42 protein-coding genes (1 of these 42 cut by a window edge) are annotated in these 52,846 nt (G+C 58.4%); 12 read left to right on the top strand and 30 right to left on the bottom strand.

The features are described 5' to 3' along the window. Positions 1-166: 166 nt before the first annotated feature. Positions 167-1,528 carry a two-component system sensor histidine kinase EnvZ gene (gene envZ, locus RTE01_RS13525; RefSeq protein ID WP_041143014.1) on the bottom strand — a complete coding sequence of 454 codons (1,362 nt, stop codon included), beginning with the start codon at positions 1,526-1,528 and terminating at the stop codon, positions 167-169. Next, positions 1,525-2,244, bottom strand: a complete 720-nt coding sequence (ompR, locus tag RTE01_RS13520; protein ID WP_001157751.1) for an osmolarity response regulator transcription factor OmpR — start codon at positions 2,242-2,244, stop codon at positions 1,525-1,527. The genes envZ and ompR overlap by 4 nt, the downstream gene beginning before the upstream one ends. A 247-nt stretch (positions 2,245-2,491) precedes the next feature. Between ompR and greB the strand changes: the two genes are divergently transcribed. From greB to feoC, 5 genes are all read left to right on the top strand, one after another. Next, positions 2,492-2,965 carry a transcription elongation factor GreB gene (greB, locus tag RTE01_RS13515; RefSeq protein WP_041143015.1) on the top strand — a complete coding sequence of 158 codons (474 nt, stop codon included), beginning with the start codon at positions 2,492-2,494 and terminating at the stop codon, positions 2,963-2,965. A 151-nt stretch (positions 2,966-3,116) separates the two neighbouring features. Next, entirely contained in the window at positions 3,117-5,447 is a 2,331-nt protein-coding gene (locus RTE01_RS13510) for a Tex family protein (protein ID WP_141335090.1), read from the top strand. Between the two features lie 404 nt (positions 5,448-5,851). Then, positions 5,852-6,079 carry a ferrous iron transporter A gene (feoA, locus tag RTE01_RS13505; RefSeq protein ID WP_004868486.1) on the top strand — a complete coding sequence of 76 codons (228 nt, stop codon included), beginning with the start codon at positions 5,852-5,854 and terminating at the stop codon, positions 6,077-6,079. Between the two features lie 28 nt (positions 6,080-6,107). Further along, positions 6,108-8,426: a Fe(2+) transporter permease subunit FeoB gene (feoB, locus tag RTE01_RS13500; RefSeq protein WP_134527997.1), complete on the top strand. Its 2,319-nt coding sequence runs from the start codon at positions 6,108-6,110 to the stop codon at positions 8,424-8,426. 9 nt (positions 8,427-8,435) lie between these two features. After that, positions 8,436-8,672 carry a [Fe-S]-dependent transcriptional repressor FeoC gene (gene feoC / locus RTE01_RS13495; RefSeq protein WP_041143018.1) on the top strand — a complete coding sequence of 79 codons (237 nt, stop codon included), beginning with the start codon at positions 8,436-8,438 and terminating at the stop codon, positions 8,670-8,672. Positions 8,673-8,766: 94 nt separating this feature from the next. Here the strand turns inward: feoC and RTE01_RS13490 are convergent, their stop codons facing one another. Further along, positions 8,767-9,036, bottom strand: a complete 270-nt coding sequence (locus RTE01_RS13490) for a YdgH/BhsA/McbA-like domain containing protein (RefSeq protein ID WP_041143019.1) — start codon at positions 9,034-9,036, stop codon at positions 8,767-8,769. A gap of 110 nt (positions 9,037-9,146) precedes the next feature. Then, a complete protein-coding gene (bioH, locus tag RTE01_RS13485) occupies positions 9,147-9,929 on the bottom strand; it encodes a pimeloyl-ACP methyl ester esterase BioH (protein ID WP_123552460.1) in 783 nt (260 codons plus the stop codon). Positions 9,930-9,968: 39 nt separating this feature from the next. Here bioH and gntX point away from each other — a divergent pair, with 39 nt between their 5' ends. The 3 genes from gntX to gntT all read left to right on the top strand — a co-directional run bounded on the left by gntX (position 9,969) and on the right by gntT (position 12,943). Beyond that, positions 9,969-10,643, top strand: coding sequence for a DNA utilization protein GntX (gene gntX, locus RTE01_RS13480; protein WP_134528000.1), 675 nt, complete (start codon positions 9,969-9,971; stop codon positions 10,641-10,643). A 58-nt stretch (positions 10,644-10,701) separates the two neighbouring features. After that, the gene (gene nfuA, locus RTE01_RS13475; RefSeq protein ID WP_041143022.1) at positions 10,702-11,277 is read left to right on the top strand and encodes a Fe-S biogenesis protein NfuA; all 576 of its coding nucleotides are present in this window, start codon (positions 10,702-10,704) and stop codon (positions 11,275-11,277) included. A gap of 349 nt (positions 11,278-11,626) precedes the next feature. Further along, entirely contained in the window at positions 11,627-12,943 is a 1,317-nt protein-coding gene (gene gntT / locus RTE01_RS13470) for a gluconate transporter (protein WP_134528003.1), read from the top strand. A gap of 116 nt (positions 12,944-13,059) precedes the next feature. Here gntT and malQ read toward each other — a convergent pair whose 3' ends face one another. Together malQ and malP are read right to left on the bottom strand one after the other, a co-directional pair. Further along, positions 13,060-15,150 (bottom strand): 4-alpha-glucanotransferase, encoded by a 2,091-nt coding sequence (gene malQ, locus RTE01_RS13465; protein WP_134528006.1) that lies wholly within the window; start codon positions 15,148-15,150, stop codon positions 13,060-13,062. A gap of 10 nt (positions 15,151-15,160) precedes the next feature. Beyond that, the gene (malP, locus tag RTE01_RS13460) at positions 15,161-17,551 is read right to left on the bottom strand and encodes a maltodextrin phosphorylase (protein WP_123552462.1); all 2,391 of its coding nucleotides are present in this window, start codon (positions 17,549-17,551) and stop codon (positions 15,161-15,163) included. Positions 17,552-18,173: 622 nt separating this feature from the next. Between malP and malT the strand changes: the two genes are divergently transcribed. After that, a complete protein-coding gene (gene malT / locus RTE01_RS13455; protein ID WP_134528009.1) occupies positions 18,174-20,879 on the top strand; it encodes an HTH-type transcriptional regulator MalT in 2,706 nt (901 codons plus the stop codon). Positions 20,880-20,885: 6 nt separating this feature from the next. Here the strand turns inward: malT and RTE01_RS13450 are convergent, their stop codons facing one another. The 3 genes from RTE01_RS13450 to glpE all read right to left on the bottom strand — a co-directional run bounded on the left by RTE01_RS13450 (position 20,886) and on the right by glpE (position 22,995). Next, positions 20,886-21,644: a DeoR/GlpR family transcriptional regulator gene (locus RTE01_RS13450; protein WP_041143027.1), complete on the bottom strand. Its 759-nt coding sequence runs from the start codon at positions 21,642-21,644 to the stop codon at positions 20,886-20,888. 51 nt (positions 21,645-21,695) lie between these two features. Continuing rightward, positions 21,696-22,526, bottom strand: a complete 831-nt coding sequence (gene glpG, locus RTE01_RS13445; protein ID WP_076946157.1) for a rhomboid family intramembrane serine protease GlpG — start codon at positions 22,524-22,526, stop codon at positions 21,696-21,698. A gap of 139 nt (positions 22,527-22,665) precedes the next feature. Beyond that, positions 22,666-22,995, bottom strand: a complete 330-nt coding sequence (gene glpE / locus RTE01_RS13440; RefSeq protein ID WP_041143029.1) for a thiosulfate sulfurtransferase GlpE — start codon at positions 22,993-22,995, stop codon at positions 22,666-22,668. Between the two features lie 214 nt (positions 22,996-23,209). On the opposite strand from glpE, the gene glpD reads away from it, so the two are divergent. Continuing rightward, a complete protein-coding gene (gene glpD / locus RTE01_RS13435) occupies positions 23,210-24,718 on the top strand; it encodes a glycerol-3-phosphate dehydrogenase (RefSeq protein ID WP_041143030.1) in 1,509 nt (502 codons plus the stop codon). 117 nt (positions 24,719-24,835) lie between these two features. Here the strand turns inward: glpD and glgP are convergent, their stop codons facing one another. The 11 genes from glgP to RTE01_RS13380 form a co-directional block, all read right to left on the bottom strand. Beyond that, the gene (gene glgP / locus RTE01_RS13430; protein WP_041143031.1) at positions 24,836-27,283 is read right to left on the bottom strand and encodes a glycogen phosphorylase; all 2,448 of its coding nucleotides are present in this window, start codon (positions 27,281-27,283) and stop codon (positions 24,836-24,838) included. 17 nt (positions 27,284-27,300) lie between these two features. Continuing rightward, complete coding sequence (gene glgA, locus RTE01_RS13425; protein ID WP_041143032.1) at positions 27,301-28,734, bottom strand: glycogen synthase GlgA; 1,434 nt, start codon at positions 28,732-28,734, stop codon at positions 27,301-27,303. Next, on the bottom strand, positions 28,734-30,029 hold the full coding sequence (glgC, locus tag RTE01_RS13420) for a glucose-1-phosphate adenylyltransferase (protein ID WP_041143033.1): 1,296 nt from the start codon (positions 30,027-30,029) through the stop codon (positions 28,734-28,736). The genes glgA and glgC overlap by 1 nt, the downstream gene beginning before the upstream one ends. An 80-nt stretch (positions 30,030-30,109) precedes the next feature. Beyond that, the gene (gene glgX / locus RTE01_RS13415) at positions 30,110-32,086 is read right to left on the bottom strand and encodes a glycogen debranching protein GlgX (RefSeq protein ID WP_134528012.1); all 1,977 of its coding nucleotides are present in this window, start codon (positions 32,084-32,086) and stop codon (positions 30,110-30,112) included. Further along, positions 32,083-34,269, bottom strand: coding sequence for a 1,4-alpha-glucan branching enzyme (gene glgB / locus RTE01_RS13410; RefSeq protein ID WP_041143035.1), 2,187 nt, complete (start codon positions 34,267-34,269; stop codon positions 32,083-32,085). Before glgB ends, glgX begins: the two co-directional genes overlap by 4 nt. Before the next feature lie 242 nt (positions 34,270-34,511). After that, complete coding sequence (asd, locus tag RTE01_RS13405; RefSeq protein WP_134528015.1) at positions 34,512-35,618, bottom strand: aspartate-semialdehyde dehydrogenase; 1,107 nt, start codon at positions 35,616-35,618, stop codon at positions 34,512-34,514. A 471-nt stretch (positions 35,619-36,089) separates the two neighbouring features. Next, a complete protein-coding gene (gntU, locus tag RTE01_RS13400; protein WP_041143037.1) occupies positions 36,090-37,430 on the bottom strand; it encodes a gluconate transporter in 1,341 nt (446 codons plus the stop codon). After that, complete coding sequence (gntK, locus tag RTE01_RS13395; RefSeq protein WP_004868532.1) at positions 37,430-37,960, bottom strand: gluconokinase; 531 nt, start codon at positions 37,958-37,960, stop codon at positions 37,430-37,432. The genes gntU and gntK overlap by 1 nt, the downstream gene beginning before the upstream one ends. Positions 37,961-38,146: 186 nt before the next feature. After that, positions 38,147-39,142, bottom strand: a complete 996-nt coding sequence (gene gntR / locus RTE01_RS13390) for a gluconate operon transcriptional repressor GntR (RefSeq protein ID WP_041143038.1) — start codon at positions 39,140-39,142, stop codon at positions 38,147-38,149. A 194-nt stretch (positions 39,143-39,336) separates the two neighbouring features. After that, positions 39,337-40,032 (bottom strand): quercetin 2,3-dioxygenase, encoded by a 696-nt coding sequence (gene yhhW, locus RTE01_RS13385; RefSeq protein WP_041143039.1) that lies wholly within the window; start codon positions 40,030-40,032, stop codon positions 39,337-39,339. 121 nt (positions 40,033-40,153) lie between these two features. After that, a complete protein-coding gene (locus RTE01_RS13380; protein WP_134528018.1) occupies positions 40,154-41,191 on the bottom strand; it encodes an oxidoreductase in 1,038 nt (345 codons plus the stop codon). Between the two features lie 359 nt (positions 41,192-41,550). Between RTE01_RS13380 and yhhY the strand changes: the two genes are divergently transcribed. Then, positions 41,551-42,030, top strand: coding sequence for an N-acetyltransferase (gene yhhY / locus RTE01_RS13375; RefSeq protein ID WP_166793793.1), 480 nt, complete (start codon positions 41,551-41,553; stop codon positions 42,028-42,030). Between the two features lie 45 nt (positions 42,031-42,075). Here yhhY and ggt read toward each other — a convergent pair whose 3' ends face one another. Then, the gene (ggt, locus tag RTE01_RS13370; protein WP_115191738.1) at positions 42,076-43,818 is read right to left on the bottom strand and encodes a gamma-glutamyltransferase; all 1,743 of its coding nucleotides are present in this window, start codon (positions 43,816-43,818) and stop codon (positions 42,076-42,078) included. 120 nt (positions 43,819-43,938) lie between these two features. Between ggt and RTE01_RS13365 the strand changes: the two genes are divergently transcribed. Beyond that, the gene (locus tag RTE01_RS13365; protein WP_041143043.1) at positions 43,939-44,262 is read left to right on the top strand and encodes a DUF2756 family protein; all 324 of its coding nucleotides are present in this window, start codon (positions 43,939-43,941) and stop codon (positions 44,260-44,262) included. Positions 44,263-44,280: 18 nt separating this feature from the next. Here the strand turns inward: RTE01_RS13365 and ugpQ are convergent, their stop codons facing one another. The 9 genes from ugpQ to livH all read right to left on the bottom strand — a co-directional run. Beyond that, a complete protein-coding gene (ugpQ, locus tag RTE01_RS13360; protein WP_115191737.1) occupies positions 44,281-45,021 on the bottom strand; it encodes a glycerophosphodiester phosphodiesterase in 741 nt (246 codons plus the stop codon). Next, entirely contained in the window at positions 45,018-46,088 is a 1,071-nt protein-coding gene (locus RTE01_RS13355; RefSeq protein ID WP_041143045.1) for a sn-glycerol-3-phosphate import ATP-binding protein UgpC, read from the bottom strand. Before RTE01_RS13355 ends, ugpQ begins: the two co-directional genes overlap by 4 nt. Positions 46,089-46,357: 269 nt before the next feature. After that, entirely contained in the window at positions 46,358-47,203 is an 846-nt protein-coding gene (gene ugpE, locus RTE01_RS13350) for a sn-glycerol-3-phosphate ABC transporter permease UgpE (protein WP_041143046.1), read from the bottom strand. Continuing rightward, positions 47,200-48,087, bottom strand: a complete 888-nt coding sequence (gene ugpA / locus RTE01_RS13345; protein ID WP_041147479.1) for a sn-glycerol-3-phosphate ABC transporter permease UgpA — start codon at positions 48,085-48,087, stop codon at positions 47,200-47,202. The genes ugpE and ugpA overlap by 4 nt, the downstream gene beginning before the upstream one ends. A 139-nt stretch (positions 48,088-48,226) precedes the next feature. Next, on the bottom strand, positions 48,227-49,543 hold the full coding sequence (gene ugpB, locus RTE01_RS13340) for a sn-glycerol-3-phosphate ABC transporter substrate-binding protein UgpB (RefSeq protein WP_041143047.1): 1,317 nt from the start codon (positions 49,541-49,543) through the stop codon (positions 48,227-48,229). Positions 49,544-49,808: 265 nt separating this feature from the next. Next, a complete protein-coding gene (gene livF / locus RTE01_RS13335; RefSeq protein WP_004868545.1) occupies positions 49,809-50,522 on the bottom strand; it encodes a high-affinity branched-chain amino acid ABC transporter ATP-binding protein LivF in 714 nt (237 codons plus the stop codon). A 2-nt stretch (positions 50,523-50,524) separates the two neighbouring features. Next, positions 50,525-51,292, bottom strand: a complete 768-nt coding sequence (gene livG / locus RTE01_RS13330; RefSeq protein WP_041143048.1) for a high-affinity branched-chain amino acid ABC transporter ATP-binding protein LivG — start codon at positions 51,290-51,292, stop codon at positions 50,525-50,527. After that, a complete protein-coding gene (gene livM, locus RTE01_RS13325; RefSeq protein ID WP_041143049.1) occupies positions 51,289-52,566 on the bottom strand; it encodes a branched chain amino acid ABC transporter permease LivM in 1,278 nt (425 codons plus the stop codon). The genes livG and livM overlap by 4 nt, the downstream gene beginning before the upstream one ends. Then, positions 52,563-52,846, bottom strand: partial view of a high-affinity branched-chain amino acid ABC transporter permease LivH gene (gene livH, locus RTE01_RS13320; RefSeq protein WP_041143050.1) — the end only. 643 nt of this gene lie beyond the right edge of the window; 284 of the gene's 927 nt are visible here — the last part of the coding sequence; the start codon falls outside the window, past its right edge; it ends in the stop codon at positions 52,563-52,565. Before livH ends, livM begins: the two co-directional genes overlap by 4 nt.

Genomic DNA, 52,846 nt, shown 5'->3' with positions numbered 1-52,846 from the left:
GGCCGCCGTCCTGGCGGCCAGTCCTGGATGCTCGCCTGCGTTCCCGCCAGTTTCCTTGATGCGCCTTAACCCCCACGCAGCCAGCCCGTGGCAATTAAGTCGCGATATCATTGCTGAGAGCTTTTTCAGCAACGACCATACAAACATGGGGTATGCAGCAGGCTGGCTAGCTCTCTTTGTTCTGTCTCGCCGGCGCGAGGGCGCGATGGACGGGAATCGGCAGCCATGCGCGAATCAACAGCCCACCCCGCTCGCTGGAACCTATCTCCAGCCGACCGTTATGGTTATCGATAATACGCTGCACGATGGCCAGCCCCAGGCCGGTGCCGCTGGTGCTGCGGGCGCTATCGCCGCGCACAAACGGCTGGAACAGGTGCTCGCGCTGCTCCGGCTTGATGCCAGGGCCATCGTCCTCGACCTGGAACCACGCGCTGCTTGCTTCACTGCCGCTGCTAACCTTAATCCAGCCGTTACCGTAGCGCGCGGCGTTCACCACCATATTGGCCAGCGCGCGCTTGATGGACAGAGGATGGATGCGCAGCGGGATCTCTCCGGCCTGCAGGTCGGTGGCAATTTCGCGCTCATAGCCGCTTTCCGCCGCGATAACCTCACCCAGCACCGAGTTCAGGTCCGCCAGCTCCATCGGCATCTCCTGACCGGTACGCAGATAGTCAATAAACTGCTCGATGATGGCGTTACACTCTTCGATATCTTTATTGATCGACTCGGCGAGGTAGCCGTCTTCTGCCGCCATCATCTCCGTCGCCAGGCGAATGCGCGTCAGCGGCGTGCGCAGATCGTGGCTCACGCCGGCCATCAGCAGCGTGCGGTCGTCAGCCAGCTGCTTCACGCCCGCGGCCATATGGTTGAAGGCGCGGGTCACCGAGCGAACCTCGGACGCCCCGTACTCGCGCAGCGGCGGCGGAATAATGCCCCGCCCGACCTGCAGCGCCGCATGTTCAAGATCAACCAGCGGTCGGTTCTGAATACGAATAAAGAGCCAGGCCCCGCCAATCGCCAGCAGCATAATCGCCAGGGTATAGCGGAACAGCGGCGAGAAATCACCCTGATGGATTTCCGTCAGCGGGACGCGCACCCAGATATTCGGAGAGAGCCAGGTTTTCAGCCACACCACCGGCGAGCTTTTGTTGACCTCAACCCGCACTTCGGTTGGCCCGCCGAGCTGGTGCGCCATCTGCTGGCTTAAAAACTCATAGTGCTGCGCCCAGCGCAGACCCGCATCTTCCGCCGCTTCGTTGGAGTAGAGCGAAATGCCCAGCTCCCGATAAATCTCACGACGAAAGGCCGGAGGCACCACCAATTGGGTGCCATCCTCGAGCTGCAGCTTGTCGGTCATCAGCATACGGACTTCGTAGGCCAGAACCTTATTAAACTGCTGCAGACTCGGCAGGATCGCGAAATTCAGCACCACCAGATAGGTCGTCACCAGGCTGACGAACAGCAGGGTGACGATCAGCAGCAGGGTGCGAGCAAACGAACTTCGCGGCGAAAAGCGCACGCGTTTCATGCCTTAGAGCCGTCCGGTACGAAGACGTAGCCAAGGCCCCACACGGTCTGGATATAGCGCGGATGCGCCGGGTCCTCTTCCACCATGCGGCGCAGGCGGGAGATCTGCACATCGATGGAGCGCTCCATCGCCGAGTATTCGCGGCCGCGGGCAAGGTTCATCAGCTTATCGCGGGAGAGCGGCTCGCGCGGGTGGCTCACCAGCGCCTTCAGCACCGCAAACTCACCGCTGGTCAGCGGCATAGGCTCATCTTCACGGAACATCTCGCGGGTCCCGAGGTTAAGCTTGAACTTGCCAAACGCGATAACCGCCTCTTCCTGCGAAGGAGCGCCCGGCAGCTCATTCGCCTGACGGCGCAGCACCGCGCGGATACGCGCCAGCAGCTCGCGCGGGTTGAAGGGTTTGGGAATGTAGTCGTCAGCGCCGATCTCGAGGCCCACGATACGGTCAACTTCTTCCCCTTTCGCCGTCACCATAATGATCGGCATCGGGTTGCTCTGGCTACGCAGGCGACGGCAGATGGAGAGGCCATCTTCGCCAGGCAGCATTAAATCCAACACCATCAGGTGGAAGGACTCGCGGGTCAACAGGCGATCCATCTGTTCAGCGTTGGCTACGCTTCGAACCTGGAAGCCCTGCTCGGTCAGATAACGCTCGAGCAGCGCGCGCAGGCGCATGTCGTCATCGACAACCAGAATCTTATAATTCTCTTGCATTGTTTATACTCCCAAAGGTTCACTGCAATTGTCAGTGCGTATTCTCAAAAAAGCCCGTGCCGGCCACCAGCTAAATCTGGTATATATTCCAGGCTAAATTGTTACAAAGCATATTTAACAGCAGCTTAAGTATACATTTAATCATAAGACACATTATTTATCCTGTCGGTATTATTACGCGCTACGAATTGTGCGCAGCCGCACAGAACCCTGCGCAATACCAGACAGTCAGAAGGTAGAACGATTAATGAAAACGCCGCTGATCACCCGTGAAGGGTATGAAAAACTTAAAAAAGAGATGGACTACCTGTGGCGCGAAGAGCGTCCTGAAGTCACTAAAAAAGTCACCTGGGCGGCGAGCCTCGGCGACCGCAGTGAAAACGCCGACTATCAGTATAATAAAAAACGCCTGCGCGAAATTGACCGCCGGGTACGCTATTTGAGCAAATGTCTTGAGCATCTGAAGATCGTTGATTACTCCCCGCAGCAGGAGGGCAAGGTGTTCTTCGGCGCGTGGGTCGAGATTGAAAACGACAGCGGCGACAGCAAGCGCTTTCGCATCGTCGGCTACGATGAAATCTTCGGCCGCAAAGACTATATCTCGATCGACTCGCCCATGGCCCGCGCCCTGCTGAAAAAAGAGGTCGGCGACCTGGCTATCGTCCATACGCCCGCCGGCGAAGCCAGCTGGTACGTTAACGACATTGAATACGTCAAATAGAGCCCTGCACCATCAGGCGATTTTATTTGCCGCTTTGCTCGCGGATCTATGCCCGGAAGATTCCGAGAGACCTCCGCCGCGACTGGCATTTTGCGGTGCCAGTCCGTATAACTATCCCCTGATTTTTTGATCCAGTAGATGAAGCCAAGCCATGATGAATGATTCGCTCTGCCGCATTATTGCGGGTGAACTTCAGGCCAGGACTGAACAGGTAGAAGCTGCCGTTCGCCTGCTTGATGAAGGGAACACCGTGCCGTTTATTGCACGTTATCGTAAAGAAGTCACCGGCGGTCTGGATGACACGCAGCTGCGTAATCTGGAAACCCGCCTCGGCTATCTGCGCGAACTGGAAGACCGCCGCCAGTCGATCCTCAAATCGATCGGCGAGCAGGGTAAACTGACCGATGCGCTGGAAAAAGCCATCACCACCACCCTGAGCAAAACCGAGCTCGAAGATCTCTACCTGCCGTATAAGCCAAAGCGCCGCACCCGCGGGCAAATCGCTATCGAAGCCGGGCTCGAGCCGCTGGCGGATCTGCTGTGGAACGACCCGTCCCACGATCCGGAAGCCGAAGCCGCCAAATTTATCAATGCCGACGGCGGCGTAGCGGATACCAAGGCCGCCCTCGACGGCGCGCGCTATATCCTGATGGAGCGCTTCGCTGAAGATGCCGGACTGCTGGCAAAAGTGCGCGATTATCTGTGGAAGAACGCGCATCTGGTCGCGACGGTGGTCAGTGGGAAAGAAGAAGAAGGCGCGAAGTTCCGCGACTACTTCGATCATCATGAACCGATTTCAACCGTGCCTTCTCACCGTGCGCTGGCAATGTTCCGCGGCCGCAACGAAGGCATTCTGCAGCTGGCTCTGAATCCCGACCCGCAGTTCGACGAGACGCCGAAAGAGAGCCACTGCGAGCAGATTATTATCAGCCATCTCGGCCTGCGCCTGAACGGCGCGCCGGCGGATAGCTGGCGTAAAGGGGTGGTGAGCTGGACCTGGCGCATCAAGGTCCTGATGCATCTCGAAACCGAGCTGATGGGCACCGTGCGCGAACGTGCGGAAGATGAAGCCATTAACGTCTTTGCCCGCAACCTGCACGACCTGCTGATGGCGGCGCCTGCGGGTCTGCGCGCGACGATGGGCCTCGATCCGGGCCTGCGTACCGGCGTGAAGGTGGCGGTCGTTGACGGGACCGGCAAGCTGGTCGCCACCGACACCATCTATCCGCATACCGGCCAGGCGGCTAAAGCCGCGGTGGCGGTCGCCGGGCTGTGTCAAAAGCACAACGTTGAGCTGGTCGCTATCGGTAACGGCACCGCATCGCGCGAAACCGAACGCTTCTTCCTCGACGTGCAGCAGCAGTTCCCGAAGGTCACCGCGCAAAAGGTGATCGTCAGCGAAGCGGGAGCGTCGGTTTATTCGGCTTCCGAGCTGGCGGCGCTGGAGTTCCCGGACCTTGACGTTTCCCTGCGCGGCGCCGTCTCTATCGCCCGCCGCCTGCAGGATCCGCTGGCCGAGCTGGTGAAGATCGATCCAAAGTCTATCGGCGTCGGCCAGTATCAGCACGATGTCAGCCAGTCCCAGCTGGCGCGCAAGCTGGATGCGGTGGTTGAGGACTGCGTAAACGCCGTCGGCGTGGACCTGAATACCGCCTCCGTGCCGCTGCTCACCCGCGTCGCCGGGCTGACCCGCATGATGGCGCAGAACATCGTCGCCTGGCGCGATGAAAACGGTCAGTTCCAGAACCGCCAGCAGCTGCTGAAGGTGAGCCGCCTCGGTCCAAAAGCCTTTGAGCAGTGTGCGGGGTTCCTGCGCATCAACCACGGCGATAACCCGCTGGATGCCTCCACCGTTCACCCGGAAGCCTATCCGATCGTTGAGCGGATTCTGGCCGCCACTCAGCAGGCGCTACAAGAGCTGATGGGTAACAGCAGCGAGCTGCGCAACCTCAAGGCCAGCGAGTTCACCGATGAGAAATTCGGCGTGCCGACGGTGACCGACATCATCAAAGAGCTGGAAAAGCCGGGCCGCGATCCGCGTCCTGAATTCAAAACCGCGAAGTTCGCTGATGGCGTAGAAACCATGAACGATCTGCTGCCGGGCATGGTGCTGGAAGGGGCCGTCACCAACGTCACCAACTTTGGCGCGTTTGTCGATATCGGCGTTCACCAGGATGGCCTGGTACACATCTCATCGCTATCGAACAAGTTCGTGGAAGACCCGCATAGCGTGGTCAAAGCGGGCGATATCGTCCAGGTTAAGGTGATGGAAGTTGACCTGCAGCGTAAGCGTATCGCCCTGACGATGCGCCTGGATGAGCAGCCGGGCGAGAGCAACTCGCGCCGCAGCGGCGGCGGCGAGCGTCCGCAGGGCAATCGTCCGCCGGCAAAAGCGGCGAAGCCGCGCGGCCGTGAAGCCCAGTCGAACGGCAATAGCGCGATGATGGACGCGCTGGCAGCGGCAATGGGTAAAAAACGCTAGCTCCTCTTTGCCCCCCGCTTCGGGGGGCAATCTCCCGCCGACAAAGCAGCAATATTGCGCAAACGGCGCTCGATAAATTCCAGTAAGCTGTTAATAAGCGCAGACGGAAATTCTATTTATTAAAGTTTCATTTCGTTAACCAATGAAACCTTAATTAAACATTAATTGAAAAAAGTAATATTTAACTTATTTATTGCTACCGCACAGACCTTGAGTCATATCAAAAAAACAGCAAATTTCCGCCAAAAGTCCATTATTGCGCCCGTTATGTATTGATGATAAAAACTATTCTCATTATCATTATTTGCAGTTTCTATTCTTCTTCGTAGGCTATGCTCCCCGGTGCCGCGCAGCCGCTGCGCACGGTAAACTCTCGTTCAGTTAGCGATATACAAGTAGGCCCTATGCAATTCACTCCTGATAGCGCTTGGAAAATTACCGGTTTCTCTCGCGATATAAGCCCGGCTTATCGGCAGAAACTGTTATCCCTTGGCATGTTGCCTGGCTCTTCTTTTAACGTGGTACGCGTGGCGCCGCTTGGCGATCCTGTGCATATCGAAACCCGGCGCGTGAGCCTGGTATTGCGTAAAAAAGATCTCGACCTAATAGAACTGGAAGCGGTTGCACAATAACGCCGGCCCGGCAATAAGAGTCTGAAATATGAAAAAATTAACCATTGGTTTAATTGGTAATCCTAACTCCGGCAAGACCACGTTATTTAATCAGCTCACCGGCGCCCGCCAGCGCGTGGGGAACTGGGCCGGCGTTACCGTTGAGCGTAAAGAGGGAGCCTTTACCACCACGGATAATCAGGTCACGCTGGTTGATCTGCCCGGTACCTATTCGCTGACCACCATCTCCTCGCAAACCTCGCTGGATGAGCAGATTGCCTGTCACTATATTCTCAGCGGCGACGCCGACCTGCTGATTAACGTCGTGGATGCGTCAAACCTTGAGCGCAACCTCTACCTGACGCTCCAGCTGCTGGAGCTGGGGATCCCCTGCGTCGTTGCCCTGAACATGCTGGATATCGCCGAGAAGCAGAAAATCCGCATCGACGTTGACGCCCTCTCAGCGCGCCTTGGCTGCCCGGTTATCCCGCTGGTGTCAACCCGCGGCCGCGGTATCGAAGCCCTGAAGATGGCTATCGATCGTCATCAGGAAAACAGGGCGATTGAGCTGGTGCACTATCCGCAGCCGCTGCTGCGCGAGGCGGAAAAACTGGCGCAGGCCATGTCCAGTGAGATTCCGCGGCGCCAGCGCTGCTGGCTCGGCCTGCAGATGCTGGAAGGCGATATCTACAGCCGCGCCTATGCCGGCAACGCCGCCGATAGGCTCGATGCCGCCCTGGCGAACCTGAGCAAAGAGATTGACGATCCGGCGCTGCATATTGCCGATGCCCGCTATCAGAGCATTGCCGCCATCTGCGATGCCGTCAGCAACACGCTGACCGCCGAGCCGAGCCGCTTCACCGCCGCGATGGATAAAATTATCCTCAACCGGGTACTTGGCTTGCCCATTTTTCTGTTCGTCATGTATCTGATGTTTTTACTGGCCATCAACATCGGCGGCGCGCTGCAGCCAATATTCGACGCCGGATCGGTGGCCATCTTTATCCACGGCATTCAGTGGCTGGGCTATACCCTGCATCTCCCGGAGTGGCTGACCGTGTTCCTCGCCCAGGGGATCGGCGGCGGTATTAACACCGTGCTGCCGCTGGTGCCGCAGATCGGCATGATGTACCTGTTCCTCTCCTTCCTCGAAGACTCCGGCTATATGGCGCGCGCGGCGTTCGTGATGGACCGCCTGATGCAGGCGCTGGGCCTGCCGGGGAAATCCTTCGTGCCGCTGATTGTCGGCTTCGGCTGCAACGTGCCGTCGGTGATGGGCGCGCGTACGCTGGATGCGCCGCGCGAGCGCCTGATGACTATCATGATGGCGCCGTTTATGTCCTGCGGCGCGCGGCTGGCTATCTTTGCCGTGTTCGCCGCGGCCTTCTTCGGGCAAAACGGTGCGCTGGCGGTCTTCTCGCTGTACCTGCTCGGCATCGTGATGGCAATCCTCACCGGCCTGATGCTCAAGCACACCATTATGCGCGGCGAAGCCTCGCCGTTTGTGATGGAGCTGCCGGTATATCACGTGCCGCATATCAAAAGCCTGGTCATCCAGACCTGGCAGCGCCTGAAAGGCTTCGTGCTGCGGGCGGGTAAAGTCATCGTGATCGTCAGCATCTTCCTCAGCGCGCTGAACAGCTTCTCGCTCAACGGCAAGCTGGTGGATAACATTAACGACTCGGCGCTGGCGTCGGTCAGCCGGGTCATCACCCCGCTGTTTAAGCCGATTGGCGTTCATGAAGACAACTGGCAGGCAACCGTCGGGCTGTTCACCGGTGCGATGGCCAAAGAGGTGGTGGTCGGCACGCTAAATACGCTCTATACCGCGGAAAACATTCAAAACGAAGCGTTTAATCCGCAGACCTTTAGCCTCGGCGATGAGCTGCTGGCGGCCGCGGATGAAACCTGGCAGAGCCTGAAAGACACCTTCAGCCTCAGCGTGCTGGCGAACCCGATTGAGGCCAGCAAGGGCGATGGCGAAATGGCAACCGGCGCCATGGGCGTGATGAGCAGCAAATTCGGCAATGCCGCCGCGGCGTACAGCTATCTGATTTTCGTCCTGCTCTATATTCCGTGTATTTCGGTGATGGGCGCCGTCGCCCGCGAATCGAGCCGCGGCTGGATGTCGTTCTCCATCCTGTGGGGGCTGAATATCGCATACTCGCTCTCCACGCTCTACTATCAAACCGTGAGCTTTAGCCAGCACCCGCGCTACAGCCTGGTGTGCATCCTTGCCGTCGTGCTGTTCAACGTCGTGCTCTTTGGCCTGCTCCGTCGCGCGCGCAGTCGGGTCGACATCTCGCTGCTGGCGACGCGTAAAACGCCGTCGTCGTGCTGCCAGAGCCCGGCCGGCGATTGCCACTAAGGAGTGATGATGGCGTCGTTGATTGAAGTACGCGATATGCTGGCACTGCAGGGGCGGATGGAGGCCGCGCAGCTCAGCGCCCGCCTGCACGCGCCGCAGCCGCTGATTGACGCGATGCTGAGCCGGCTCGAAGCCATGGGTAAGGTTCAGCGGGTAGCCCAGGACCCTGAGGGCTGCCTCTCCGGCAGCTGCAAAAGCTGCCCGGAAGGAAAGGCCTGCTTATCGGAGTGGTGGTCGCTGCGTTGATGGGTTTATGGGTTTATGGGTTTATGGGTTTATGGGTTTATGGGTTGAGAAGCGGGTCGAGAGACCCGCTTAGCGAATGACTTGTCGACGCAGGTTATTTGTAGACGTCTGCGTTAGCGTGAACCGTTTTTTCGTTTTTGTTACCGGCAATCACCACGAAGTATTTACCGCCGAGCTCATCCGCCTTTTTCGACAGATCGCGCTTGGCATCCATCGGCGAGGTCGTTTTAGAGGTGGTGATGCTGCCGACTTTGGTCAGATTCATCGTCGCGACCTCGTCTTTCTGAATTTCTTTCGCTGCGAACGCGCCAAATGACAGACTTCCAATCACCAGAGATGTCAAAATACCCGTAATAAGTTTCATAGCCTCTACTCTCCATTAGGTTGTTTTTTTAGGCCGCCGAGATGAAATGAAATAATCATCTGCCGCAACAATCTAAGTATTGCTATGCCCCGGATTTTTACCACGTTCCGTTAAAAATAATTCCTCAACCGCTTTTTCAACGCCAGCAGCGGCTGGCAGAAGTCGTGCGGATGCGAGATAAACGGCGCATGGGCCGCCTTGTCAAAGACGATGGATTCACTCTGTTCCCACATTGCATCAAGAAGAGGGACTATTTTGCGCGGCACCAGGCCGTCCAGGCGACCGTACAGCCGCAGGAACGGCATCGGCAGCGCCGCCAGCGGCTGGCGCAAATCGGCGGTTTTCAGGATTTCCAGCCCGCCGTTCAGAGCCGCTATCGACGGCATCGGGAGCGACAGAACGGTGCTTTTCAGCGCCCGGGCATCCTGGCGCGCGCTTTCAGTTCCCATCGTTTGCAGGGCCAGAAAACGCTCGACGGTGCGCTGAAAGTCATCGCTGAGCTGCTGCTGAAAACCGCTCAGCACTTCCGGCTTAATGCCCGGCCAGTCGTCATGCGCGCTGAAGCTCGGGGAAGAGGCGACGGTAACCAGCGCCAGCACGCGCTGAGGATGCTGTAAGGCTATCTGGCTTGCCACCAGGCCCCCCAGGCTCCAGCCCAACCAGATGGCCTGCTCAGGGGCTTTTTTCAGCACCTGCTGCGCCATCTCCTCCAGAGACAGCGCGCCAAAACCGCTGCTGCGACCATAGCCCGGCAGATCAACCACGTGCAGCGTGAAGTGCGAAGCCAGCTGCGGCGTAATGCAATCCCACACCCCGGCATTCAGCCCCCATCCGTGCAGCAGCACAAGATGACACTTCCCTTCGCCCACGGTTTGCCACCAGATGTCGTTCATCAGCTATTGTTCTCTTTTCACCAGATATCAGGGGGAAATATGCTAACAGCACACGGCTTATGCTGGCTATGCCAAATGCCGCTGGCCATTGCCAGCTGGGGATTCTGCTCCCGCTGCAGCGCATCGCTGACAACCCGTCAGCCCCGATGCCCACGCTGCGGCCTGCCCGCCGGCACCGCCAGCGTCCCCTGCGGTCGCTGCATCCAGGATCCCCCGCCGTGGCAGCGGCTGGTGGCCGTCAGCGACTACCTTCCGCCGCTAAGCGGCCTGATCCATCAGCTGAAATTTACCCGCCGCCCGGAGCTGGCCCCGGCGCTGGCTCGCCTGCTGCTGCTGCGTATCCGCCAGAGCGCAGACCTGCCCCCGGTGGACAGGATTGTCGGCGTCCCGCTGTGGCAGCGGCGGCAATGGCGGCGAGGTTTTAACCAGAGCGATCTGCTATGCCGTCCTCTGGCACGCTGGACGCACACCGCCTGGCGCAGCGACGCGCTGCGGCGCAGCCGCCCTACCGCAACTCAGCATCAGCTCACCGCGAGGTTACGCAAACGGAACCTGAAAAATGCGTTTCAGCTTGAATTGTCGGTTCGGGGTCACCATATCGCCATTGTGGATGATGTCGTCACAACCGGAAGCACCGTCGCCGAGATATCCCGCCTGCTTTTGCGAAACGGCGCCGCGACGGTTCAGGTATGGTGTATGTGCCGTACCTTGTAGACCCCTGCTGATGGGCGTATTATAACCCAGTAAAATAGTCAACTATTAGGCCAACGCTATGATCCGTATTTCCGATGCTGCACAAGCGCACTTTGCCAAACTGCTGGTAAATCAGGAAGAAGGGACACAAATTCGCGTATTTGTGATTAATCCCGGCACCCCAAACGCTGAGTGCGGCGTATCCTACTGCCCACCGGATGCGGTGGAAGACACCGACACGACGCTGAAGTTTGAGCAGCTGACCGCGTACGTCGACGAACTCAGCGCGCCGTACCTGGAAGACGCTGAAATCGACTTCGTGACCGATCAGCTTGGCTCCCAGCTGACGCTGAAAGCGCCAAACGCCAAGATGCGTAAAGTCTCCGACGACGCGCCGCTGATGGAGCGCGTTGAATATATGCTGCAATCGCAGATCAACCCGCAGCTGGCCGGCCACGGTGGTCGCGTGACGCTGATGGAAATCACCGAAGATGGCCTGGCGATTCTGCAGTTCGGCGGCGGCTGTAACGGCTGCTCAATGGTCGACGTTACCCTGAAAGAAGGGATCGAGAAACAGCTGCTGACCGAATTCCCTGAACTGAAAGGCGTGCGCGATCTGACCGAACATCAGCGCGGCGAGCACTCCTACTACTAAGCCGTCCGCCATATCGCACTCCCAGCCCGGCCGTATTTTGCTGCCGGGCCGCTCCCTCCTGACGCAACCCCTCCCGCCCTATCGTTAGTCGTACGTGCAAAAAACCCGGGAAAGAGTATGACTTAAGTCTCATATTTAAAATATTCACCGCCAGGGTGATTCTCAACCTTCATATGTTACCCGTATCATCTCTCTCAGGCTCCGCTGCTATAAAAATAGCCAGCTATCCTTTCTGATAAGAAGTGATAGTCGATTTTATGGCGCCATACAGTTTGTATCCCCGCCCGGAGCAAACGGAACAAGATTGAAGTTTTACGTTACCCATAACAAATGAAAGGCCAGGTAAATTATGCCATTAGTCATCGTTGCTATCGGGGTCGCCCTGTTATTACTGCTGATGATCCGCTTCAAAATGAACGGCTTCATCGCTTTGATTCTGGTGGCGCTCGCCGTCGGACTTATGCAGGGCATGCCTCTGGATAAAGTCATCATATCCATCAAAAACGGCGTCGGGGGCACCCTCGGCAGCCTCGCGCTGATCATGGGCTTCGGCGCAATGCTCGGCAAGCTGCTGGCAGACTGCGGCGGCGCGCAGCGCATTGCTACCACGCTTATCGCTAAATTTGGCAAAAAGCACATCCAATGGGCGGTCGTTCTGACCGGCTTCACCGTCGGTTTTGCGCTGTTCTATGAAGTGGGCTTCGTTCTTATGCTGCCGCTGGTGTTCACCATCGCCGCATCTGCCCGCATCCCGCTGCTGTACGTCGGCGTGCCGATGGCGGCCGCGCTCTCCGTAACTCACGGCTTCCTGCCACCGCACCCGGGCCCGACGGCGATCGCTACGATCTTCCACGCCGATATGGGTAAAACCCTGCTATACGGTACGCTGCTGGCAATCCCGACCGTGATCCTTGCCGGCCCGGTCTTCGCCCGCTTCCTGAAAAACATCGATAAGCCGATTCCGGAAGGCCTGCACAACCCGAAGACCTTCACTGAAGAAGAGATGCCGGGCTTTGGCGTCAGCGTCTGGACCTCTCTGGTGCCGGTCGTGCTGATGGCGATGCGTGCCGTTGCCGAAATGCTGCTGCCGAAAGGCCACGCGTTCCTCAGATACGCCGAATTCTTTGGTGACCCGGTGATGGCAACGCTGATCGCCGTTCTGATTGCCCTGTTTACCTTTGGCCTCAACCGCGGCCGCTCAATGGAACAGATCAACGAAACGCTGACCTCGTCCATTAAAATCATCGCCATGATGCTGCTGATTATCGGCGGCGGCGGCGCCTTTAAGCAGGTTCTGGTTGATAGCGGCATGGATAAGTACATCGCCTCGATGATGCATGGTTCCAGCATGTCTCCGCTGTTTATGGCGTGGTCAATTGCGGCAGTTCTGCGTATTGCGCTGGGTTCGGCGACCGTTGCGGCAATTACCGCCGGCGGTATTGCGGCTCCGCTGATCGCCACCACCGGCGTCAGCCCGGAGCTGATGGTTATCGCCGTGGGCTCCGGCAGCGTGATTTTCTCTCACGTCAACGATCCGGGATTCTGGCTGTTCAAGGAGTACTTCAACCTGACCATCGGCGAGACCATTAGATCGTGGTCGATGCTGGAAACGATTATCTCGGTCTGCGGCCTGGTAGGCTGTCTGCTGCTGGGAATGGTCGTGTAAGGGTCGATTAAGCATAAAAAAAGGCCGGGTATGCGTGATGCTACCCGGCCTTTTTATTTATCGTTTTGGCCGCCTCCCCGGCGACGAGTCTTTGCCGCCGGGGAAGCGCTACCTCATTACGGTTTCTTCTTTGCTGCCGCCCTGCGGCGCTTGTCTAAATCCTTGAGCAGCTTGTTGACCTGCGCATCGGCAAACATCTGCTCGAGCGAAGTCGACAGCTTACGCCGCCAGTTCGGATACTCGGTGCTGGTACCCGGAATGTTAACCGGCGCGGCCATCTCCAGCCAGTCCTCCGGCTGCAGGCCCAGCAGCGCGCTGTTGCTGTCGGCGATGTAGCGCTGCATTCCGCGATTGAGGGTTGAGGTCATCGTCATCAGCGACGCGTTATGCCCGGCGCGCTTGGGCAGACAGCCGTACTTATGCAGCGCATCCAGCAGACCCTGCTTCGCCAGCTCCCGGTCCTGATACAGCCCGCGCAGCACCACTTCATCCGGATAGAGCCCGAGAGATTTGCCGAGCGTCAGGTCTCCGCTTTCCCAGTAGCCGCGCAGCGTTGGCAGGTCATGCGTTGTTGCCACAGCCATTGATTGTTCCGGATACGTCTGCGGCGCACGGAACGTTTTCTCATTGTCATTTTCAAAATAGAGCACTTTGTAGGAGTAGACGCCGCTCTTACGCAGCTTGCTGACAATTTCCACCGGCACGGTGCCCAGATCTTCACCGATCACCATGCAGCTATGGCGTTTACTCTCCAGCGCCAGAATAGAGAGCAGATCGTCTACCGGATACTGAACGTAGGCCCCGTGATCGGCGGTTTCGCCGTACGGGATCCACCACAGGCGCAGCACCGACATCACGTGGTCGATGCGCAGCGCGCCGCAGTTTTGCATATTGGCGCGCAGCAATTCGATAAACGGCTCATAGGCGCGGGCGACGATGATGTGCGGATCCATCGGCGGCAGGCCCCAGTTTTGCCCGAGCGGGCCCAGAATATCCGGCGGAGCCCCTACCGAGGCTTTCAGGCAGTAAAGCTCGCGATCGCACCAGGTCTCAGACCCGCCTTCCGCTACGCCAACCGCCAGATCGCGATAGAGGCCAATCGGCATCGCATCGCGCTGGCTGGTGTGCCAGCAGGTGGCAAACTGTGAACAGGCCAGCCACTGCAGCCAGAGGTAAAAATCGACCTCATCAGCGTGTTCAGAACAGAACGCTTTCACCTCCGGGCTGGAGATATCCTGGTACGCTTTTGGCCAGGCCGGCCAGCCCCAGCGCAGCGGATCCTGCTGGACCTGCCGCGCGTGCAGCGCATCAAACGCCGCCTGCCAGTAGAGGCTTTCCCCTTCGCGCAGAACGAACTGACGGAACTCCGTCATCGCCTCATCGCTGCGGACAGAGAAGCCTTTCCAGGCCATGCGCAGCGCGGTCATCTTCAACGCCGTGACGGCGGTGTAGTCAACATCATCCGTCTGCCGCGCCGCCTGTAAAGCCTGCTGGGTCGCCGGCAGCTGCCACCACGCCTGCGCCTCTTTGCTCAAACGGAAATCTTCGACCGCGTTAACGTCGATATAGATAACGTTCAGCCAGCGGCGCGAAGAGGGGCTGTACGGGCTGGCGCTTTCCGGGTTGGCCGGATAGAGCGCATGAATCGGGTTGAGGCCAATAAACGCCCCGCCTCGCTGAGCGATTTCCGGCAGCATCGCGCGCAGGTCGCCGAAGTCGCCAATCCCCCAGTTTTTTTCCGAACGCAGGGTATACAGCTGCACGCAGGCGCCCCACAGCTTCTGCCCCTCTTTCAGGGCCTGCGGCTCGTAGCAGCGCACCGGGGCGACAATCGCCCGACAGTGCCAGCGCTCACCGTCCCGGGTGAGCGTCAGGGTGTGATAGCCTTCCGGCAGTTTGGTCGGCAGCGACAGCGTGTCGCCACCTTTTACCTGCCCCTGATACTGCTTCCCTTCTTCGGTGGTCAGGATCCAGTGAAACTCACCGTGCCCGGCCACCGGCAGCGACATCTTTTTGCCGTGGGTGAAAACCTGTACATTCGGCAGCGGATTAACCGCCGCCTTCGCGACGGTGGTCGTACGATGCATCGCATCAAGCAGACGCTGCTTGGTCACCGCGGCAATCGACTGCGGCTTGCCGTGCGCGTTGATGTAGCTCGGGCTGATCCCCGCCGCTAGCGCGGCGTTATCAAGGCGTTTCGTCTCCATAGGCCTGTCCTTAGCGTTTTGCCTGCCAGATACGTTGCTGATAATCGCGAATTGAGCGATCGGAGCTGAACATGCCGCAGCGGGCGGTATTCAGGATCGTTGCCCGGGTCCAGGCTTCCTGGTCACGGTACAGCTCATCCACCTGCTTCTGCGCGGCCACATAGGTCGCGAAGTCAGCCAGCACCAGGTACGGGTCGCCGCCTTTGAGCAGGCTATGCAGCATCTGGTCAAACGCGTGCTTATCGCCGCCGCTGTACTTACCGCTTTCCAGCTCTTTCAGCACCGCGTCCAGCAGCTTGTCTTTCTTACGCCATTTCAGCGGATCGTAGCCCTTGGCCTTCAGCGCCTTAACTTCTTCCACGGTATTACCGAAGATAAAGATGTTCTCCTCGCCCACCTGCTCGGCGATTTCAACGTTCGCACCGTCCAGCGTGCCGACGGTCAGCGCGCCATTCAGCGCCAGCTTCATGTTGCCGGTACCGGAGGCTTCTTTACCCGCCGTCGAGATCTGTTCAGAGATATCCGCCGCCGGGATCAGCATTTCCGCGGCCGACACGCAGTAGTCCGGCAGGAAGACCACCTTCAGCTTATCGCCAACCAGCGGATCGCTGTTGACGGCCTGCGCCACCTTGTTGATAGCGAAAATGATATTCTTCGCCAGGTAGTAGCCCGGTGCCGCCTTCGCGCCGAACAGGAACACGCGCGGTACGCGGTCGGCCTGCGGGTTTTCGCGAATCTCTTTATACTGCGCCAGGATATTCAGCAGGTTGAGGTGCTGACGTTTGTACTCATGCAGGCGCTTAATCTGGATATCAAAAATCGCCTGCGGGTTAATGTCGATCCCGGTACGCGCCTTCACAAACTCGGCGAGGCGGACCTTGTTGGCCTGCTTAATCTCGCGATAGCTCTGGCGGAACGCCGCATCATCAGCGTACTTTTCCAGGTTAATCAGCTGGTCGAGATCGTTCGCCCACTCTTTTTTCAGCGATTTATCGAGCAGCGCGGCCAGGGCCGGGTTGCACTGTTTGATCCAGCGGCGCGGCGTGATGCCGTTGGTCACGTTGTGGAACTTGTTCGGCCACAGCTGGTGATATTCCGGGAACAGATCCTTCACCACCAGCTCGGAGTGCAGCGCGGCTACGCCGTTTACCGCAAAACCGCTGACCACACACATGTTCGCCATGCGAACCTGCTTGTCATGCACCACCGCCAGCTTAGCCCATACCTGCTCGTCGCCGGGCCAGGTTTTCTCCACCAGCGTCTTAAAGCGGGCGTTAATCTCTTTGATAATCTGCATATGGCGCGGCAGCAGCGCTTTGACCAGCTTCTCGTCCCAGCACTCCAGCGCTTCAGGCATCAGCGTGTGGTTGGTGTAGGCGAAGGTTTTACTGGTGATTGCCCACGCGTCGTCCCAGCTCAGCTGGTGCTCGTCGATCAGCACCCGCAGCAGTTCAGGGATCGCAATCGTCGGGTGGGTGTCGTTCAGCTGGATCACTTCATAATCCGCCAGCTCGGCCAGCTTACGGCCCGCCAGGTGATGACGACGCAGAATATCCGCAACCGAGCAGGCGCACTGGAAGTACTGCTGCATCAGGCGCAGCTTTTTCCCGGCCTGGTGGTTGTCGTTCGGATAGAGCACCTTGGTCAGCTTTTCCGCGTCGATACCCTGCTGCTCGGCGCGCAGGAAATCGCCGTCGTTAAATTTGGTCAGGTTGAACGGATGCGCGTGCTTAGCCTGCCACAGGCGCAGCGGCTGCGCGACGTTGTTGCGATAGCCCAGCACCGGCAGATCCCAGGCTTCACCGGTAATCACGAACGCCGGCTCCCAATGCCCATTTTTCGAGACCTTGCCGCCTAGCCCGACCTGCACGTCGAGCTGCTCGTTGTGGCGGAACCACGGATAGCTGCTGCGTCCCCAGTCATCCGGCGCTTCCGCCTGCTGGCCGTCGTCGAAAGACTGACGGAACAGGCCGTACTGATAGTTCAGGCCATAGCCGGTTGCCGACTGGCCAACGGTGGCCATCGAATCCAGGAAGCACGCCGCCAGGCGACCCAGACCGCCGTTACCCAGGCCCGGATCGATCTCCTCTTCCAGCAGGTCAGTCAGGTGAACGTCATGCGCCTTCAGCTCATCGCTCACCCCTTGATACCAGCCAAGGTTAAGCAGGTTGTTGCCGGTCAGACGGCCGATTAAAAACTCCATCGAAATGTAGTTAACGTGGCGCTGGCCTTCCGCAGGCCTCGCCGCCGGTTGAGCAGCCAGCAGCTCGGCTAACGCGCCGCTCACGGCACGCCACCACTGACGCTGGGTCATCTCAGAAGCGGACTGTAGGCCAAAATGCTGCCACTGACGCGTCAGTGCAGCCTGAAACCGATCTTTGTTAAAAGAAGTCTGTGACATAAGAAATCCGGGTCCTTTACTAAAACGTTAGCGTTAGTGTGCCGACCTCCCGGGGTAACGTCCTCATCCCGGCAGGGATTAGGCAGGGAGGAGTAGCAGGGATGAGCGAAAAGTGTGATCGCGGCCACTATAACGTTAGCCTCCCACCAAAAAGATGCTGCAAAATTCACCGCTTCGAAACAATATATCGTTCAATTACCGTGCTAACAGATTTGTTACAGGCCAATACCGCACGGATGAATAAAAAAAGGCCCTGGTAATTATCTGTAAATAACAATTAGGCCTACAGCAAAATAAACATGTTTGATGATGTAAATACGTCAAAGAGATTACTTATCAGAATTAACTGACATTAACTTAATAAAAACAAACAACTACAAAAAATGGGAATAAAAGTGATTTCCTGGCAGCCGGAAGTGAGGCAAACCCAGACGTCATGCCCACTGGTACCGGTTTTAGGATGATGACGCTCTAATTGAGAATTTGTGACATAGAGCAAATTCAAGAGCATAAAATTCGGACATAACTTGCAATAACTTTCATTATCGCCGACCTTATTAGGTATTAATTACGAAGCGCAAAAAAAATCGCACCCCCCTCTTGCACAGCGAAATGTTGAACTATGTTGATTCCGTCTAAATTAAGTCGCCCAGTCCGCCTTGAACACACCGTGGTTCGCGAACGATTGCTGGCGAAACTTTCCGGCGCGAACAATTATCGTCTCGCGCTGGTCACCAGCCCCGCCGGGTACGGCAAGACCACGCTCATTTCTCAGTGGGCGGCAGGAAAAAATGAGCTCGGGTGGTTCTCGCTGGATGAAGGCGATAACCAACAGGAGCGCTTTGCCAGCTATCTGATCGCCTCTATTCAACAGGCGACCGGGGGCCACTGCGTGGCCAGCGAAACGATGGTGCAAAAGCGCCAGTATGCCAGCCTGCCCTCGCTGTTTGCCCAGCTGTTCATCGAACTTGCCGAGTGGCAGCGCCCGCTATTCCTGGTCATCGACGATTATCATCTGATTAATAACCCGGTGATCCACGACGCCATGCGCTTCTTCCTGCGCCATCAGCCGGAAAACCTGACGCTGGTCGTCCTGTCGCGTAACCTGCCGCAGCTGGGCATTGCCAACCTGCGCGTGCGCGATCAGCTGCTGGAGATTGGCAGCCAGCAGCTGGCCTTTACCCATCAGGAAGCAAAACAATTTTTCGACTGTCGCCTCGCCTCACCGATTGAGGCCGAAGATAGCAGCAGACTGTGTGACGACGTCGCTGGCTGGGCAACGGCCCTCCAGCTCATCGCCCTCTCCGCGCGCCAGAATAACTCCTCCGCCCAGCACTCCGCCCGCCGCCTCGCCGGCATTAACGCCAGCCATCTTTCCGACTACCTCGTCGATGAGGTGCTGGACAACGTCGACGCGCGCACCCGTAATGTGTTGCTAAAAAGCTCGCTGCTGCGCTCGATGAACGATGCGCTCATCGTTCGCGTTACCGGCGAAGAGAACGGCCAGATGCAGCTGGAAGAGATCGAACGCCAGGGGCTGTTCATGCAGCGCATGGACGATTCCGGCGAGTGGTTCCGCTACCATCCGCTGTTCGGCAACTTCCTGCGCCAGCGCTGTCAGTGGGAGCTGGCGACCGAGCTGCCTGAAATTCACCGCTGTGCGGCAGAAGGCTGGATGGCGCAGGGCTTCCCCAGCGAAGCGATTCACCATGCGCTGGCGGCTGGCGATGCCAAAATGCTGCGCGACATTTTACTGAATCACGCCTGGGGCATGTTCAACCACAGCGAGCTGGGGCTGCTCGAGCAGTCGCTGGCAGCGCTGCCGTGGTCAAACCTGCTGGAAAACCCGCGGCTGATCCTGCTGCAGGCCTGGCTGATGCAGAGCCAGCACCGCTATAGCGAAGTAAACACCCTGCTGGCCCGCGCCGAGCAGGAGATGGACGCGGAGATGGATATCGCCATGCACGGCGATTTTAACGCCCTGCGCGCGCAGGTCGCCATTAACGCCGGCGATCAGGAAGAAGCCGAACGCCTGGCGATGGTGGCCTTAGAAGAGCTGCCGCTGGCAAGCTACTACAGCCGCATCGTCGCCACCTCGGTGCACGGCGAAGTGCTGCACTGCAAGGGCCAGCTGAGCAAATCGCTGGCGGTGATGCAGCAGACCGAGCAGATGGCGCGTCGACACGATATCTGGCACTACGCCCTGTGGAGCATGATCCAGCAAAGCGAGATCCTCTTTGCCCAGGGCTTCCTGCAGGCGGCATGGGAAATTCAGGAGAAAGCCTTCCAGCTCATCCGCGACCAGCACCTCGAACAGCTGCCGATGCACGAATTCCTGCTGCGCATTCGCGCGCAGCTGCTGTGGGCCTGGGCGCGGCTGGACGAAGCCGAGGCCTCTGCGCGCAGCGGGATGAACGTCCTTTCAACCTATCAGCCGCAGCAGCAGCTGCAGTGCCTGGCGCTAATGGTCCAGTGCTCGCTGGCGCGCGGCGATCTGGACAACGCCCGCAGCCACCTTAACCGGCTGGAAAACCTGCTCGGCAACGGCCACTATCACAGCGACTGGGTGTCAAATGCCGACAAGGTGCGGGTGATCTACTGGCAGATGATCGGCGATAAAGCCGCGGCGGCCAACTGGCTGCGCCAGACGCCGAAGCCCGAGTTTGCCAATAATCACTTCCTGCAGAGCCAGTGGCGCAACATCGCCAGAGCGCAAATCCTGCTCGGTGATTTCGATTCCGCCGAAATGGTGCTGGAAGAGCTCAATGAAAACGCGCGTTCGCTGCGCCTGATGAGCGATATTAACCGCAACCTGCTGCTGCTCAACCAGCTCTACTGGCAGGCGGGACGTAAGAGCGAGGCGCAGAAGGTCCTGCTGGAAGCGCTCACGCTCGCCAACCGTACCGGATTTATCAATCACTTTGTTATTGAAGGCGAGGCCATGGCCCAGCAGCTGCGTCAGCTTATTCAGCTCAATACGCTGCCGGAGCTGGAGCAGCATCGCGCTCAGCGCATTCTGCGCGATATCAACCAGCACCATCGCCACAAGTTTGCCCACTTCGATGAGGGCTTCGTCGAACGGCTGCTCAACCACCCGGAAGTACCGGAGCTTATCCGCACCAGCCCGCTGACCCAGCGCGAATGGCAGGTGCTCGGCCTGATCTATTCCGGCTACAGCAACGAGCAGATCGCCGGCGAGCTTGACGTGGCGGCAACGACCATTAAAACGCACATTCGCAATCTGTATCAGAAGCTCGGGGTCGCGCACCGCCAGGATGCCGTTCAGCACGCCCAGCGGTTGCTTAAAATGATGGGATACGGCGTCTGACGCCGTTTAGCACAGCTCCAGCTGCAGGTTATTGTCCTTAATAACCTTCAGCACGCCCGCCGGCGGCATCACGTCGGTGTAAACCGCATCAACCATGCTGATGCTGCCCATGTTCACCATCGCGTTACGACCGAATTTCGAATGATCCACCACCAGCATCACGTGCCGCGAGTTTTCAATAATCGCGCGCTTGGTGCGGACCTCATGATAGTCAAACTCCAGCAGCGAGCCGTCGCTATCGACGCCGCTGATGCCGAGAATGCCAAAATCAAGGCGGAACTGGGAGATAAAATCCAGCGTCGCTTCGCCGATAATGCCGCCGTCGCGGCTGCGCAGCTCGCCACCCGCCAGAATGATGCGGAAGTCATCCTTCACCATTAGCGTGTTCGCAACGTTGAGATTGTTGGTAACGATGCGCAGATCGTTGTGCTCCAGCAGCGCGTGCGCCACCGCTTCTGGCGTCGTGCCGATATCAATGAACAGCGTCGCCCCGTCGGGGATCTGGCTGGCAACCTTGCGGGCAATACGCTCTTTTTCCTGGGTTTGGGTCGCCTTCCTGTCGTGCCAGGAGGTGTTAACCGAGCTGGAAGGCAGCGCGGCACCGCCGTGATGGCGCAGGATCATTTTTTGTTCGGCGAGATCGTTGAGGTCACGACGAATGGTCTGCGGGCTGACGGAAAATTGCTCGACCAGCTCCTCCGTACTGACATATCCCTGTTTTTTTACCAGCTCGATAATAGCGTCATGACGTTGTGTTTGTTTCATGCAATATCCCTGGGAAAATTTGACTCGCTTATCATGGATGACGGGGAGTCTCTATGTTCGTTTTCGCACATGCTGAGTATCTACAAACGCCATCGCCAGTCCGGTCACCAGGCCGGCTACGTGCGCGCCGTTCGCAATCGACATGCCAAAAACATCAAACCATCCAGCAATTAACCATACTAAGGAGAAGAGTATCAAGCCGCGCTGTAAATAAACGCCGCTCTGCGGATCGCGCTCTCCCCGCAGCCAGACGTAGCCCATCAGCGCATACACTACGCCGGATAAGCCACCAAACCAGGGGCCGCTAAACTGATGTTGAACAAACCCGCTCAGCAGCGCGCTAATGACGGTGATAACCACCAGCTTGCCGCTGCCAATCCGTTTCTCAACCGCACCGCCGAGGTACCACCACCATAGCAGGTTAAACAGGATGTGCATCAGCGAGAAGTGCATCAACGCATGGCTAAAGTAGCGCCAGACCTCAAACTTCAGCGAGGGGTCGTACGGCCAGGCCAGCAGCAGCATAACCGGCTGGTCGCCAAGGACATTTTGCAGCACAAAGACCAGCACGCAGAGCGTCAGAACCACCCACGTAACGGGCCCGGCGTTGTGGCGCAGGGTCGCGAAGAAGGGGAAGCGCTGGTAGTGCAGCCCGCTGTTAGTTTGCCCCGATTGCCAGCTTGCCGCGAGGTAGCGCGGGTCGGCGGGGTTTTCGAGAAAGCGAGTCAGTTCAGCCTGAACCCGCGCGGCCTGGCTCTCGTCCGCCAGCCAGACGTCGCTCTGGCTGTGCTGCTGAATAGTCAGGATAACGCCCTGGGTCGCCATATAGTCGACAAACGCCTGGGCCACGCGCGGGTTGGCAAAAGAGGTAATCATTAACATGCAGCGGATCGCTTATTCCACACAAAGGGGGACAGTATATACGCAAAATCATTCAAGATGCGTGGCGACGGCAGCCGCGAACGAGCACAGGCGCCCGGTACGCGGGCTGTTTGAACCCTAAAGCGTATACGGTTACCGGTCAGAGCGTCCCGTGAGCCACTTCCGCCGGGAAGTGACGATGCCAGGCATCAAACCCGCCGTCCACGCTGTAGACCTTGTCATAGCCCTGCTGCAGCAGATACTGCGCGGCGCCCTTACTGCTATTACCGTGGTAGCACATCACCATCACCGCCGTCTCAAAGTCGTTATCACGCATAAACGCGCCCAGCGTATCGTTGGTCAGATGAAACGCACCCGGAGTGTGGCCCATCGCATAGCTTTGCGGGTCGCGGATATCCACCAGTACCGCCATGGCCTGTTGCAGCTTCTGATGCGCCTCTTCTACGTTGATACATTCAAAGTGATCCATGTGCTCTTGTCTCTTTATTGCGGGGTGATATAGCGGGCTGATTGCCGGCCATGATTCTACTGCCTAGTTTACCGTCAGACGGGAAATAAACGCCAATATGTTACATGCATCACTCTGAAATGTTTTTTTGATGTTACCAATAGCGCGTTTGTTTGCTATATTGAGCGATATCGAACATTTGTGAGCTTAAACGAAAGTGCAAGAGGTAGCGAACGTGGAAACCAAAGATCTGATTGTGATAGGCGGAGGCATCAACGGTGCCGGTATCGCGGCAGATGCCGCCGGGCGTGGTTTATCCGTACTGATGCTGGAAGCGCGCGATCTCGCCTGCGCCACCTCCAGCGCCAGCTCAAAGCTGATTCACGGCGGGCTGCGCTACCTTGAACACTACGAATTCCGTCTGGTCAGCGAAGCGCTGGCCGAACGTGAAGTGCTGCTAAAAATGGCGCCGCATCTCGCATTCCCGATGCGCTTCCGCCTACCGCACCGCCCGCATCTGCGCCCGGCGTGGATGATCCGTATTGGTCTGTTTATGTACGATCACCTGGGAAAACGCACCAGCTTACCCAGCTCAACCGGTTTGCGATTTGGCGCAGAGTCGGTACTTAAACCTGAAATCGTGCGCGGTTTCGAATATTCCGACTGCTGGGTAGACGATGCGCGGCTGGTGCTGGCGAACGCGCAGATGGTGGTGCGCAAAGGCGGCGAGGTTCGTACCCGCACCCGTGCCATCTCCGCCCGGCGTGAAAACGGGCTGTGGATTGTCGAGGCGGAAGATATCGACAGCGGCGAGAAGTTTACCTGGCAGGCGCGGGGCCTGGTGAACGCTACCGGCCCGTGGGTCAAACACTTCTTTGATGAAGGGATGCACCTGCGCTCCCCTTACGGCATCCGCCTGATTAAGGGCAGCCACATCGTGGTACCGCGCGTACATACCCAGAAGCAGGCCTATATTCTGCAAAACGAAGACAAGCGAATTGTGTTCGTGATCCCGTGGATGGACGAGTTCTCGATAATCGGCACCACCGACGTGGAGTACAACGGCGATCCGCAGAAAGTGGCGATCGATGAAAAAGAGATTAGCTACCTGCTCAACGCCTACAACGCGCACTTTAAAAAGACGCTGTCCCGCGACGATATCGTCTGGACCTATTCCGGCGTCCGCCCGCTGTGCGACGATGAATCTGATTCACCGCAGGCGATTACCCGCGACTATACGCTCGATATTCATGACGAAAACGGCCAGGCGCCGCTGCTGTCGGTCTTTGGCGGCAAGCTCACGACCTACCGCAAGCTGGCAGAGCACGCGCTGGAAAAGCTGACGCCGTACTATAAAGGCATCGGCCCGGCGTGGACCAAAACTGCCGTTCTGCCCGGGGGCGAGATCGACGGCGATCGCGACGATTACGCCGCCAAACTGCGCCGCCGCTTCGCATTTATCAGCGAATCAATGGCGCGTCACTACGCCCGCACCTACGGCAGCAACAGCGAGTGGGTGCTCGGCGAGGCGACATCGCTTGCCGATCTGGGCGAAGATTTTGGCCACGAGTTCTATGAAGCCGAGCTGAAATACCTCGTGGAGCATGAGTGGGTGCGCAGCCTCGATGACGCCATCTGGCGTCGTACCAAACAGGGCATGTGGCTCAGCGCCGGGCAGCAGGCGCGCATTAGCGAATGGCTGGCGCAGCACGTGGGAAAGTCTGAGCTCTCTCTGGCCTCGTAGGCGCCCCGGCGGGGTTTCTCGCCGGTCGCTAAGCGCACGGGAAGGCGCGGCCTGAGGGGTTCAAAAAAGATAAAAAAACGGGGCCTGATGGCCCCGTTTTTTATGGCATCGCGGCGGTTACAGCCGCACCGGATCGATATGCCAGATATGGTCGGCATACTCTTTAATCGTCCGGTCAGAAGAGAAGTAGCCCATATTGGCGATGTTGAGCATCGCTTTGTTGGCCCACTCTTCCGGGTGACGGTAGAGCTCGTCCACTTTATCCTGACAATCGACGTAGCTACGATAATCCGCCAGCACCTGATAGTGGTCGCCAAAGTTAATCAGCGAATCCAGCAGGTCGCGATAGCGGCCGGGCTCCGACGGACTGAACAGGCCGGTACCGATCTGCGTCAGCGTCTGATGCAGCTCCGGATCCTGCTCGTAGTAGTCGCGCGGTTTGTAGCCGCTGCGGCGCAGCGCCTCAACCTCCTCCGCGGTATTGCCGAAGATGAAGATATTCTCTTCGCCCACGTGCTCGAGCATTTCAACGTTAGCCCCGTCGAGGGTACCAATGGTCAGCGCGCCGTTGAGCGCAAACTTCATGTTACTGGTCCCGGAGGCTTCCGTTCCCGCCAGCGAGATCTGCTCGGAGAGATCCGCCGCCGGAATAATCAGCTGGGCCAGGCTGACGCTGTAGTTAGGGATAAACACGATCTTCAGCTTATCGCCGATCTGCGGATCGTTGTTGACCACCGCCGCCACGTCGTTAATGAGATGAATAATGTGCTTGGCCATGTAGTAGGCCGAAGCGGCTTTCCCGGCGAAGATATTGACCCGCGGCACCCACTCGGCGTCGGGATCGGCCTTGATGCGGTTATAGCGCGCAATCACGTGCAGCACGTTCATCAGCTGACGCTTGTACTCGTGGATGCGCTTGATCTGCACATCAAACAGCGCCTTCGGATTAACCACCACGTTAAGCTGCTGGCCGATATAGTTTGCCAGCCGCTGCTTGTTCTCCAGCTTCGCCTGGCGCACCGCCTGGTTCACCGTCGGATAATCAATATGCTGCTCCAGCTCCTTGAGCTGGCTGAGATCGGTGCGCCAGGTGCGGCCAATATTTTCATCCAGCACCTTCGACAGCGGCGGATTCGCCAACGCCAGCCAGCGGCGCGGGGTTACGCCGTTGGTCACGTTGGTGAAGCGCATCGGGAAAATCCGCGCAAACTCGGCGAACAGCGACTCCACCATCAGCCTCGAGTGCAGCTCGGAAACGCCGTTCACCTTATGGCTAATGACCACCGCCAGCCAAGCCATCCGCACCCGGCGGCCGTTGGACTCATCGATAATCGAGGTCCGGCTCAGCAGCGCGGTATCGTTGGGATACTGCTCCTGCAGCGTCTTGAGGAAGTAGTCGTTAATCTCAAAGATAATCTGCAGATGGCGCGGCAGAATTTTACCCAGCATATCGACAGGCCAGGTCTCCAGCGCTTCGCTCATCAGGGTATGGTTGGTGTAGGAGAAGACCTGGCAGGTCACCTCGAACGCCTCATCCCAGCTAAACTTATGCTCGTCAATCAGCAGACGCATCAGCTCAGGGATCGACAGCACCGGGTGGGTGTCGTTGAGGTGGATAGCGATTTTGTCGGCCAGGTTGGCGTAGGTTTTATGCAGCTGATAGTGGCGGCTAAGGATATCCTGCACCGTCGCGGAGACGAGGAAATACTCCTGACGCAGGCGCAGCTCGCGCCCGGAATAGGTGGAGTCATCCGGATAGAGCACGCGGGATACGTTTTCGGAGTGGTTTTTATCTTCTACCGCCGCGAAGTAGTCGCCCTGGTTGAATTTACCGAGGTTGATTTCGCTGCTGGCCTGAGCGCTCCACAGCCGCAGGGTATTGGTGGCATCGGTATCGAAGCCCGGGATAATCTGATCGTAGGCTTCCGCAAGGATCTCTTCGGTTTCCACCCAGCGGGAGTTTTTCCCCTCCTGCTGAATTCGGCCGCCAAAGCGCACTTTGTAGCGCGTGTTATGGCGCTCAAACTCCCACGGGTTGCCGTATTCCAGCCAGTAGTCCGGCGACTCCTTCTGCCGACCGTCGACGATATTCTGCTTAAACATCCCGTAGTCATAGCGGATGCCGTAGCCGCGACCCGGCAGGCCGAGGGCCGCCAGAGAGTCGAGGAAGCAGGCCGCCAGGCGCCCGAGCCCGCCGTTGCCCAGCCCCGGGTCATTCTCCTCGTCGATCAGCTCTTCAAGGTTGAGCCCCATCTCTTCCAGCGCGTTGTTGACATCTTCATAGATACCCAGCGATAGCAGCGCGTTAGAGAGAGTGCGGCCAATCAGAAACTCCATCGACAGGTAGTAAACCTGTCGAACTTCCTGCGAAAGCTGGGCGCGGTTAGAGCGCAGCCAGCGCTCCACCATTCGGTCACGCACGGCGAACAGCGTGGCGTTAAGCCATTCATGTTTATTGGCGATCGCCGGATCTTTGCCGATGATAAACATCAGCTTATAGGCGATAGAGTGCTTCAGTGCCTCAACGCTCAGCGTGGGTGATGCGTAGCTAAAGGGTACATTCATCGCAATGACTCCTGTGGTTACATCAAGCGTTGATAAAGTTCGCGATAAGAGTTCGCTGCGACCTGCCAGCTAAAATCCATATTCATCGCCTGGCGCTGCACGTAACGCCAGAGCGAAGGGCGCGACCACAGAACGAATGCGCGCCGAATTGCTCGCAGTAGCGACAAGGCATTGCTGTCTTCAAAGACAAACCCGCTGGCCAGGCCATCGGCCAGGTTTTCCAGGGAGCTGTCGGTGACGGTATCCGCCAGGCCGCCGGTACGCCGTACCAGCGGCAGGGTGCCGTACTTGAGGCCATACAGCTGCGTCAGCCCGCACGGTTCAAAGCGGCTGGGAACCAGGATGACGTCGGCGCCGCCCATAATGCGGTGTGAGAAGGCTTCATGATAGCCAATCTGCACGCCCACTTTGCCCGGATGCTCGGCCGCTGCGGCCAGGAAGCCCTCCTGCAGCACCGGATCGCCGGCGCCCAGCAGCGCCAGCTGCCCGCCCTGCTCCAGCAGGCCCGGCAGCGCTTCAAGCACCAGGTCCAGCCCCTTCTGGCTGGTCAGGCGGCTGACCACGGCAAACAGCGGCGCCTTGTCGTCCACCTTCAGCCCCATCGCAATTTGCAGCTGGCGCTTGTTCTCCGCTTTATCTTCGAGACTATCGCGGTCGTAGCGCGCGGCCAGCAGCAGGTCGTTTTGCGGATTCCAGATGTTTGAATCCACGCCGTTAAGGATGCCCGACAGGCGCCCCTCGTGCTGCCGCTGGCGCAGCAGCCCCTCCATGCCGTAAGCAAACTGCGGTTCGGTTATCTCTCGGGCGTAGGTCGGGCTGACCGCCGTAATATGGTCGGCATAATAGAGGCCCGCTTTCAGGAACGAGAGCTGGCCGTTGAACTCGAGGCCGTGCATGTTATAGAACGACCACGGCAGCTCAATCTCGTTCATATGCCAGGAGTAGAACATCCCCTGATAGGCCAGGTTGTGCACCGTGAAAACCGATTTCGCCGGGTGGCCGCGCGCCGCCAGATAGGCCGGGGTCAGGCCCGCATGCCAGTCGTGGGCGTGCACAACGTCAGGGCGCCAGAAGGGATCCAGCCCACAGGCCATTTCGCTGCCTACCCAGCCAAGCAGCGCAAAGCGCAGCACGTTATCGGTGTAGGCATGCTGGTTGGTATCGTGGTAAGGGCTCCCCGGGCGATCGTAAAGATGTGGTGCATCAATCAGATAGATGCCCACGCCGTTAAAATGGCCAAACAGCAGCGTGATGCGGCCGGCAAAGGTGTCTCTGCGCGTCACCACCTGCGCATCGGTTATCCCGCGACGAATATCAGGAAACGCGGGCAGCAGCACGCGCGTATCGATACCTTCTGCAATTTGTGCCGCAGGCAGCGCGCCGATGACATCCGCCAGACCGCCGGTTTTTAACAGCGGGAACATCTCTGAACATACGTGTAAGACCTGCATTATCGCTCCTGTGAGTGCCCCAACTTCCGCAACATATCCCGGGTGACCAGCACAATACCTTCCTCTGAGCGGTAGAACCGACGCGCATCTTCTTCCGCGTGTTCACCAATCACCATGCCTTCCGGAATCACGCAGGCGCGGTCGATCACGCAGCGGCGCAGGCGGCACGAGCGTCCGACCCAAACTTCTGGCAATAAGACTGCCGAATCAATGTTACAGAATGAGTTCACCCGCACGCGCGGGAACAGCACCGACTGCACCACCACCGAACCGGAGATAATACAGCCGCCGGAGACCAGCGAGTTCAGCGTCATGCCGTGGCTACCGGAGCGATCCTGAACGAATTTAGCCGGCGGCAGCGACTCCATGTGGGTGCGAATCGGCCAGTTCTGATCGTACATATCCAGCTCCGGCGTCACCGATGCCAGGTCGAGGTTGGCTTTCCAGTAAGCCTCGAGCGTCCCCACGTCGCGCCAGTAGGGTTCGGCCTCGGGATCCGACTGAACGCAGGAGAGTGGGAAAGGATGTGCATAAGCCATGCCAGCTTCGGTTATCTTCGGAATGATATCTTTGCCGAAGTCGTGGCTGGAGTTTTCATCGTTATCATCTTCCGCCAGCAGCTCATAAAGATAATCGGCATCAAAGACATAGATACCCATGCTGGCCAGCGATTTGCTGGCATCGCTCGGCATGGCGGGCGGCACGGCAGGCTTTTCAACAAACTCAATGATCTTGTCGCTCTCATCAACCGCCATCACGCCGAAAGCGGATGCCTCTTCGATGGGCACCGGCATACAGGCCACGGTGCAGCGCGCCCCTTTTTCGACGTGATCGATAAGCATGCGCGAGTAGTCCTGCTTATAGATATGATCGCCGGCGAGGATCACCACGTACTCCGCCTTGTAGCGGCGAATAATATCGAGGTTCTGGGTCACCGCATCCGCAGTACCGCGATACCAGTTTTCACCATGCACGCGCTGCTGCGCCGGAAGCAAATCGACGAACTCGTTCATCTCTTCGCTAAAGAACGACCAGCCGCGCTGGATATGCTGTACCAGCGTGTGCGATTGATACTGGGTGATAACGCCAATGCGGCGAATACCTGAGTTAATGCAGTTAGATAATGCGAAATCGATAATGCGAAACTTACCGCCAAAATGGACGGCCGGTTTTGCGCGCTTAATCGTTAAATCTTTCAGTCGGGTACCGCGACCACCCGCAAGAATCAACGCAACGGTTTTGATGGGCAGCTGACGCGCCAGCATCAACGGATCGTTCTTTTCTAGCCTAACCATGATTAACTCCTTTTTACATCCCAGCCTTCCTGCCCTTCCCGCCGCGTTGCCGCCGCGAAACTTACCGGAAGCCTCAGGGCTTACGACCTTTGAAATACGCACACTCCGTGCGCGGGCCCATGCCAGACATCCATGATGACCGGATTGTTCTCTCCGGCGAACGGAAGAACGGCGTGCCATTCCCCCGCGGGTAATTCCATATTTGTGACTTCTGGGGTGGCGTTCAGCGTTATCAGCCAGCGTTCGGATAGCTGGATCTGCAAACGCATCACGCCGTGCTGCCACTCATCAGCGCTCAGCGGCTGAGCGTGTTGATTTAGCCAGCGAACGCTGCCGTCTCCCTCCTGCCACCAGCGGTTGCCGGTTAAGGCGGGGATACGGCGGCGTAGATGAATAAGCGCTGCGGTGAACGCGGTTAGCCCGCGGTTCGCCTTGCCCCAGTCGAGCCAGGTCAGCGCGTTATCCTGACAGTACGCATTATTGTTGCCATGCTGGCTATGGCCGTGTTCATCACCCGCCAGCAGCATCGGCGTTCCCTGCGACAGCAGGAGCGTCACCAGCAGGGCGTGAACGCTGTCCCGGCGCCTTTCAATCACGTCGAGCGTAGCCTCTAAACCCTCTATACCATGATTGCTGCTGTAGTTATTGTTAGTCCCATCGCGATTCTCTTCACCGTTCGCCTCATTATGTTTCTGATTGAAACAGACGCAGTCGCGCAGGGTGAAGCCATCATGGGCGGTAATCAGATTTACCGCCGCCGCCGGCTGCCGCTCGCTGCGCTGAAAGAGATCGCTGGAAGCGGCAAAGCGCTGGGCGAACTCCCCCAACGAGGCGTTTTGCTGCAACCAGAAACGGCGCGAAACATCGCGGAAGTGGTCGTTCCACTCGGCAAACAGCGGCGGGAAGTTGCCCACCTGATAGCCGCCGGCGCCGATATCCCAGGGCTCAGCAATCAGCTTCACCTCCGCCAGCTGCGGATCGCGGCGGATCGCCTCAAACAGCGGCGCATCCTGACGAAACTCAGGCGTCCGTCCCATAACCGAGGCCAGATCGAAGCGGAAGCCGTCAACGTGACACTCATCCACCCAGAAACGCAGGCACTGGCAGGCGTACTCCACCACCCCAGGATGGCTGAGGTTGATGGTGTTCCCGCAGCCGGTCCAGTTGTGGTAGTCGCCGTCTTCTCTTATCCAATAATAGCTACGGTTATCGATTCCGCGCAGGGAGAAGGTCGGCCCTTCAAGATCGATTTCAGCGCTGTGGTTCAGCACCACGTCGAGGATCACCTCGATACCTGCGGCGTGAAGCGCCTTCACCGCGTCGCGAAATTCGTCGAGCGCGCGCTCGGGCTGGCTGGCGTAGCGCGGGTCGAGGGCGAAAATCGCCAGCGGGTTGTAGCCCCAGTAGTTGCTCAACCCCATCCGCTGCAGGCGCGGTTCGCTGGCAAACTGCGCCACCGGCATCAGCTCCAGCGCGGTAATACCCAGCGTATTGAAATAGTCGATCATCACCGGATGACCCAGCGCCCGGTAGGTGCCGCGAATCTCCTCCGGCAGTCCGGGATGCAGGTACGTCAGCCCTTTGACGTGGGCTTCATAAATGACCGTCTGACCCCAGGGCGTGCGCGGCGGCTTGTCGCCCAGCCAGTCGTAATGCAGGTCAACAACCCGCGACTTCGGTGCGATTGCCGCGCTATCGCGGTTATCGGGCTGCCGATCGCCGCCGTGAAGACGCTCATCGTCAGGCAGCGCGCCATCCACCCGGTGGCAGCAGGGATCGAGCAGCAGCTTCGCCGGGTTAAAGCGATGCCCCTGCTCGGGCTCCCACGGGCCGTGGACGCGATAGCCGTAGCGCAAACCTGGGCCAACGCCGGCCAGCCAGCCGTGCCAGACGTCGCCGCTGCGCGCGGGTAGATCAACACGTCGTTCGTTCCCCTGCTCATCGAACAGGCATAGCTCTACCCGCTCGGCATGGGCGGAAAAGAGGGTAAAGTTCACCCCCTTTCCGTCATAGCTGGCGCCCAGCGGAGCGGGCTTTCCTGGCGAGAGCGTCGTCATTCCGCCTCCCGCACCAGCCAGACGGTTGCCAGCGGTGGCAGGGTAATCGACAGCGAGTTCTCGCGGCCGTGGCTGGCGATAGCCTCGCTTTCCACAATTCCGCAGTTACCGGTATTGCTGCCGTGGTAGTGCATCGAGTCGGTATTCAGCTCTTCGCGCCAGCGACCCGGCTGGTTAATCCCGAAGCGATAGCCGTGACGCGGTACCGGCGTGAAGTTGCTGGCAACGATGATCTCATTCCCCGCCTTATCGCGACGGACGAAGATAAACACCGAGCGCTCGTGGTCGTCTACAACCAGCCATTCGAAGCCGTAGCGGTCAAAATCAAGCTCGTGCAGCGCCTTGTGACGACGATAGGTATGGTTCAGGTCGCGAACCAGACGCTGGACGCCGTGGTGCCAGTTGTCGCCGCCTTCCAGCAGATGCCAGTCGAGGCTGGCGTCGTGGTTCCACTCCCGCCCTTGGGCAAACTCGTTGCCCATAAACAGCAGCTTTTTACCGGGGAAGGCAAACAGCCAGCCGTAGTAGGCGCGCAGGTTGGCAAACTTCTGCCACGCATCGCCTGGCATGCGGTCAAGAATCGACTTTTTGCCGTGGACCACTTCATCGTGGGAGAGCGGCAGAACGAAGTTCTCGGTGTAGTTGTAGAGCATGCCGAAGGTCATCTTGTCATGATGATGACGGCGGTGAACCGGATCGAGCTTCATGTAGTCGAGGGTGTCGTGCATCCAGCCGAGGTTCCATTTGAACCAGAAGCCGAGCCCGCCCGTCGAGGAGGGACGCGAAACGCCGGCAAAGTCGGTGGACTCTTCGGCCATGGTGACCGCGCCAGGGGTCTGTTCGCCGAGCACGCGGTTGGTATTACGCAGGAACTCAATCGCTTCCAGGTTTTCCCGTCCGCCGAACTCATTCGGCACCCACTCGCCCTCTTTACGGCTGTAGTCGCGGTAGATCATCGAGGCCACCGCATCGACGCGCAGGGCGTCAATGCCGAAACGCTCAATCCAGTACAGCGCGTTGCCCACGAGGAAGTTGCTGACCTCGCGGCGGCCGTAGTTGTAGATCAGGGTATTCCAGTCCTGGTGATAGCCTTCGCGCGGGTCGCTGTGTTCGTACAGCGAGGTCCCGTCAAACGCCGCGAGGGCAAAGTCATCGGAGGGGAAATGCCCCGGCACCCAGTCGAGGATCACGTTGAGGCCCGCGGCGTGGGCGGCGTGAATGAAGTAGCGGAAATCTTCGCGGGTACCAAAGCGTCGGGTCGGCGCGTACAGCCCGGTGGGCTGATAGCCCCAGCTGCCGTCAAACGGGTGCTCGTTAACCGGCAGCAGCTCCAGATGGGTAAAGCCCATCCATTTGGCATAAGGCACCAGCTGGTCCGCCAGCTCGCGATAGCTCAGCCAGAAGTTGTTATCGGTATGGCGACGCCAGGAGCCCAGATGAACCTCATAAATCGAAATCGGCGCATCGAACTGGTTCGCCTGCTTGCGCTCCGGCGGCTGGGCAATTTTATCCGGCAGGCCGCAGATCAGCGAGGCGGTATCCGGGCGCATCTGCGCTTCAAAGGCGTAAGGGTCGGACTTCACCCGCAGGTGGCCGTGCGCGTCGATCATCTCAAATTTATACAGCTGGCCGTTCTGCGCGCCGGGGACAAACAGCTCCCAAATCCCCGACTCTTTACGCAGGCGCATCGGGTGGCGGCGTCCGTCCCAGTAGTTGAACTGGCCGACCACGGAAACCCGGCGGGCGTTTGGCGCCCACACCGAGAAGCGCGTGCCGGTAATGCCGTCCATCGTATCGGCATGGGCACCGAGCGTTTCATACGGCCGCAGATGGGTACCTTCGGAGAGCAGCCAGACGTCCAGATCCTGCAGCAGCGGGCCAAAGCGGTAAGGGTCATCAATCAGATTGAGCTGACCATGCCAGGTGACGGCCAGCTGATAGCGAAAAGCATTTTTTCGACGCGGCAGAGTGCCGCAAAAGAAACCGCGCGAGTCGAGGCACTCAAGCTTGCCGACTTTGCGTCCGGTTTTCGGTTCAATCACCCACACATCGGTGGCATCGGGTAACAACGCGCGTACTTCCAGCCCGGCATCGGTGGCGTGCATGCCCAGCACGGAAAAAGGGTCCGCAAAATGACCGGCAATTAGCGCGTTAATCACGTCTCTATCAATATGATTAGACATGGTTTCATCCTGTTGTAAGTGCCGCCCTTTCCTGTATCTGGCGACTTTTTTTGACCTGAACGGTGCAGCACACTGTGCATCCTTCTGCTCCGTCCCACCTTCAGGTAAGGAAACGTCGTTCCTTACTAAAGCATAGCCAAGGCTTTCTTACCCCCGTTGAGAAAAATCAAACATCCGCGTTTACTCCTTGTATTACGCAAAAAAAGGGGGTGTCAGACACCCCCTTTTTATTCATCCTGTGATTACGCCAGCTGCCGTAGCATCCGGCGCAGCGGCTCGGCTGCGCCCCACAGCAGCTGGTCGCCGACGGTGAAGGCCGAGAGATACTCCGGCCCCATATTCAGCTTACGCAGGCGACCAACCGGCGTCGTCAGGGTGCCGGTGACGGCAGCCGGAGTCAGCTCGCGCATGGTAATATCACGATCGTTAGGGACCACTTTCGCCCACGGGTTGTGCGCTGCCAGCAGCTCCTCAACGGTCGGGATAGAAACGTCTTTTTTCAGCTTGATGGTGAACGCCTGGCTGTGGCAGCGCAGCGCGCCAACGCGCACGCACAGGCCGTCAACCGGAATGGCCGCTGAGGTGGCGAGGATTTTGTTGGTCTCCGCCTGGCCCTTCCACTCTTCACGGCTCTGGCCGTTATCCAGCTGCTTGTCGATCCACGGGATCAGGCTACCGGCCAGCGGTACGCCAAAGTTATCTACCGCCAGATCGCCGCTGCGGGTGAGCGAGGTGACCTTGCGCTCAATCTCCAGAATAGCGGAAGCCGGATTAGCCAGCTCCGTCGCAACGTGGCTGTGCAGCTGGCCCATCTGGGTCAGCAGTTCACGCATGTGGCGCGCGCCGCCGCCGGAGGCCGCCTGGTAAGTCGCGACGCTGACCCACTCGACTAAATCCTGTGCAAACAGGCCGCCGAGGGACATCAGCATCAGGCTGACGGTACAGTTGCCGCCAACGAAGGTCTTCACGCCATTATTCAGGCCGGCGGTAATCACGTCCTGGTTAACCGGGTCAAGAATAATGATGGCGTCGTCCTTCATGCGCAGCGAAGACGCGGCGTCAATCCAGTAACCCTGCCAGCCGCTTTCACGCAGCTTCGGATATACGTCGTTGGTATAATCGCCGCCCTGGCATGTCACAATGATATCCAGCGCCTTCAGTGCTTCCAGGTCAAACGCGTCCTGAAGCGTACCGCCGGTGCTGCCACCGAATGATGGAGCAGGTTGCCCCAGCTGAGAGGTGGAGAAAAAAACAGGGCGAATGGCGTCGAAATCGCGCTCTTCAACCATGCGTTGCATGAGTACAGAGCCGACCATTCCGCGCCAGCCGATAAAACCAACATTTTTCATAACGTATTTCCTGGGAGATGTGTGCTGTTTGTGCCAAGCCAGTTTCCTACTGGATCATCCTTCACATTACAAAATGCTGCTAAAGTCGCAAGTGAAATTAATCAATGATTGCCCGGCAATCAGTAAAGCAACTTATCTTATGCAGCATCCCCAGCCATCGGCATTCAGGAAAACCTTAAAGATTATCGGGGAAAGCGTGGCGAAAAGGGAATAATTTCCGCCGCGTTTTTATTGATCTGGATTATGGATTTACGCGGAAAATGGGCCGCTAACCGCAGCGCAGCAAAACCCGACAAACCCTTGCGCTGCGGGGGCTGCTGAGACGTCAGGCTTTTGTCGTAGCGCTCATTATGGCGCGGAGTCAGGCGAAAAAGGGGGCATGGATGCGGGCAGGAAGCGAGGATAAAAACGGCGTCTGCCGTCAGGCGAAAAGAGCCCGGCAGCGCTGTGCCGGACTCGCTTATTTAACGTTTAGCTGAGTAGCGAAAACGCAATCATACCGACAATGGCGCCGGTGGTGCCGAGAATGGTTTCCATCATGGTCCAGGTCTTCAGCGTCTGGGCTTCCGTTGCGCCGGTAAACTTACCGAACAGCCAGAAGCCCGCGTCGTTGACGTGGCTCACGACGATTGAACCGCCGGCGATACAAATCGACAGGGCCGCCATTTGCGCGCCGCTGTAGTTCAGCTGCTCGATAACCGGCATCACCAGACCAACCGCCGTTAAGCAGGCGACCGTCGCAGAGCCCTGGATAATGCGCACCGCGGCCGCCAGCACGAAGCAGGTAATCGCAATTGGCAGACCCATACCGGTCAGCGCTTCACCGAGCGCCGGGCCGACGCCGGAATCCACCAGCACCTGCTTAAAGACGCCACCGGCACCGATGACCAGCAGGATAATCCCCGCAGGCTGCAGCGCGTGGCCGCAGATCTCCATCACCCGATCTTTCGCCATCCCCTGACGTACCGCCAGGCCATAAATCGCCACCAGGCACGCTACCAGAATCGCGGTGAACGGATGGCCGATAAATTCGAACCATTCATAGGTGCTCGAGCCAACCGGGACAAAGCGCGCGGCGACCGTTTTCAGCCCCACCAGCACCAGCGGCAGCAGGATCAGCGACAGGCTAAAGGCGAACGACGGCATCTTGCCTTCACCGAGGCTCGGCTCGCTGATGTCGTCAGGAATATGCAGTTCGACATAGCGGCTGATAAAGTTGCCCCACAGCGGTCCGGCGATCAGCATCCCCGGGATCGCGGCGCAGAGGCCAATCAGGATCATCCAGCCAAAATCGGCGTGCATTTGCGACGCCAGCAGCATAGGCGCGGGCCCCGGCAGCAGAAATGCCGCAGCGGCGGCAACGCCGGCAAACAGCGGAATGACCAGCTTCACCAGGTTGGTGCCGGTATGGCGCGCCATCGAGAAGGCAACGCTAATCAGCAGCACGATAGCCACTTCGAAAAACAGCGGCAGCGCGCAGATAAGGCCGGCCAGGCCAATGGCGTAATGCGCCCGGCTGTGGCCGAAAGACTTCAGCATCTTAACGGCTATCTGGTCGACGGCGCCGGTTTCATGAAGGATCTTACCGAACATCGCCCCCAGCGCCACGACGATCGCCAGAAAGCCGAGTGTCCCACCCATCCCTTTTTCCATGGTTGCCGCAATTTTATCCAGCGGCATCCCGGAAAAGAGACCTGCACCAATAGAAACCACCATCAAGGCCACGAAGGCATGCATACGCGCCTTCATGACTAAAAACAGCAGCAGCAAAACGGAGCCGACTGCTGTTAAAACAAGCGTTAATGTACTCACTAGTTACTGCCTTTGTTGATCACCTCAATGGTGCTCGCGACCACGCCTTCCAGCGATTGATCAATATCGACGATTAACACATCGCCTTCGTCTGCGCCGGGCTCCTGCAGGGTTTCAAACTGCGTTACCAGCATCTGGGTTTTGAAGAAGTGGCCTTTGCGCGCCTTCAGACGACTTTCGATCAGGTCGAAATCACCTTTCAGGTAGACGAAGGAGAGGTTCGGGTTGCCTTTGCGCAGGATGTCGCGATAGCTTTTTTTCAGCGCCGAGCACACGATAAGCGACACTTTATTGGTCCGCTGCATGGCGAAGGCGGCGTCGTTCAGCGCCTGAAGCCACGGCGTGCGGTCGTCGTCATTCAGCGGCTCGCCGGAAGCCATCTTGTTGATATTGCTACGCGGATGCAGAAAGTCGCCGTCGAGAAACGCGGCATGCAGCTGATGCGCCACTTCGCTGGCGACAGCGGATTTTCCACTGCCGGAAACGCCCATCAGGACATAGACGTGGTGATCATGGTTAGTCGTGCTCAAAGCTTCCTCCCACTGGACACATACGCGTCGTCCTTCAGGTCGTTTGGATTCGACGTGAACGGCGCGCGCACAGGTTGATTGTTACGGGTAACTGTTATCGGTAACATTGTCATGCCGGACTTAGGGAGAAGCAATCACCATTCGTGCCAGAAGTGAATATGTGTGATCTACTTCAAACTTGTCAGTTTAAATAGATCCACCCGGTGACAATGTGAAACCTAAATCTAACATCTTAGGGGTAACCGTCTCACCACGAATACGCGCCAGCAGACGCTCGGCGCCGATGCGTCCCATCCGCTCACGCGGCGTCAGCACGCTGGCAAGACGCGGCTCCATAACCTGGCCAATATCGTGGCCGTGGAAGCCGGCAATCGCCATATCATCCGGAATGCGTAATCCCAGACGCTGGCACTCAAAGGCCGCGCCGACCGCGAGGTCATCGTTAGTGCAGAAGATCCCGTCCAGCTGCGGATATTCGCGACGCGCCTGGCGCATCAGCTCAATCCCTGACGAGTAGGAAGAAGATTGTTCGACCATCACGCTGTACGGCGTCATGCCCGCGTCGTGCATCGCCTGCTCGTACCCCTTCTGCTTGATGATAGTACGTTCATCAAGACGTGCGCCAAGATAGGCAACGTGGCGATGGCCGCGGGCAATAATGGCGGCGGTCATCTGGCGCGCGGCGTCGAAGTTATCAAAACCGACGGCGATATCGAGGCACGGCGAGCGGCTGTCCATCAGCTCGACCACCGGGATCCCGGCGACTTCGATCATTTTCAGCGTGCGCGGCGTGTGGGTACGTTCAGTGAGGATCAGGCCGTCGATGTTCCACGAGAGCATCGACTCCAGGCGTTTTTCTTCCATTTCAGGCTTATAGCCGTAGTGCGCCAGCATGGTCTGGTAGCCAAAAGCATCGGTGACGCTTTCAATACCGCGCAGCACTTCAGAAAAGACCTGGTTGGTTAACGAGGGCAGGAGCACGCCGATGGCGCGGCTGGTCGCGTTGGAGAGAATATCAGGGGCACGATTGGGAATATAACCCAGTTCATCGAGAGCAACGGCAATCTTGCCACGCAGAGCCTCGGAAACCTGTTCCGGGTTACGTAAAAAGCGACTGACCGTCATTTTGGTCACGCCGACAAGATCGGCTACATCCTGAAGTACGGGTCTTTTCTTTTTCATCGTCCTGACTGTAATAAATGGGAGAGATTCTCTCAGTTTATCACGGACAAAGCGCAACCTTCCCGGAGAAACGCGCGCTAACGACTTTATTTAGCCTTAATGGCCGCAATCAGGCGAGCGGCGCTGCGGCCGCTGCGCCAAAAATCCCCGGCCGCGCTGGCGACCGGGTGAGCGGAAAAAAGCAGGACTGAGTATTAAACCGGCGGCAGATCGAACAGCAGGATTTCGCTGTCGCTATCGGCGTGAACCGAGATAGCCTGCTCATCCCAAATCGCCAGGCCATCGCTGGTGGTCGCTTTGGTGCCGTTGATGGTGACTTCACCTTTGACGACCTGAATCCACACGCGACGTTCCGCGGCAATCTGATGGACCGACTGCTCATCTTTCAGCAGCGCCCAGCGGTACAGTTCCATATCCTGATGCACTTTCAGCGAGCCTTCGCGAGCGTCCGGCGACAGCACCAGCTGTTTGCCCTGCAGCGCATCAAACCGGCGCTGCTCATAGCGCGGAGCGATGCCGTTCTCTTCCGGCATAATCCAGATTTGATACAGGTGCAGACGTTCGGTGCTGCTCGGGTTGTATTCAGAGTGACGAACCCCGGTACCGGCGCTCATGATCTGGAATTCACCCGCAGGAACCTGCTCTTTGTTACCCATGCTGTCCTGGTGTTCAACCACCCCTTCCAGCACGTAGGTCAGAATTTCCATATCTTTATGCGGGTGGGTCCCGAAGCCCTGGCCGGCGTCAATCACGTCATCGTTAATCACGCGCAGAGCGGAAAAGCCCATAAAATTGGCGTCGTAATAGTTGGCGAAAGAGAAAGTATGCCAGGAATCGAGCCAGCCATGATTAGCGTGACCGCGTTCGTTAGCTTTGCGTAAGTAGATCATGTTGCACCCCCGTATGTTTTCGATGGAATAAGTGTGGACCCATTCCGCTAACGATCATAGAGGGTGAAAATTGACTCCTCTGTTCAAAAAATATGAATAAGAGCAGAGGAGCTCAGGAAGCTTATTTATCGAGGGTTATCGTGGCTGGCGGTGGCTGCATGAAGCCGCGTTCGAGGATCTCCATATTGGTGAGAACGTCAGATTCCTTGACGTAATTCTCAGCCCCGTTTACCACGGTCTCGTAGAGCGAATCATACACCCGTCCGTAGTCGCCGGGCTCCACCCGCAGCTCTTCGCGCACGCTCGCGCCGCTATCATCCACGTACTCCAGCAGGCCGATGCTCTCGTCTGCCGCAAAGCCCGGCTCGCCCGGCATGATATTCGCCTTCAGGCTGGTTTCCTGCTGGTCGATGCCGTATTTGAAAAACGACCCTTTATGGCCGTGAACGATAAATTTCGGATACGCCAGCTTCACCAGATAGCTGGTTTTAACAATCGCCTTCAGGTCGCCGTAGAACAGCTGGGCCTCGAAGGTATCATCCGGGTTGGCCTTATTACGCAGGCTGCGAATGTCGTACGCCACGTGATCCGGGCGGCCGAACAGGGAAATTATCTGATCCAGCGTATGCACGCCAAGGCCATAAAAGGTGCCATCCTGCGCGAGTCCGGGCTGCGTTTCCGCCACCGGGCGATAGAGGTCGAAGTGGCTTTCAATTTCAACGATCTCGCCCAGCTTACCGCTTTCAATCGCCTTCTTAGCGGTCAGGAAGCAGGAGTCAAAGCGGCGGTTCTGGTACGGCGTTACCGTCAGCCCCTTGCTTTTTGCCAGCGCAAACAGCGCTTTCGCTTCCGCCAGCGTCGGGGTGAAGGGTTTTTCCACCAGCACGTTCTTGCCCGCTTCCAGCGCGCGCTTCGCGTAGTCAAAGTGGCTGTCGGCGTGGGTGCAGACAATCACCAGCCTGACCAGAGGATCGTTAAGTACCTCATCGAGATCGCTGGTGAAGTGAATATGCGAGTACTGCGGGGCCTGCTCTTCCGGCTTCGCGCTACGGCGATAGATATGCGCCACGTGCCAGCGGTCTTTGCGGTGCAGAACGTAAGGAAGATGGTAGCGGGTGGTGCTTTTACCGAATCCAATAAATGCGCAGTGCAGAGTCATAACGCAGTCCTTAGTTGAGGTTTCTGCTGCTAACCATAGCGCACCCCGGCGACGAACTTAACCCTTAACCCACTGACGATGGCGGAAAACGACCGGCAAAAAAAGGCAAAAAAAAAGCCAGCACCTGGCTGGCTAAAGTAATACTGGAAGCAATGTGAGCAATGTCGTGCTTTCAGGCTTTCCGCAAGGGTCCCCCTGAATGCAGGACAATAATAATCATTCTCATTCGCACTTGTCTACTTCTTTTTGCAAAAAATAGCCGTTGACGCGTTTTTCAAAGTCAGGGATGTTGAAAGGGACTCAACGAGCAGTTAAAGCCTGATATGCAGGCACTAAGGAGAAGAGGAATGAGTGAGATAGTGATACGCCACGCCGAACCGCGCGATGCAGAACCGTTACGTCAGCTGACTGCACACCCGGAGGTCTATCACGACACGCTACAGCTACCTCATCCGGCAATGGAAATGTGGCAGGAGCGGCTACAGCCCCGGCCAAACAGCCACCACCTGGTCGCCAGCATCGATGAACAGGTCGTCGGCCACCTGATGCTGAGCGTTGAATCCCGCCCGCGGCGTAGCCACGTTGCGACCTTCGGTATGAGCGTGGCGGCACCCTTTCACGGACGCGGCGTCGGCAGCGCCCTGATGCGCGAGATGATCAACCTGTGCGATAACTGGCTGCGCGTCGAACGCATTGAATTAACGGTATTCGCTGATAACGCCTCCGCCATCTCCGTCTATCGCAAATACGGCTTTAGCGTTGAGGGGACCGGGCGTAAGTTTGCGCTGCGCAACGGTGAATACGTCGATGCCCTCTTTATGGCCCGCCTGAAGGAGTAGCCCTTCCCCACCCTCTCCCGCTCCGGGAGAGGGTGGAAAATAGCCCTAGTATCCGGCGGTTAAATCCCCCGGTGAACGCGGGTCAGAGGCGCCGTACAGCGTACCGTCCGGGCCGACCATAATACTCTGCGTGCTGCCCATCGCCTCTTTCAGCACCACTTTCTGCCCTTTATCGGCCAGCAGCTTCAGCGTATCCGGGCTAAAGCCCTTCTCAACCCGCAGCTCATCGGGCAGCCACTGATGATGGAAGCGCGGTGCGTTGGTGGCTTCCGCTACGTTCATCCCAAAATCGATGGAGTTCACCACCATTTGCAGCACCGTCGTGATAATCCGGCTGCCGCCCGGGCTGCCGGTGACCAGCCAGGTTTTACCGTCCTTCACCACAATCGTCGGCGACATTGACGACAGCGGGCGTTTTTTCGGCCCGACGGCGTTGGCGTCACCGCCTACCAGCCCATAGACGTTAGGCACGCCGGGCTTCGCCGAGAAATCATCCATCTGATTGTTCATTAAGATCCCGGAGTTCCCCGCCACAATGCCGGTACCAAAAACGGTGTTCAGCGTGTAGGTCACCGCCACCGCATTGCCGTCCTTATCCACCACCGAGAAGTGGGTGGTCTGGTTGCTCTCGTAAGGCGCCAGCTTGCCCGGGCGGATCTGGCTGGAGGGTTTCGCTTTGTTGATATCGATCTGCTCGGCTATCGATTTGGCGTAGGCCTTGCTGGTGAGCGCCTGCCACGGAACCTTAACGAAATCCGGGTCGCCGAGGTACTCAGAGCGATCGGCATAGGCGTGCTTCTCCGCTTCCGCCATCACCTGCATGGCGTCCGCGCTGCCGAAGCCGAACTTATGCATATCGAAGTTTTCAAGGATATTGAGGATCTGCACGATGTGGATCCCCCCGGAGGAAGGCGGCGGCATCGAGAACACCTGGTAGCCGCGATAGTCGCCGCTTATCGGCGTGCGCTCCACCGCCCGGTAGTTCGCCAGGTCCGCTTTGGTGATCAGCCCGCCGTTTTTTTGCATCTCATCGGCAATCTGGTCGGCTATCGCCCCTTTATAAAACGCGTCCGGGCCGTGCTCGGCGATCAGCTCCAGGCTTTTCCCCAGCTGTTTTTGCACCAGCTTGTCGCCCTTTTTCAGCGGCTCACCGTTTTTCCAGAAGATAGCCCGGCTGTTGGCGTGATTCGGGATCACCTCGCTGCCGTAGGTTTTCAGGTCGTCCGCCAGCGCATCGTTGACCGTGAAGCCCTCTTCAGCCAGCTTGATGGCCGGGCGAATCACCTTGTTCAGCGGCATGGTGCCGTATTTTTCCAGCGCCAGCGAGAAGCCGGCCACGCTGCCCGGCGTGCCGGAGGCGAGATGCGAGGTCAGCGACTTCTTGCTGTCCGGGTTGCCCTGGTCATCGAGGAACATATCGCGGGTCGCCTGTTCCGGCGCCATTTCGCGGAAGTCGATGGCCGTCGTTTTACCGTCTTTGGTACGCAGCATCATAAAGCCGCCGCCGCCAATATTGCCCGCCTGCGGGTGCGTGACCGCCAGCGCATAGCCCACGGCCACCGCCGCATCGACGGCGTTTCCACCCTGGCGCAAAATATCCACGCCGACGCGGGTAGCCAGGGCATCAACCGACGCCACCATCCCCTGCTGGGCGCGCACCGGATGAAAGACGTCCTCTTCAACCCCGTAGGATACGGGAGGCGGGGCAGGGCTGGCGGCGACGGTAAAGCTCCCGCCCGCCAGCAGCAAAGCGATGACCGCCTGACGCCAGAATAGTGTTGTTATCATTGCCATACTCCTGAATCTGTTTTTGTCCCTGCATAAGCCTGGTTGATAAGTCCTAAAAAATCATTGTTATGCCGGAAAGGAGGTACACTTAAGTGATCCCACGCACGGGAGGAGAGAACAATGAAGGCAATACTATTTCTGGCGGTGCTGATGCCGTTGACCGCCCTGGCACAGCCGCTTAATACCACCAACAATCCCAACCAGCCGGGGTACGTCATCCCCAGCCAGCAGCGGATGCAAAACCAGATGCAGGTCCAGCAGCAGCAGCATCAGAGCATGCTGAAGCAGGATATGCAGAACCAGACGCGCGCTCAGCAGCAGCATCTTCAAACGCAGCTGAACAACAACCAGCAGCGCGCATTGCAGGGCGGGAACGTGAATTCTCAGCAGCAGGTGCTGCCGAATAGTAACGGTGGCATGCTGCAGCGACAGACGACCCCGTAAAGGCCGCCTGTCGGCAGATTAGGGCTGGAAGTTGGGGCCGATGACGTCTATCGCATCGGTACAGATGCTGTCGACGCCCCAGCGCAGCAGCTCGGCGGCACGCTGGGGTTTATTGACGGTATACACCAGAATATGCAGACCTGCCGCCTTCAGGCTCGCCACCCGCGCCTCATCAAGCAGCTTATGGTTCAGGTGAATCGACACGCAGCCCAGCCGGGCGGTCAGCTCGCGCCAGTCCTCACGCCACTCGTCCAGCAGCAGCCCGCGCGGCAGCTCAGGCACCGCCTGCTGCGCCGCTTCCAGGGCGTCAATTTCAAACGATGACAGCAGCGGCGCGGTCATGCCGTGCCACAGCTCGCGGGCCGCTAAGGCCACCACCTTGCCGGTCAGCGGCCCGCTGCCGGTGGTCGGCTTAATTTCGATATTGGCCATCATGTTCAGCTGACGGCAGCGCTCCGCCACGGCAGAGAGCAGCGGCAGCGGCTCGCCTTTAAATTCGCGGCCGTACCAGCTTCCCGCATCGACGTTCAGCAGCTCATGCCACGCCAGCTCGCCCGCCACGCCCCAGCCGTTGCTGGTGCGCTCGAGATTATCGTCATGCAGCAAAAAGATTTGCCCGTCTTTCGACAGCTTGGCGTCGAACTCAATCATGGTATGACCAAAGCGAGCGCCGGTATCGATAGCGGCGAGGGTATTCTCCGGCGCCAGCTTTCCACCGCCGCGATGGGCGACGATATGGGGGTAAGGCCAGTAACTCATGCGCGTTGTCCTGTTTCACCATCAAAGAGGTGCAGATGATCCTGCGGCAGATGCAGCCACAGCGTGCTGCCCGCCGCCGGACGCTGCTGATGCGGCAGCCTGACGACCAGCTTCTGCGCGCCCCAGCGCCCGTGGGCGAGGTTATCGGCACCTAAAATTTCCAGCGTATCCATCACCAGCGGTACGCCGCCTTCCGTCTCGGGGCCTGTGGCAAAATGTTCCGGACGGATACCGAGGGTCATCTTACGCCCGGCGTGCCGACGATGCTCGCTATTGATCGGCAGATGCAGGCCGCCCTCCAGTTCGAAACGGCTGCCGTCGTCGCTGATGCGCCCGTCGAGCAGGTTCATCGCCGGGCTGCCGATAAAGCTCGCCACAAAGCGGCTGGCCGGCTTTTCGTACACCTCAACCGGCGTACCAATCTGCTCGGCAACGCCTTTATTCATCACCATCACCCGCTGAGCAAGGGTCATCGCCTCAACCTGGTCGTGGGTGACGTACAGCGAGGTGGTTTTCAGCCGACGGTGCAGCTGCTGAAGCTCCAGACGCATCTGCACGCGCAGCTTGGCATCAAGGTTCGACAGCGGTTCATCAAACAGGAATACTGCCGGATCGCGGACGATGGCGCGGCCCATCGCCACGCGCTGGCGCTGGCCGCCGGAGAGCTCGCGCGGGCGGCGCTTAAGCAGGCCATCAAGCTCCAGAATGCGCGCCGCTTCCTGTACCCGCTCGTCAATCAGGCTTTTACCCATCCCGCGAATTTTCAGCCCCCAGGCCATATTCTCCTCCACGCTCATATGCGGGTAGAGGGCGTAGTTCTGGAACACCATCGCAATGCCGCGATCCTTCGGCTCCATCTCGGTAACGCGCTGGCGGTTAATCCAGATATCGCCGCTGGTCACGCGCTCAAGCCCGGCCACCATCCTCAGCAGGGTCGATTTGCCGCAACCGGAAGGCCCGACCATCACGATAAACTCCCCGTCCGCCACGTCGAGCGTCAGCGGCTGAATAATCTGGGTTTTGCCATCCCAGCTTTTGGTTACTGCCTGTAATTTAAGTCCTGCCATAAAAGGTTGTATCCCTTGATTGTTCATGAACGTCGCTGGCGGCTATTTTTGCTCGGGGCAAGGCGCAAGCGTCGCAGTTTGGTGGGCCCAAATAAGACGCGAGTAACGCGGTACCGGGCAAAAATGGCCCCAGCCCTTCGGGACGCGTGCCGAAACCGCGTACTCTGCGTTGTCGGATTTGGACATAGGCCCACTATGTCCATCATCCTCCGCCTTGATTACGCGGTTTCGGCTCAGCGTCGACGCCACGAACAATCAAGGGATACAACCTACTTCTCACTGTCCACTAAACCACGCACAAACGCGCGCTGCATGGCTAAAACGATAACAACCGGCGGGATCAGCGTCAGCAGCATTGCCGCCATCACCTGATTCCACTGCGTGGTGCCCTCGCCGGTGGCGATCATGCCTTTAATACCGGCGACTGCGGTGCCAAGATTGACGTCCTGGACGATCAGCAGCGGCCATAAATACTGGTTCCAGCCGTAGATAAAGGTGATAACGAACAGCGCCGCGAGATTGGTTTTCGACAGCGGCAGCACGATGTCGCGGAAAAAGCGCATCGGCGAAGCGCCGTCGATGCGCGCCGCTTCAATCAGCTCATCCGGCAGGGTCATAAAGAACTGGCGGAACAGGAAGGTGGCGGTTGCCGAGGCCATCAGCGGCAGCGTCAGGCCGGCGTAGCTATCGAGCATCTTCAGGTTGGCAATCACCTCTACCGTCGGGAAAATTCGCACCTCAACCGGCAGCATCAGGGTGATAAAGATCATCCAGAAGAACAGGTTACGCAGCGGGAAGCGGAACCAGACGATGGCGAACGCCGACAGCATCGACACCGCGATTTTGCCCACCGTAATACTGAACGCCATGATGAAACTGTTGAGCATCATCAGCCAGAACGGCGCGCTGTTGGCCCCCACGCCCTGTTTCCAGATGATGGCCATATTTTCCAAAAGGTGGCCGCCGGGGATCAGCGTCATCGGCGTCTCAAAGACCGCCTTGTTGTCCAGCGTGGCCGCGACAAAGGCGACGTACAGCGGGAACAGAATGACGGCAATTCCCGCAATCAGCATGGTGTGGCTGAAAATCGTCAGCCCGGGACGGTTCTCAATCATTGGTAGCGCACCTTACGTTCAACATAGCGGAACTGAACCACCGTCAGCACAATCACCAGCATCATCAGCACCACCGACTGCGCGGCGGAAGCGGAGAGATCGAGCCCGGCAAAGCCTTCGCGATAGATCTTATAAATCAGCGTCGTCGTCGCCTGGACCGGGCCGCCGGCGGTGGCGGCATCGATAACCGGGAAGGTATCGAAGAAGGCGTAAACCAGGTTGACGACCAGCAGGAAGAAGCTCACCGGCGCAATCAGCGGCAGCGCCAGCTTGAAGAAGCGGCGGACCGGGCCGGCCCCGTCAATCGCCGCGGCCTCCACCAGCGAGCGCGGGATCGACTGCAGCGCGGCGAAGAAGAACAGGAAGTTGTAGCTAATCTGCTTCCATACCGAAGCAAACACCACGAGGAACATCGCCTGGCCGCTGTTCTGCGCGTGGTTCCAGTCGTAGCCCATCTCGCCGAGGAAATGGGTTATCAGCCCGCGTCCTGGGTTAAAGAGGAAAATCCACAGCACCGCGGCTACCGCGGGCGCGACGGCGTAGGGCAGCAGCATCAGCGTTTGATAGAAGCGGCTACCGCGCACTACGTAGTCGACCAGCGCGGCGAAAAACAGCGAAACGATCAGGCCGCTGAACGTCACCATCGAGCTGAACTTGATGGTGGTCCAGAATGAGTCCAGATAGTACGGGTCGTGGAACAGGGTAACGAAGTTATCCATGCCGACGAACTGGCTGGAGAGGCCAAACGGGTCGACGCTTTGCAGCGAATACCACAGCGCCTCGCCCGCGGGCCAGATAAAGAAAATAATGGTGATAATCAGCTGCGGCGCAACCAGCAGATAGGGCAGCCAGCGCGAGCGGAATACCGGACGGGTTGATGACATGAGGTTACTCTTTTGCTCGATGATGCCCAGTGATTCGCTGCTATCGGCGATCGCCAAAGGCGGATATCCCCCGGTAAGCAAGGCGCTATCGGGGGACGTCCGTTCGACCTACTGCCCTGAATCAATCGGCATCAATACGTTACGACTTCGTCGACTGCTCGAAACGACGCAGCAGCTGGTTACCGCGCTCAACCGCTGAATCCAGCGCCTGCTGCGGGGTTTTCTTGCCGGTCCAAACGCTTTCCAGCTCCTCGTCCACTACGGTGCGAATCTGCGGCATATTGCCCAGGCGCAGGCCTTTGGTGAACGGCAGCGGCGGCTTGTTCAGCATCTGACGGGTGGCGATATCGGCGCCAGGGTTCTTGTCATAGAAGCCCTGCTGACGGGTCAGATCGTAGGCGGCGGTAGTGATCGGCAGATAGCCGGTTTTCTGGTGCCATTCCGCAGCGATTTCCGGTTTTGTGAGGAATTCGAGGAATTTCGCCACCCCGGTGTAGGTCTCTTTATCTTTACCCTGCATCACCCACAGGCTCGCCCCGCCGATAATGGCGTTCTGCGGCGCGCCCTTAACGTCGGCATCGTACGGCATCATCCCGACGCCATAGTTGAATTTGGCGTACTGGCGGATATCGGCAAGCGAACCGGAGGAGGCGGTGGTGATCGCACAGTCACCGTTGTAGAACTTCTCGGTGGACTCATCTTTACGCCCGAAGTAGCTGAAGTCGCCCTTCTTGTTCATCGCTTCCAGCATGGCGATATGCTTCACCTGCTCCGGCTTGTTGAACTCCAGAACCGCATCGGTACCGTCGAAGCCGTTATTTTTGGTGGCCACCGGCAGGCCGTGCCAGGCGCTGAAGTTCTCAATCTGAATCCAGCCCTGCCAGCCGCTGGCGTAGCCGCACTTCATTCCGGCGGCCTTCAGCTTGGCGGTATAGGCGGCCAGATCCTGCCAGGTTTTCGGCGGCTGCTCCGGATCTAAGCCGGCTTTTTTGAAGGCGTCTTTGTTGTAGTACAGCACCGGGGTGGAGCTGTTAAAAGGCTGGGAGAGGAGGTGGCCGGTTTTAGAGTCGGTGTAGTAGCCGGAAACGGTCGGTACGAACTGCGATTCATCAAACTTAATGCCCGCATCGGTGAAGACCTGATACACCGGCTTGATGGCTTTTGACGCCATCATCGTCGCGGTGCCAACCTCATAAACCTGCAGCAGCGCCGGGGCGTTGCCGGTACGAAACGCGGCGATACCGGCGCTCAGGCTCTGCTCGTAGTTACCTTTGTAGACCGGCGTAATTTTGTAATCCGGATTGGCCGCGTTGAAACGCTGCGCCAGAGAATCAACTTCTTTACCCAGCTCACCTTCCATTGAGTGCCAGAACGGGATGGTAGTTACTGCGAGGGCCTGGCCGGCAAATGCCAGGCTAAGCGCCAGTCCTAAAGCCGTATGTCGTAACGATATCATCGGTTATCTCTCTTGTTGTTCCAGATGCGCGATTTCACGCGTTTGATGTTCGCGGGGGTAACATGACATGCTCGAATTACAGAAAAATAACTCTTTTATTACAAAAAAAAGATAGTAAGACGTCAGGGAGATGGCAAGACGATGAAAGATCGGAGACAGGAAAGTGGGAGCTGCGACACGTCAAGGGGATGATTGCCCGCCGGCGGCGTTCTGGCTGAAGGATATCCCGGCCGGGCGGCCGGGAATAAGCGCGAAAGGTTTGGGATTACCCTCCCAGATAGGCGCTACGCACCGCTTCGTTAGCCAGCAGCGCGTCGCCGGTATCTTCGAGCACCACGTGGCCGTTCTCGAGCACGTAGCCGCGATCGGCAAGCTTCAGCGCCTGATTGGCGTTCTGCTCTACAAGGAATATGGTCATCCCCTGCTCGCGCAGCTGTTCGATGGTGTTGAAAATCTGCTGGATGATAATCGGCGCCAGGCCCAGAGAAGGTTCATCCAGCAGCAGCAGGCGCGGCTGGCTCATCAGCGCGCGGCCAATCGCCAGCATCTGCTGTTCGCCGCCGGACATGGTGCCCGCGCGCTGAATACGACGCTCAAGCAGACGCGGGAACAGCTCGTATACCCACTTAATGCGGGTCTGGAACTGGTCACGGTCGGCAAAAAAGCCGCCCATCGCGAGGTTCTCTTCGACCGTCATCCGCGAGAAGACGCGACGCCCTTCCGGAACAATCGCCACCGCTTCGCGCATGATTTTCGCGGTCTGCCAGTCGGTAATATCCTTACCGTCAAACACCACCTTTCCGCTGCTGGCGCGCGGGTCGCCGCACAGGGTGCCGAGCAGCGTGGTTTTACCCGCGCCGTTGGCGCCAATCAGGGTCACAATCTCCCCCTGATTGATATGCAGGCTGACGTTATGCAGCGCCTGAATCTTGCCGTAGTGGGCACTTACGTTGTCAAAAGATAACATCACTTTTTCCATGCTTATGCCTCACCAAGGTATGCGCGGATCACGTCCGGGTTATTGCGGATCTCTTCCGGCGTTCCGTTGGCCAGCGGCGTGCCCTGGTTTACCACGTAAATGCGATCGGAAATGCCCATCACCAGCTTCATATCGTGTTCAATCAGCAGGATGGTGGTGTTGTGATGACTGCGCAGCTCGGCGATCAGCTCGTCAAGCTCCTTGGTCTCTTTGGGGTTCAGGCCCGCCGCCGGTTCGTCCAGCATCAGGATTTCCGGCTGCGTCACCATGCAGCGAGCGATCTCCAGCCGCCGCTGGTCGCCGTAGGCGAGGTTGCTGGCCTGGCGGTTAGCCTGCTCCAGCAGGCCGATACGCTCGAGCCAGGCGGCGGCGCGATCCAGCGCTTCGCTCTGCGCGCGACGGAAGGTCGGCGTTTTCAGCAGCCCGGAGAAGACGCCGGTTTTCAGCTGCTGATGCTGCGCTACCAGCAGGTTTTCAATCACCGTCATTTCACGGAACAGGCGCACGTGCTGGAAGGTACGCACGACGCCCATGCGGGCAATCTGCTGGCCCGGCAGCCCTTCCAGGTGCTGGTCACGCAGCATAATCGAACCGCCGGTCGGCTTATAGAAACCGGTGAGGCAGTTAAAGACCGTGGTCTTCCCGGCGCCGTTAGGGCCGATCAGCGAAACAATTTCCTGCGGGCGCAGCTCCAGCGACACGTTGTTGACCGCCAGCAGGCCGCCAAAGCGCATCATCAGGCCGCTTACGGATAATAATGGCTGACTCATGCCTGCTCTCCTTTAGCCTGACCTTTTTTCAGCTTCAGCTGCGGGCGCGTCATCGGCAGCAGGCCCTGCGGACGCCAGATCATCATCAGTACCATCAGGCCACCCAGCATCAGCATGCTGTATTCGTTGAAATCACGCATCAGCTCGCGCGAGACCACCAGTAAAATAGCGGCCAGAATCACCGCAAACTGCGAGCCCATCCCGCCCAGCACGACGATGGCCAGCACGAAGGCCGACTCGGCGAAGGTAAAGGACTCCGGGCTAACGAAGCCCTGGCGTGCGGCAAACAGCGTCCCGGCAAAGCCGGCAAACGCGGCGCTGATGGTAAAGGCGGTGAGCTTGATGCGCGTCGGATTGAGACCCAGAGAACGACAGGCAATCTCATCTTCACGCAGCGCTTCCCACGCGCGGCCCAGCGGCATGCGCAGCAGGCGGTTAATCACGAACAGCGAGAAGACCACCAGCAGCAGCGCCACCAGGTAGAGGAAAATAACCCTATCGCTGGGGTCGTACTTGACGCCAAAGAAGTTGCTGAAGGTATCCCATCCGCCTTCGCGCGCGCTGCGGCTAAACTCGAGGCCAAACAGCGTCGGCTTAGGGATCTGGCTGATGCCGTTCGGGCCGCCGGTCACTTCGGTGTTATTGAGCAGTAAAATACGCACAATTTCGCCGAAGCCGAGGGTCACAATCGCCAGATAGTCACCGCGCAGGCGCAGCACCGGGAAGCCCAGCAGGAAGCCCGCAGCGGCCGAAACCAGCCCCGCCAGCGGCAGGCAGGTCCAGAAGCCGAGGCCGTAATAGTGGTTCAGCAGCGCGAAGGTGTAGGCGCCGATAGCGTAGAAGCCGCCGTAGCCCAGCACCAGCAGGCCGGACAGCCCCACCACCACGTTCAGCCCCAGGCCGAGAATGATGTAAATCATGGTCAGAGTGGCGATATCCACCGTGCCGCGCGACACCATAAACGGCCACGCGACGGCGATAACCAGCAGCGCCACCAGGAATAGCTTCTGCTTTACCGTCGACCCGTCGATGGCCGGCAGAATAAACTTCGGCCCGGAGACGTTTTTCAGGGTTTTCTGGAACAGCGGGCGCATCAGCTGGAAGAGGAAGACCACCGCCGTGCCGATGAAGATCCACTGCCAACGGATATCCGCCGCGGTATCTACCACCAGTTTGGTGCCGTCCAGCTCCAGCTGCACACCCATAAAGACGCCAGCCAGAATAAAGAACATCACCGCGGACAGCAGCGCCATTGCAATATGCATCGGTTTCATACTTTCTCAACCTCCGGGCGACCGAGGATACCGGTAGGCATCACTAACAGCACCAGAATCAGCAGCGCAAAGGAGACCACGTCTTTATATTCGGTGCTGAGATAGGCGGAGGAGAGCGCTTCGGCGATACCCAAAATCAGGCCGCCGATCATCGCGCCAGGAATACTGCCGATGCCGCCAAGGACCGCTGCGGTAAAGGCTTTCATCCCGGCCATAAAGCCAATATAGGGGTTGATAACGCCGTAGAACTGACCGAGCAGTACCCCGGCGACCGCCGCCA

This window comes from Klebsiella terrigena, from assembly GCF_006539725.1.
GTDB classification, from domain to species: domain Bacteria; phylum Pseudomonadota; class Gammaproteobacteria; order Enterobacterales; family Enterobacteriaceae; genus Klebsiella; species Klebsiella terrigena.
Note: the sequence above shows the minus strand (reverse complement) of the source record. Positions and strands in the feature narration are given on the sequence as shown.

What these genes read in the sequence shown, in the direction of transcription:
- RTE01_RS13490 (WP_041143019.1), bottom strand. Translation starts at nt 9,036, where the DNA reads ATGAAACTTATTACGGGTATTTTGACATCTCTGGTGATTGGAAGTCTG.
- greB (WP_041143015.1), top strand. Translation starts at nt 2,492, where the DNA reads ATGAAAACGCCGCTGATCACCCGTGAAGGGTATGAAAAACTTAAAAAA.
- glgB (WP_041143035.1), bottom strand. Translation starts at nt 34,269, where the DNA reads ATGTCTAATCATATTGATAGAGACGTGATTAACGCGCTAATTGCCGGT.
- livG (WP_041143048.1), bottom strand. Translation starts at nt 51,292, where the DNA reads ATGAGTCAGCCATTATTATCCGTAAGCGGCCTGATGATGCGCTTTGGC.
- glgA (WP_041143032.1), bottom strand. Translation starts at nt 28,734, where the DNA reads ATGCAGGTCTTACACGTATGTTCAGAGATGTTCCCGCTGTTAAAAACC.
- RTE01_RS13450 (WP_041143027.1), bottom strand. Translation starts at nt 21,644, where the DNA reads ATGAAACAAACACAACGTCATGACGCTATTATCGAGCTGGTAAAAAAA.
- ugpA (WP_041147479.1), bottom strand. Translation starts at nt 48,087, where the DNA reads ATGTCATCAACCCGTCCGGTATTCCGCTCGCGCTGGCTGCCCTATCTG.
- feoA (WP_004868486.1), top strand. Translation starts at nt 5,852, where the DNA reads ATGCAATTCACTCCTGATAGCGCTTGGAAAATTACCGGTTTCTCTCGC.
- RTE01_RS13380 (WP_134528018.1), bottom strand. Translation starts at nt 41,191, where the DNA reads ATGACTCTGCACTGCGCATTTATTGGATTCGGTAAAAGCACCACCCGC.
- glpG (WP_076946157.1), bottom strand. Translation starts at nt 22,526, where the DNA reads ATGTTAATGATTACCTCTTTTGCCAACCCGCGCGTGGCCCAGGCGTTT.
- gntT (WP_134528003.1), top strand. Translation starts at nt 11,627, where the DNA reads ATGCCATTAGTCATCGTTGCTATCGGGGTCGCCCTGTTATTACTGCTG.
- ugpQ (WP_115191737.1), bottom strand. Translation starts at nt 45,021, where the DNA reads ATGAGTTACTGGCCTTACCCCCATATCGTCGCCCATCGCGGCGGTGGA.
- RTE01_RS13355 (WP_041143045.1), bottom strand. Translation starts at nt 46,088, where the DNA reads ATGGCAGGACTTAAATTACAGGCAGTAACCAAAAGCTGGGATGGCAAA.
- RTE01_RS13365 (WP_041143043.1), top strand. Translation starts at nt 43,939, where the DNA reads ATGAAGGCAATACTATTTCTGGCGGTGCTGATGCCGTTGACCGCCCTG.
- nfuA (WP_041143022.1), top strand. Translation starts at nt 10,702, where the DNA reads ATGATCCGTATTTCCGATGCTGCACAAGCGCACTTTGCCAAACTGCTG.
- feoC (WP_041143018.1), top strand. Translation starts at nt 8,436, where the DNA reads ATGGCGTCGTTGATTGAAGTACGCGATATGCTGGCACTGCAGGGGCGG.
- ggt (WP_115191738.1), bottom strand. Translation starts at nt 43,818, where the DNA reads ATGATAACAACACTATTCTGGCGTCAGGCGGTCATCGCTTTGCTGCTG.
- livM (WP_041143049.1), bottom strand. Translation starts at nt 52,566, where the DNA reads ATGAAACCGATGCATATTGCAATGGCGCTGCTGTCCGCGGTGATGTTC.
- asd (WP_134528015.1), bottom strand. Translation starts at nt 35,618, where the DNA reads ATGAAAAATGTTGGTTTTATCGGCTGGCGCGGAATGGTCGGCTCTGTA.
- glgC (WP_041143033.1), bottom strand. Translation starts at nt 30,029, where the DNA reads ATGGTTAGGCTAGAAAAGAACGATCCGTTGATGCTGGCGCGTCAGCTG.
- malQ (WP_134528006.1), bottom strand. Translation starts at nt 15,150, where the DNA reads ATGGAGACGAAACGCCTTGATAACGCCGCGCTAGCGGCGGGGATCAGC.
- glgX (WP_134528012.1), bottom strand. Translation starts at nt 32,086, where the DNA reads ATGACGACGCTCTCGCCAGGAAAGCCCGCTCCGCTGGGCGCCAGCTAT.
- glgP (WP_041143031.1), bottom strand. Translation starts at nt 27,283, where the DNA reads ATGAATGTACCCTTTAGCTACGCATCACCCACGCTGAGCGTTGAGGCA.
- livF (WP_004868545.1), bottom strand. Translation starts at nt 50,522, where the DNA reads ATGGAAAAAGTGATGTTATCTTTTGACAACGTAAGTGCCCACTACGGC.
- ugpE (WP_041143046.1), bottom strand. Translation starts at nt 47,203, where the DNA reads ATGATTGAGAACCGTCCCGGGCTGACGATTTTCAGCCACACCATGCTG.
- malT (WP_134528009.1), top strand. Translation starts at nt 18,174, where the DNA reads ATGTTGATTCCGTCTAAATTAAGTCGCCCAGTCCGCCTTGAACACACC.
- ompR (WP_001157751.1), bottom strand. Translation starts at nt 2,244, where the DNA reads ATGCAAGAGAATTATAAGATTCTGGTTGTCGATGACGACATGCGCCTG.
- gntX (WP_134528000.1), top strand. Translation starts at nt 9,969, where the DNA reads ATGCTAACAGCACACGGCTTATGCTGGCTATGCCAAATGCCGCTGGCC.
- glpE (WP_041143029.1), bottom strand. Translation starts at nt 22,995, where the DNA reads ATGGATCACTTTGAATGTATCAACGTAGAAGAGGCGCATCAGAAGCTG.
- envZ (WP_041143014.1), bottom strand. Translation starts at nt 1,528, where the DNA reads ATGAAACGCGTGCGCTTTTCGCCGCGAAGTTCGTTTGCTCGCACCCTG.
- yhhW (WP_041143039.1), bottom strand. Translation starts at nt 40,032, where the DNA reads ATGATCTACTTACGCAAAGCTAACGAACGCGGTCACGCTAATCATGGC.
- bioH (WP_123552460.1), bottom strand. Translation starts at nt 9,929, where the DNA reads ATGAACGACATCTGGTGGCAAACCGTGGGCGAAGGGAAGTGTCATCTT.
- RTE01_RS13510 (WP_141335090.1), top strand. Translation starts at nt 3,117, where the DNA reads ATGATGAATGATTCGCTCTGCCGCATTATTGCGGGTGAACTTCAGGCC.
- ugpB (WP_041143047.1), bottom strand. Translation starts at nt 49,543, where the DNA reads ATGATATCGTTACGACATACGGCTTTAGGACTGGCGCTTAGCCTGGCA.
- malP (WP_123552462.1), bottom strand. Translation starts at nt 17,551, where the DNA reads ATGTCACAGACTTCTTTTAACAAAGATCGGTTTCAGGCTGCACTGACG.
- gntR (WP_041143038.1), bottom strand. Translation starts at nt 39,142, where the DNA reads ATGAAAAAGAAAAGACCCGTACTTCAGGATGTAGCCGATCTTGTCGGC.
- feoB (WP_134527997.1), top strand. Translation starts at nt 6,108, where the DNA reads ATGAAAAAATTAACCATTGGTTTAATTGGTAATCCTAACTCCGGCAAG.